The organism is Raoultella sp. T31, from assembly GCF_002806725.1.
Lineage (GTDB): Bacteria > Pseudomonadota > Gammaproteobacteria > Enterobacterales > Enterobacteriaceae > Klebsiella > Klebsiella electrica.
Genome location: NZ_PIBO01000030.1, coordinates 1 through 57,671 on the forward strand (window position 1 = coordinate 1; position 57,671 = coordinate 57,671).

General features: G+C 55.7%; 54 protein-coding genes, 2 pseudogenes and 1 riboswitch (1 of these 57 running past the window's edge). Of the genes and pseudogenes, 27 read left to right on the forward strand and 29 right to left on the reverse strand.

Features of this window, described 5'->3' with window-relative positions; all coding sequences use genetic code 11:
- Positions 1-290: 290 nt before the first annotated feature.
- Together murI and btuB are read right to left on the reverse strand one after the other, a co-directional pair.
- Entirely contained in the window at positions 291-1,142 is an 852-nt protein-coding gene (gene murI / locus CWM52_RS18210; protein WP_100685395.1) for a glutamate racemase, read from the reverse strand.
- The gene (gene btuB, locus CWM52_RS18215; RefSeq protein ID WP_100685396.1) at positions 1,087-2,955 is read right to left on the reverse strand and encodes a TonB-dependent vitamin B12 receptor BtuB; all 1,869 of its coding nucleotides are present in this window, start codon (positions 2,953-2,955) and stop codon (positions 1,087-1,089) included. The genes murI and btuB overlap by 56 nt, the downstream gene beginning before the upstream one ends.
- A gap of 65 nt (positions 2,956-3,020) precedes the next feature.
- Positions 3,021-3,202, reverse strand: a riboswitch (cobalamin riboswitch).
- 115 nt (positions 3,203-3,317) lie between these two features.
- Here btuB and trmA point away from each other — a divergent pair.
- Positions 3,318-4,418, forward strand: coding sequence for a tRNA (uridine(54)-C5)-methyltransferase TrmA (gene trmA, locus CWM52_RS18220; protein WP_100685397.1), 1,101 nt, complete (start codon positions 3,318-3,320; stop codon positions 4,416-4,418).
- Positions 4,419-4,458: 40 nt separating this feature from the next.
- Here trmA and CWM52_RS18225 read toward each other — a convergent pair whose 3' ends face one another.
- Positions 4,459-4,818 carry a YijD family membrane protein gene (locus CWM52_RS18225; protein ID WP_100685398.1) on the reverse strand — a complete coding sequence of 120 codons (360 nt, stop codon included), beginning with the start codon at positions 4,816-4,818 and terminating at the stop codon, positions 4,459-4,461.
- Between the two features lie 15 nt (positions 4,819-4,833).
- A complete protein-coding gene (gene fabR / locus CWM52_RS18230; protein ID WP_100685399.1) occupies positions 4,834-5,469 on the reverse strand; it encodes an HTH-type transcriptional repressor FabR in 636 nt (211 codons plus the stop codon).
- A gap of 197 nt (positions 5,470-5,666) precedes the next feature.
- On the opposite strand from fabR, the gene sthA reads away from it, so the two are divergent.
- On the forward strand, positions 5,667-7,067 hold the full coding sequence (sthA, locus tag CWM52_RS18235; RefSeq protein WP_100685400.1) for a Si-specific NAD(P)(+) transhydrogenase: 1,401 nt from the start codon (positions 5,667-5,669) through the stop codon (positions 7,065-7,067).
- Here sthA and oxyR read toward each other — a convergent pair.
- From oxyR to argC, 4 genes are all read right to left on the reverse strand, one after another.
- On the reverse strand, positions 7,050-7,967 hold the full coding sequence (oxyR, locus tag CWM52_RS18240) for a DNA-binding transcriptional regulator OxyR (protein WP_004869452.1): 918 nt from the start codon (positions 7,965-7,967) through the stop codon (positions 7,050-7,052). The genes sthA and oxyR overlap by 18 nt on opposite strands.
- Positions 7,968-8,243: 276 nt before the next feature.
- Positions 8,244-9,617 (reverse strand): argininosuccinate lyase, encoded by a 1,374-nt coding sequence (argH, locus tag CWM52_RS18245; RefSeq protein WP_100685401.1) that lies wholly within the window; start codon positions 9,615-9,617, stop codon positions 8,244-8,246.
- A gap of 102 nt (positions 9,618-9,719) precedes the next feature.
- Positions 9,720-10,496: an acetylglutamate kinase gene (argB, locus tag CWM52_RS18255; RefSeq protein WP_100685402.1), complete on the reverse strand. Its 777-nt coding sequence runs from the start codon at positions 10,494-10,496 to the stop codon at positions 9,720-9,722.
- A gap of 6 nt (positions 10,497-10,502) precedes the next feature.
- The gene (argC, locus tag CWM52_RS18260; protein WP_100685403.1) at positions 10,503-11,507 is read right to left on the reverse strand and encodes an N-acetyl-gamma-glutamyl-phosphate reductase; all 1,005 of its coding nucleotides are present in this window, start codon (positions 11,505-11,507) and stop codon (positions 10,503-10,505) included.
- A gap of 178 nt (positions 11,508-11,685) precedes the next feature.
- On the opposite strand from argC, the gene argE reads away from it, so the two are divergent.
- Positions 11,686-12,837 (forward strand): acetylornithine deacetylase, encoded by a 1,152-nt coding sequence (gene argE, locus CWM52_RS18265; RefSeq protein ID WP_100685404.1) that lies wholly within the window; start codon positions 11,686-11,688, stop codon positions 12,835-12,837.
- Between the two features lie 255 nt (positions 12,838-13,092).
- Positions 13,093-15,744, forward strand: a complete 2,652-nt coding sequence (gene ppc, locus CWM52_RS18270; protein ID WP_100685405.1) for a phosphoenolpyruvate carboxylase — start codon at positions 13,093-13,095, stop codon at positions 15,742-15,744.
- A 104-nt stretch (positions 15,745-15,848) separates the two neighbouring features.
- Here the strand turns inward: ppc and zinT are convergent, their stop codons facing one another.
- Positions 15,849-16,499 (reverse strand): metal-binding protein ZinT, encoded by a 651-nt coding sequence (gene zinT / locus CWM52_RS18275; RefSeq protein ID WP_100685406.1) that lies wholly within the window; start codon positions 16,497-16,499, stop codon positions 15,849-15,851.
- A 151-nt stretch (positions 16,500-16,650) separates the two neighbouring features.
- Between zinT and CWM52_RS18280 the strand changes: the two genes are divergently transcribed.
- From CWM52_RS18280 to gldA, 3 genes are all read left to right on the forward strand, one after another.
- On the forward strand, positions 16,651-17,502 hold the full coding sequence (locus tag CWM52_RS18280; RefSeq protein ID WP_100685407.1) for a helix-turn-helix domain-containing protein: 852 nt from the start codon (positions 16,651-16,653) through the stop codon (positions 17,500-17,502).
- A 200-nt stretch (positions 17,503-17,702) separates the two neighbouring features.
- On the forward strand, positions 17,703-18,365 hold the full coding sequence (gene fsa / locus CWM52_RS18285; RefSeq protein WP_100685408.1) for a fructose-6-phosphate aldolase: 663 nt from the start codon (positions 17,703-17,705) through the stop codon (positions 18,363-18,365).
- Positions 18,366-18,419: 54 nt separating this feature from the next.
- Complete coding sequence (gene gldA / locus CWM52_RS18290; RefSeq protein ID WP_100685409.1) at positions 18,420-19,523, forward strand: bifunctional L-1,2-propanediol dehydrogenase/glycerol dehydrogenase; 1,104 nt, start codon at positions 18,420-18,422, stop codon at positions 19,521-19,523.
- Between the two features lie 30 nt (positions 19,524-19,553).
- On the opposite strand, the gene metF is transcribed toward gldA, so the two are convergent.
- Both metF and CWM52_RS18300 read right to left on the reverse strand, forming a co-directional pair.
- On the reverse strand, positions 19,554-20,444 hold the full coding sequence (metF, locus tag CWM52_RS18295) for a methylenetetrahydrofolate reductase (protein ID WP_032690080.1): 891 nt from the start codon (positions 20,442-20,444) through the stop codon (positions 19,554-19,556).
- Between the two features lie 167 nt (positions 20,445-20,611).
- Complete coding sequence (locus tag CWM52_RS18300; protein ID WP_100685410.1) at positions 20,612-21,511, reverse strand: LysR family transcriptional regulator; 900 nt, start codon at positions 21,509-21,511, stop codon at positions 20,612-20,614.
- Positions 21,512-21,601: 90 nt separating this feature from the next.
- Here CWM52_RS18300 and CWM52_RS18305 point away from each other — a divergent pair, with 90 nt between their 5' ends.
- Positions 21,602-21,973: a carboxymuconolactone decarboxylase family protein gene (locus tag CWM52_RS18305; protein WP_100685411.1), complete on the forward strand. Its 372-nt coding sequence runs from the start codon at positions 21,602-21,604 to the stop codon at positions 21,971-21,973.
- Positions 21,974-22,017: 44 nt separating this feature from the next.
- Here CWM52_RS18305 and CWM52_RS18310 read toward each other — a convergent pair whose 3' ends face one another.
- The gene (locus tag CWM52_RS18310) at positions 22,018-24,450 is read right to left on the reverse strand and encodes a bifunctional aspartate kinase/homoserine dehydrogenase II (protein ID WP_100685412.1); all 2,433 of its coding nucleotides are present in this window, start codon (positions 24,448-24,450) and stop codon (positions 22,018-22,020) included.
- Positions 24,451-24,452: 2 nt separating this feature from the next.
- Positions 24,453-25,613, reverse strand: a complete 1,161-nt coding sequence (gene metB, locus CWM52_RS18315; protein ID WP_100685413.1) for a cystathionine gamma-synthase — start codon at positions 25,611-25,613, stop codon at positions 24,453-24,455.
- 267 nt (positions 25,614-25,880) lie between these two features.
- On the opposite strand from metB, the gene metJ reads away from it, so the two are divergent.
- Positions 25,881-26,198, forward strand: coding sequence for a met regulon transcriptional regulator MetJ (metJ, locus tag CWM52_RS18320; protein ID WP_004869405.1), 318 nt, complete (start codon positions 25,881-25,883; stop codon positions 26,196-26,198).
- A gap of 125 nt (positions 26,199-26,323) precedes the next feature.
- Here metJ and rpmE read toward each other — a convergent pair whose 3' ends face one another.
- The gene (gene rpmE / locus CWM52_RS18325) at positions 26,324-26,539 is read right to left on the reverse strand and encodes a 50S ribosomal protein L31 (protein WP_004869403.1); all 216 of its coding nucleotides are present in this window, start codon (positions 26,537-26,539) and stop codon (positions 26,324-26,326) included.
- A 241-nt stretch (positions 26,540-26,780) separates the two neighbouring features.
- Between rpmE and priA the strand changes: the two genes are divergently transcribed.
- The 7 genes from priA to rraA all read left to right on the forward strand — a co-directional run bounded on the left by priA (position 26,781) and on the right by rraA (position 34,902).
- Positions 26,781-28,976, forward strand: a complete 2,196-nt coding sequence (gene priA, locus CWM52_RS18330) for a primosomal protein N' (RefSeq protein WP_100685414.1) — start codon at positions 26,781-26,783, stop codon at positions 28,974-28,976.
- Between the two features lie 151 nt (positions 28,977-29,127).
- Entirely contained in the window at positions 29,128-30,156 is a 1,029-nt protein-coding gene (cytR, locus tag CWM52_RS18335; protein ID WP_100685415.1) for a DNA-binding transcriptional regulator CytR, read from the forward strand.
- Positions 30,157-30,247: 91 nt separating this feature from the next.
- A complete protein-coding gene (gene ftsN / locus CWM52_RS18340; protein ID WP_100685416.1) occupies positions 30,248-31,240 on the forward strand; it encodes a cell division protein FtsN in 993 nt (330 codons plus the stop codon).
- Between the two features lie 91 nt (positions 31,241-31,331).
- Positions 31,332-31,862 (forward strand): ATP-dependent protease subunit HslV, encoded by a 531-nt coding sequence (hslV, locus tag CWM52_RS18345; RefSeq protein ID WP_100685417.1) that lies wholly within the window; start codon positions 31,332-31,334, stop codon positions 31,860-31,862.
- A gap of 9 nt (positions 31,863-31,871) precedes the next feature.
- Complete coding sequence (gene hslU / locus CWM52_RS18350; RefSeq protein WP_100685418.1) at positions 31,872-33,206, forward strand: HslU--HslV peptidase ATPase subunit; 1,335 nt, start codon at positions 31,872-31,874, stop codon at positions 33,204-33,206.
- A gap of 191 nt (positions 33,207-33,397) precedes the next feature.
- Positions 33,398-34,324, forward strand: a complete 927-nt coding sequence (menA, locus tag CWM52_RS18355; protein ID WP_100685419.1) for a 1,4-dihydroxy-2-naphthoate polyprenyltransferase — start codon at positions 33,398-33,400, stop codon at positions 34,322-34,324.
- Positions 34,325-34,416: 92 nt separating this feature from the next.
- Positions 34,417-34,902 carry a ribonuclease E activity regulator RraA gene (gene rraA / locus CWM52_RS18360; RefSeq protein ID WP_004869382.1) on the forward strand — a complete coding sequence of 162 codons (486 nt, stop codon included), beginning with the start codon at positions 34,417-34,419 and terminating at the stop codon, positions 34,900-34,902.
- Positions 34,903-34,965: 63 nt separating this feature from the next.
- Here rraA and pfkA read toward each other — a convergent pair whose 3' ends face one another.
- The 3 genes from pfkA to cpxP all read right to left on the reverse strand — a co-directional run bounded on the left by pfkA (position 34,966) and on the right by cpxP (position 37,695).
- Positions 34,966-35,928: a 6-phosphofructokinase gene (pfkA, locus tag CWM52_RS18365; protein ID WP_100685420.1), complete on the reverse strand. Its 963-nt coding sequence runs from the start codon at positions 35,926-35,928 to the stop codon at positions 34,966-34,968.
- A 203-nt stretch (positions 35,929-36,131) separates the two neighbouring features.
- Complete coding sequence (gene fieF, locus CWM52_RS18370; RefSeq protein WP_100685421.1) at positions 36,132-37,028, reverse strand: CDF family cation-efflux transporter FieF; 897 nt, start codon at positions 37,026-37,028, stop codon at positions 36,132-36,134.
- A gap of 157 nt (positions 37,029-37,185) precedes the next feature.
- Positions 37,186-37,695 carry a cell-envelope stress modulator CpxP gene (gene cpxP / locus CWM52_RS18375; RefSeq protein WP_100685448.1) on the reverse strand — a complete coding sequence of 170 codons (510 nt, stop codon included), beginning with the start codon at positions 37,693-37,695 and terminating at the stop codon, positions 37,186-37,188.
- A 155-nt stretch (positions 37,696-37,850) separates the two neighbouring features.
- Here cpxP and cpxR point away from each other — a divergent pair, with 155 nt between their 5' ends.
- Positions 37,851-38,549, forward strand: a complete 699-nt coding sequence (cpxR, locus tag CWM52_RS18380) for an envelope stress response regulator transcription factor CpxR (protein WP_100685422.1) — start codon at positions 37,851-37,853, stop codon at positions 38,547-38,549.
- Positions 38,546-39,919, forward strand: coding sequence for an envelope stress sensor histidine kinase CpxA (cpxA, locus tag CWM52_RS18385; protein WP_004869367.1), 1,374 nt, complete (start codon positions 38,546-38,548; stop codon positions 39,917-39,919). Before cpxR ends, cpxA begins: the two co-directional genes overlap by 4 nt.
- Positions 39,920-40,091: 172 nt before the next feature.
- Here the strand turns inward: cpxA and yiiM are convergent, their stop codons facing one another.
- Positions 40,092-40,766, reverse strand: coding sequence for a 6-hydroxyaminopurine reductase (gene yiiM, locus CWM52_RS18390; RefSeq protein WP_100685449.1), 675 nt, complete (start codon positions 40,764-40,766; stop codon positions 40,092-40,094).
- Positions 40,767-40,837: 71 nt separating this feature from the next.
- A complete protein-coding gene (gene sodA / locus CWM52_RS18395; RefSeq protein WP_100685423.1) occupies positions 40,838-41,458 on the reverse strand; it encodes a superoxide dismutase [Mn] in 621 nt (206 codons plus the stop codon).
- Between the two features lie 292 nt (positions 41,459-41,750).
- Here sodA and rhaT point away from each other — a divergent pair, with 292 nt between their 5' ends.
- Positions 41,751-42,785, forward strand: a complete 1,035-nt coding sequence (gene rhaT, locus CWM52_RS18400) for an L-rhamnose/proton symporter RhaT (RefSeq protein WP_100685424.1) — start codon at positions 41,751-41,753, stop codon at positions 42,783-42,785.
- A gap of 4 nt (positions 42,786-42,789) precedes the next feature.
- Here the strand turns inward: rhaT and rhaR are convergent, their stop codons facing one another.
- Together rhaR and rhaS are read right to left on the reverse strand one after the other, a co-directional pair.
- A complete protein-coding gene (rhaR, locus tag CWM52_RS18405; RefSeq protein ID WP_100685425.1) occupies positions 42,790-43,638 on the reverse strand; it encodes an HTH-type transcriptional activator RhaR in 849 nt (282 codons plus the stop codon).
- 75 nt (positions 43,639-43,713) lie between these two features.
- Positions 43,714-44,547, reverse strand: coding sequence for an HTH-type transcriptional activator RhaS (gene rhaS / locus CWM52_RS18410; RefSeq protein WP_100685450.1), 834 nt, complete (start codon positions 44,545-44,547; stop codon positions 43,714-43,716).
- A 313-nt stretch (positions 44,548-44,860) separates the two neighbouring features.
- On the opposite strand from rhaS, the gene rhaB reads away from it, so the two are divergent.
- The 6 genes and pseudogenes from rhaB to rhaM all read left to right on the forward strand — a co-directional run bounded on the left by rhaB (position 44,861) and on the right by rhaM (position 50,708).
- Positions 44,861-46,327, forward strand: a complete 1,467-nt coding sequence (rhaB, locus tag CWM52_RS18420) for a rhamnulokinase (RefSeq protein WP_100685426.1) — start codon at positions 44,861-44,863, stop codon at positions 46,325-46,327.
- Positions 46,324-47,583 carry an L-rhamnose isomerase gene (gene rhaA / locus CWM52_RS18425; protein WP_100685427.1) on the forward strand — a complete coding sequence of 420 codons (1,260 nt, stop codon included), beginning with the start codon at positions 46,324-46,326 and terminating at the stop codon, positions 47,581-47,583. The genes rhaB and rhaA overlap by 4 nt, the downstream gene beginning before the upstream one ends.
- Before the next feature lie 122 nt (positions 47,584-47,705).
- Positions 47,706-48,536 (forward strand): rhamnulose-1-phosphate aldolase, encoded by an 831-nt coding sequence (gene rhaD, locus CWM52_RS18430; RefSeq protein WP_100685428.1) that lies wholly within the window; start codon positions 47,706-47,708, stop codon positions 48,534-48,536.
- Positions 48,537-48,713: 177 nt separating this feature from the next.
- Positions 48,714-49,004 (forward strand): annotated as a pseudogene (locus tag CWM52_RS18435) (rhamnose ABC transporter substrate-binding protein); the annotation flags it as partial.
- Between the two features lie 244 nt (positions 49,005-49,248).
- Entirely contained in the window at positions 49,249-50,397 is a 1,149-nt protein-coding gene (gene fucO / locus CWM52_RS18440; RefSeq protein WP_100685429.1) for a lactaldehyde reductase, read from the forward strand.
- Entirely contained in the window at positions 50,394-50,708 is a 315-nt protein-coding gene (gene rhaM, locus CWM52_RS18445) for an L-rhamnose mutarotase (RefSeq protein ID WP_100685430.1), read from the forward strand. Before fucO ends, rhaM begins: the two co-directional genes overlap by 4 nt.
- A 112-nt stretch (positions 50,709-50,820) precedes the next feature.
- On the opposite strand, the pseudogene CWM52_RS18450 reads toward rhaM, so the two are convergent.
- From CWM52_RS18450 to CWM52_RS18475, 6 genes and pseudogenes are all read right to left on the reverse strand, one after another.
- Positions 50,821-50,949: pseudogene (locus tag CWM52_RS18450) on the reverse strand (LacI family DNA-binding transcriptional regulator); the annotation flags it as partial.
- 105 nt (positions 50,950-51,054) lie between these two features.
- Complete coding sequence (locus tag CWM52_RS18455) at positions 51,055-52,332, reverse strand: MFS transporter (RefSeq protein WP_100685431.1); 1,278 nt, start codon at positions 52,330-52,332, stop codon at positions 51,055-51,057.
- The gene (locus CWM52_RS18460) at positions 52,329-52,820 is read right to left on the reverse strand and encodes a YhcH/YjgK/YiaL family protein (RefSeq protein ID WP_100685432.1); all 492 of its coding nucleotides are present in this window, start codon (positions 52,818-52,820) and stop codon (positions 52,329-52,331) included. The genes CWM52_RS18455 and CWM52_RS18460 overlap by 4 nt, the downstream gene beginning before the upstream one ends.
- Positions 52,821-52,835: 15 nt before the next feature.
- Positions 52,836-53,759, reverse strand: a complete 924-nt coding sequence (locus CWM52_RS18465; protein WP_100685433.1) for a dihydrodipicolinate synthase family protein — start codon at positions 53,757-53,759, stop codon at positions 52,836-52,838.
- Positions 53,760-53,776: 17 nt separating this feature from the next.
- The gene (locus CWM52_RS18470; RefSeq protein ID WP_100685434.1) at positions 53,777-54,988 is read right to left on the reverse strand and encodes a PfkB family carbohydrate kinase; all 1,212 of its coding nucleotides are present in this window, start codon (positions 54,986-54,988) and stop codon (positions 53,777-53,779) included.
- Positions 54,989-55,214: 226 nt separating this feature from the next.
- Positions 55,215-55,763: a helix-turn-helix domain-containing protein gene (locus tag CWM52_RS18475; RefSeq protein ID WP_100685435.1), complete on the reverse strand. Its 549-nt coding sequence runs from the start codon at positions 55,761-55,763 to the stop codon at positions 55,215-55,217.
- 100 nt (positions 55,764-55,863) lie between these two features.
- Between CWM52_RS18475 and CWM52_RS18480 the strand changes: the two genes are divergently transcribed.
- Complete coding sequence (locus CWM52_RS18480; protein WP_100685436.1) at positions 55,864-56,523, forward strand: AzlC family ABC transporter permease; 660 nt, start codon at positions 55,864-55,866, stop codon at positions 56,521-56,523.
- On the forward strand, positions 56,523-56,846 hold the full coding sequence (locus CWM52_RS18485) for an AzlD domain-containing protein (RefSeq protein ID WP_100685437.1): 324 nt from the start codon (positions 56,523-56,525) through the stop codon (positions 56,844-56,846). Before CWM52_RS18480 ends, CWM52_RS18485 begins: the two co-directional genes overlap by 1 nt.
- A 41-nt stretch (positions 56,847-56,887) precedes the next feature.
- Here CWM52_RS18485 and CWM52_RS18490 read toward each other — a convergent pair whose 3' ends face one another.
- A complete protein-coding gene (locus CWM52_RS18490) occupies positions 56,888-57,442 on the reverse strand; it encodes an AAA family ATPase (RefSeq protein ID WP_100685438.1) in 555 nt (184 codons plus the stop codon).
- Positions 57,439-57,671: the 3' portion of a PTS sugar transporter subunit IIA gene (locus tag CWM52_RS18495; protein WP_100685439.1), read on the reverse strand. 205 nt of this gene lie beyond the right edge of the window; only the last 233 of its 438 coding nucleotides appear in the window; the start codon falls outside the window, past its right edge — the gene reads right to left on this strand; the stop codon is at positions 57,439-57,441. Before CWM52_RS18495 ends, CWM52_RS18490 begins: the two co-directional genes overlap by 4 nt.

Genomic DNA, 57,671 nt, shown 5'->3' on the forward strand with positions numbered 1-57,671 from the left:
TCCATGTCACTTTGAGTGCCCACACAGATTGTCTGATAAATTGTTAAAGAGCAGTTGCGACGGCGCTTAGCGCTCTGTCGCGAGGTCCCGTATAATACGTTTTCCTCATTCAGAGTCAAGCATTTATTTTTGCTTTTCTCTGTCGGTGCTCATCGCTGAACCCCGCTAACCCGGCGGCCTGTAAGCCGTTGTTCCGTGTCAGTGGAGGCGCATTATAGGGAGTTCTGAGACGTTGACAAGCCCTGTTTAAAAAAAACTTTTCAACCGTCTCTTTTTTGTGCAAAACGCGATTAAAGCGGCAGTTTTTCCAGCGCCGCAAAGCCATAACGTCGTAAAACGGGCAAAAGTTGTTCAGTTTCGGCCGTCAACGCCATGCAATAAGCAATATTCGGGTCACTGGATTTCGCATCTGGTGCCTCATGTTCCAGCAACCAGACGGTACGACGTGCAATCGCAGCGCCTGAATCGATCATCCGTGTCCCTTCCGGCAGCACCTGTTGCAGTTCTTCCTGTAAGAGAGGGAAATGCGTGCAGCCCAGCACCACCGTATCCGGCGGCTCCGCCATTCGCAACCACGGGCGCAGAATACGCCGTAACTCTTCCAGCGGGACCGGTTCGCCGTGCAGCTTCGCTTCCGCCAGTTCAACGAGTTCAGCGGAACCCAGCATTTCTATCTTACATTCATTCGCAAAGCGGCTTATCAACTCGCGTGTGTAGGGACGTTTGACCGTTCCACGCGTCGCCAGCAGACCAACGACACCGTTCGCCGTCAAACGCGCCGCAGGTTTAATCGCCGGGACGACGCCCACAACAGGAAAGGCGAATTTTTCACGAAGGGCGGGAAGAGAGACCGTGCTGGCGGTGTTGCAGGCGATGACGGCCAGCGCCAGCGGATAACGTTGTTGAACGGCAGTGATAATTTCGAGCACGCGTTCAACGATAAATTCTTCACTCTTCTCCCCGTAAGGAAAAGCAACGTTATCGAAAGCGTAGATGTAATGCAGATTCGGCAGAAGCTGCCGAATCTCATGATAAACCGACAACCCACCGACGCCGGAGTCAAACACCAGCACGGTGGGACGTGGATCAGAAGGTGTAGCTGCCAGACAAGTAGTATTCTCGTCCTGCAGTTTGGTAGCCATAAGCTGTCTCGTAATCTTTATCGAACAGGTTGGCTATTTTACCACGAACTGTCAGGTGATCGGTGATCGGATACGCGGCAGAAACATCAACAGTGCTGTAGCTTGGCAAAATGCGCTGCGTATTGTTGTACTGAGACGTGTTGTTATCGTAGCGCTTGCCGTAATACTGCCACGATACATCCATATCGACGTTGAACATCGTCCAGTCCAGCTGGTACTTCGCCTGGCGTTTAGAACGTCTGGCCAGGACTTCACCATTGTCGTCATTACGCGGATCGACGTACTGCAACGTGACGCGGTGGCTGAAAATGCCGGTGTCGATATTACCGGTCCACTCAACACCTTTAATGGTTGCGGCATTGATATTGTCATACTCACCTTTAAAGGTGACAGGATCCGAGTAATAGGTAATCAGATTACTGATCTTGTAGTGATACGCAGACAGGCGCCAGTCCAGCGGACCGGTGAGACCATCAAGCCCGGCTTCCCATTGTTGGGACTCTTCAGGTTTGAGGTTCGGGTTTGAACCGATACCAAAGCGGGTCGAACCAAACTGCTGTCCCAGCGAAGGGGCGAGGAAGCCCGTGCCATAACCGAGGGTCACGCGATAGTTTTCCACGAACTCCCAACCAGCGGTAGTCTGCCAGGTCCCGTGCCAGCCAAACTGCTCGTCATGGTCTTCACGGCCGGACGCTTCAAGCGTAACATCGCCAAACTGCTGCTGACCGGTCAGATACAGACCGGTGTTATCACGCTTGTAGGTATCCGATATGGCCGTATCCGACGAGGTCAGCCGCTGCTGTTGCCAGTCGACGCCGGCGCTCACCGAACCGTGGCCAACAATAACGTTATTGCCCCACTGCAGATTACGCTGGGTCATCCGATCGAGCGTCGTACCGTCATTGTAACGGCCATAGATGCTGCTGTAGTTGTAGTCTTTGACCTTCTGATAGCTGGCAATTAGTTGTGAAGAGTAGATCCCGGAGTTGAATGTCAGGCCCGTGTCCCAGCTCTGGTTATAGAGCTGCTCTTCATCTGTGCTGTAGGCTGGACTGTATGGCGGACTCCCCAGATCGTAATCGCTATTATTGGTATAGCTGCGTCCGCGGAAGAAACCGTTCAGGTTATCGTTAAATTTATGCTCAAGACCGCCCCAGAACGCTTTGCTGCGGAAACCATCGCGATCCTGATCGTGAGACCATGTCGAATCAGGCTGAACGTTAAAGCCCTTATTGCCCTCATAGGAACCGGCGACCGTCGCCACCGTATCGCCGAAACGATGGCGTAGCGTACCGTCGTATTGTTGATAGCCTTCAGAACCAACGCCTGCAGTAACCTTCGATTCTTCTTTATCCGCATGGGTGATAACGTTAATTACGCCGCCCATCGCACCGGAACCGTAAATGGCTGAACGCGGACCGCGAATGTATTCCACACGCTGCACCAGCGAAAGCGGTATTTGGTTGAGGTCGGGGTTGTTAGTAATACCAGGACGCGGCATGGGTACGCCATCAATCAGCACCAGAACCTGTTTGGCTTCAGTACCGCGGATAAATAAAGAAGAGTTCTGTCCCATCCCCCCATTCTGGGCAATATCCACCCCCGGCAGCCGACGCATAACGTCATTTAAATCCTTCGCCTGCCAGCGATCGATATCTTCCCGGGTTACCACATCGGTCGGTGCAAGAACCGTATTCACCGGCTGTTGAAAACGATTTGCTGTCACCACTAACGTGTCTGAATTGCTGTCTTGCGCCCAGCCAGAAAATGCCGTGACGGAGAGAGCCGTCATCAGCGAAGCTTTTTTAATCATTGTAAAAGCATCCGTAACATATAAAGGATGCCGCTGGTTTCATCAGTAGCACGCGATGATAGAAACCAAATGCGACGTATTCCGGCAGGTCTTCGGGCTTGGGGCGTGTTATGGATGAGGACTTCCCACCAGATATCGGCAGTGTCTGCACAATGCGTTCATCCCACCTTCCTTACCGCTGCGCGTCAGCCCCAGATTTACACTGGGTTCCCTTTTAACTCACAGGACCGGTTACACAATGCTATAATTAGAAACATATAGATGTCCAGACTTCTATAATTATATTTGATCTCTTCTCCGGGCTGGACATCCCCTGCGCTTTCCCTACAATCCCCGCGTACTTATTTTATTCAGGATGCATCATGACCCCAGAACACCTTCCGACCGAACAATATGAAGCGCAGCTGGCAGAAAAAGTCGTCCGTCTGCAAAAAATGATGGTGCCTTTTGCCGCGCCGGTTCCGGAGGTGTTTCGTTCGCCGGTGAGTCATTATCGTATGCGTGCTGAATTCCGCTTGTGGCATGACGGTGACGACCTGTACCACATCATGTTCGACCAGCAGACCAAATCCCGGATTCGCGTCGATAGCTTCCCGGCGGCAAGCGAACTCATCAATCAACTGATGATCGAGATTCTTGACGGCGTGCGCGATAACCCGGTTCTGCGTCACAAACTGTTCCAGGTCGATTATCTGACGACCATGAGCAATCAGGCCGTGGTATCGCTGCTGTACCACAAAAAACTCGACGACGAGTGGCGTCAGCAGGCCGGGCTCCTGCGCGATGCGCTACGCGCGAAAAATCTCAACGTACATCTGATTGGCCGGGCCACCAAAACCAAAATCGAGCTCGATCAAGATTACATTGATGAGCGTCTGCCGGTTGCCGGCCGCGAAATGATCTATCGCCAGGTAGAAAACAGCTTCACTCAGCCGAACGCCGCCATGAATATTCAGATGCTGGAGTGGGCGCTGGATGCCACCAAAGAGGCGACGGGGGATTTACTGGAACTGTACTGCGGCAATGGTAACTTCTCGCTGGCCCTGGCGCGCAACTTCGATCGCGTCCTGGCCACGGAAATCGCTAAACCGTCGGTCGCGGCAGCGCAGTACAACATTGCGGCTAACCATATTGAAAACGTGCAGATTATCCGTATGGCGGCGGAAGAGTTTACGCAGGCCATGAACGGCGTACGGGAGTTTAACCGTCTGCAGGGTATTGACCTGAAAAGCTATCAGTGCGAGACGATTTTTGTCGATCCACCGCGCAGCGGGCTGGATAGTGAAACCGAGAAGATGGTGCAGGCGTACCCGCGTATTCTGTACATTTCCTGTAATCCGGAGACCCTGTGCCAGAATCTGGAAACCTTAAGCCAGACCCATGACGTCACGCGTCTGGCGCTGTTCGATCAGTTCCCGTACACCCATCATATGGAATGCGGCGTCCTGCTCACGAAAAAGTAAACGCAAAACCCGGCAACGCAATGTTGCCGGGTCACAAGGCTTACTCTGCCGCCGCATCCTTACGGTTACGAATCCGGTAGCCGATCCAGAACACGGTAATCACCGACAGCACGGCCGGGAAGAAATTAGAGCCGATGTCCGGATATTCCGCGCGTACCACGGTGCTATACAGCAGAACGCCGAGAATAAAGCAGGCAGCCGCCAGGCCAGGCAGCCCCACGGGCATACTGCGATTCTGATAGCGCTGATGCAGACAGTAAATGGTCAGCAGCAGAGACAGAACCGGGAAGATGGAAAAGGGAACAATCGAGCTGAACAGCGCGGCGAAGGTTCCATTAATGGATAAACCAGCGATCAGCGCCAGCAGCAGCGTACCTTTATCTTGAACTGAGTGTTTCATTGCTCGTCCTTCACGTTATTCGGAATGATGTGACATTTTTTCTTGTTCGCGGCGATACCAGTAATACGCGCCTTTCGCGATCATTCTGAGCTGCAGTACCAGTCGCTCTTCCAGCTGCCGGCGTTGTTCAGGACTGATGTCCAGCGCCTCAGCGCCCGCGCTGAAAACGATAGTGACCATAGCTTCAGCCTGCGCTTCGGTAAAGGCGCGCGGCATATGGTTTTCGATTTCTAAATAATCGGCAAGTTCCGCGATGAAATGTTGAATTTCACGCGCCACGGCGGCACGAAACGCCGCGGATGTGCCGGAACGTTCCCGCAACAACAGGCGAAAAGCGTTTGGGTTATTACCTATAAATTCCATGAATGTGGAGACAGAGGTGCGAATCACGCTGCCGCCTTTAGCGATACGCTGCCGCGCCTGGCGCATCAGCTGACGTAGCATGAGCCCGCTCTCGTCGACCATCGTCAGACCGAGTTCGTCAACATCGCGAAAATGGCGATAAAAGGACGTTGGTGCAATCCCCGCCTCGCGCGCAACTTCGCGCAAACTCAAGCTGGCGAAACTCCGCTCAGCGCTCAGCTGGCTGAATGCGGCTTCGACCAACGAACGTCGGGTTTTCTCTTTTTGTAGCGCTCTTACGCCCATCACGATGTCTGAATCCTTCCAATAGACCTGCTGGCACTATACCAGAGATTAAAACTAATCGGTCTAACCAGCTTTGTGAATGATTGTTTACGAGCCGTAATCTGCTTTTATGCCGCAAAAAAGCACAACGATAATTGGGTTAAAGTCCGGCGAATGTTATCATCGTGTTTATTTTATGTATAAAACAGGTGAGTAATGCCATGTCACACTCTTGGGATTATGATGCAATAGTGATTGGTTCCGGCCCTGGCGGTGAAGGTGCTGCGATGGGACTGGTTAAGCAAGGCGCGCGCGTCGCCGTTATTGAGCGCTATCATAACGTCGGCGGCGGCTGTACCCACTGGGGTACCATCCCGTCGAAAGCCCTCCGCCATGCCGTCAGTCGTATTATCGAGTTTAACCAAAACCCCCTCTACAGCGACCACTCCCGTCTTCTTCGTTCTTCCTTCGCCGACATTCTTAACCATGCCGACAGCGTCATTAACCAGCAAACCCATATGCGTCAGGGTTTCTATGAGCGCAACCACTGCGAAATATTGCAGGGCAACGCGCATTTTGTTGATGAACACACCCTCGCCCTGGAATGTCACGATGGTACCGTCGAAACGGTTACCGCAGAGAAATTCGTCATCGCCTGCGGCTCCCGTCCATATCATCCGGCTGATGTCGATTTTTCCCACCCGCGCCTTTACGACAGCGATTCTATCCTCAGCCTGCAGCACGAGCCCCGCCATGTCATTATCTACGGCGCCGGGGTGATTGGCTGCGAATACGCGTCCATCTTCCGCGGTATGGAAGTCAAAGTGGACCTGATTAACACTCGCGATCGTCTGCTGGCATTCCTCGATCAGGAGATGTCCGACTCCCTCTCCTATCACTTCTGGAACAGCGGCGTGGTTATTCGCCACAACGAAGAGTACGAGAAGATTGAAGGCCATGATGACGGCGTGATCATGCATTTGAAATCGGGTAAAAAACTGAAAGCAGATTGCCTGCTGTACGCCAACGGGCGTACCGGTAACACCGATTCTCTGGCGCTGGAAAATATTGGCCTGAAAACCGATAGCCGCGGCCAGCTCAAGGTCAACAGCATGTATCAGACCGCGCTACCGCATATCTATGCCGTAGGCGACGTCATCGGTTATCCAAGTCTGGCATCAGCCGCTTACGATCAGGGTCGCATCGCCGCGCAGGCGCTGATTAAAGGTGAGGCGTCCGCCCATCTGATTGAGGATATCCCGACCGGTATCTACACCATTCCGGAAATCAGCTCCGTCGGTAAAACGGAGCAGCAGCTGACCGCCATGAAAGTACCGTACGAAGTGGGTCGCGCGCAGTTTAAGCATCTGGCGCGTGCGCAAATCGTCGGCATGAGCGTGGGCACACTGAAGATCCTGTTCCATCGGGAAACGAAAGAGATCCTTGGGATTCATTGCTTTGGCGAGCGCGCGGCCGAGATTATTCATATCGGCCAGGCGATTATGGAGCAAAAAGGTGGTGGCAACACCATTGAGTACTTCGTCAACACCACCTTTAACTACCCAACCATGGCGGAAGCCTATCGGGTCGCCGCGTTAAATGGCTTAAACCGCCTGTTTTAACGCTTTGTCGAAATGGCCATCCATAGTGCTGCGGATGGCCTCCGCCAGATGCTCGTAGCGGCTGCGCAGCGGTGAACCGGGGCGATACACCAACCCGATGGTGCGTCTAGGCTCCGGCTTAATGCACGGGATATAGACCACGCCATCGCGTTTTCTCTCCTGCGGCACCGCTAACGCCGGCAGCAGCGTAATACCGCTGCCTGCGGCCACCATGTTGCGCAGCGTTTCGAGGCTGGTCGCGCGGAAATGCGTATCTTCATCCGCACCGGCCTCAAAACAGAACCCCATCGCCTGATCGCGCAGGCAGTGGCCATCTTCCAGCATCAGCAGCTTTTCCCCGGCCAAATCAGACATCGGCACGCGATCGCGATTTGCCCACGGGTGATCCTCGTAGATTGCCAGCATCATCGGCTCGTCAAACAGCGGTACCTCGATAAAGGCCTCGCTCTCTTTCACCAGCGCGAGGATCGCGCAGTCAAGCTTGCCGCTGTCCAGTTGGGCCAGCAGCTGATGCGTTTGCGCTTCATGCAGGTACATTTCCAGCTTTGGAAATGTCTGGTGCAGCATCGGTATGATTTGTGGTAACAGGTAAGGGCCAATAGTCGGAATCAGGCCTATATGCAGCGGCCCGGACATGGTCTCACCCTGTTGACTTGCCATTTCCTTGAGCACTTTGACTTCGCGTAACACGGTACGCGCCTGATCCACCAGCAACAGTCCGGCCTGGGTAAACAGCACCTTACGGCTGGTGCGCTCCAGCAACATGACCCCAAGTTCATCCTCCAGCTTGCGGATTTGTCCGCTAAGCGTGGGTTGGCTGACGTGGCAGGAGTCCGCCGCGCGCCGGAAGTGGCGGTGCTCGGCTAGCGCAACCAGGTATTCAAGATCGCGAATATTCATTATTCATCCTCCGTCGCCATGATAGTTCATGGCGATAGATAGCATAGCAACGAACGATTATCCCTATCAAGTTTTCTGTTCAATAATAAACCCAGAAACGAGGCGAAAGTCAGAAAATCACGACATTGCCTCAGCGCATTCCCTGACCAGACAACTAAAGCCAACGTGAACTTTTGCGGACCTTGTGTCCGCTTTTTTTTACATAAAAAAGCCCGGGCAGAGCCCGAGCCTGTTTTATCACTGATCCCGTGAGTCTTACCCGCGAAAAGTGAAGGTTTACGCCAGACGCTGTTTGGCGTCAGCAATCGCCTGGGCAACCTGCTTCGGCGAGACGCCGCCTTTTGCCAGGCGCTTATCGAGGCAAGACTGCAGCGACAGAATCGGATAGACATCGTCGGCAATCACACCGCTAAACTTCTGCAGGTCGGCCAGCGCCAGATCTTCCAGCGGTTTACCCTGGGCAATCGCCTCAACAACCGCTTCCCCGACGATATGGTGCGCTTCACGGAACGGGACGCCTTTCGCAACCAGATAATCCGCCAGTTCAGTCGCATTCGCGTAACCCTGCTGCGCCGCCTCTTCACAACGCGGACGCTTAACCTGAATGCCATCCAGCACCAGCGTCGCCATATGCAGGCAATCAAGCCAGGTATCGAGCGCGTCGAACAGCCCTTCTTTGTCTTCCTGCATATCTTTATTGTAGGCCAGCGGCAGGCCTTTCAGAGTCATCATCATCCCGGTCAGAGCCCCCTGAACGCGGCCGCATTTTCCGCGGATAAGTTCGAGCGCATCCGGGTTCTTTTTCTGCGGCATCAGCGAAGAACCGGAGGTGACGCGATCGGACAATTCAATAAAACCGGCTTCACCGGTATTAAAGAAAATCAGGTCTTCGGCGAAACGCGACAGGTGAACCATGCCAATCGAGGCATCGGAGAGCAGCTCCAGTACGTGGTCGCGATCAGAAACGCTGTCCAGGCTGTTGCGGGTCGCCGAGGCAAAACCCAGCCAGTCGGCCAACTGCTCACGATCGATATCATAAGCGGTACCCGCCAGCGCACCGCAGCCCAGAGGGCTGACGTCCAGGCGCTTGAGGGTATCCTGCAGACGGCTTTCATCGCGCGCCAGCATCTCAACGTAGGCCAGACACCAGTGGGCGAACGTCACCGGCTGCGCGCGCTGCAGATGGGTATAACCCGGCATCACGGCATCCTGGTTGTTCTGCGCCGTATCCACCAGCGCGCTTTGCAGCTGGCGATTTGCTAAGAGCAGCTCCGCGACGGTATCTTTACACCACAGCTTCAGATCGGTTGCCACCTGGTCGTTACGGCTACGCCCGGTATGCAATTTCTTACCCAGCTGGCCCACTTTGTCGATCAGTTTCCCTTCCACCCAGCTGTGAATATCTTCGGCATCGCTAGCAAGAATTTGCTGCGGATTCGCCCGCACCTCTTCCAGCAGCACGCTTAATGCCTCTTCCAGCTGCTGCTGCTCGGCGGCACTCAGAACGCCCACCGTCACCAGCGCTTTAGACCAGGCGACAGAGCCAACGATATCCTGCTCCGCCAGACGATAGTCGAAGCGCAAAGAGTCGTTGAACTGCTTGAACCGCTGATCTGCTGCCTGAGTAAAACGTCCGCCCCAAAGTGCCATAACCCTTTCCTTAAATTCGTTTAGTTCTGCCGGGCGATGCTTCGCTAACCCGACCTACAGTCTTGTAGACCCGGCAAACAATACGCCGCCGGGCATGAAATATTAAGCCAGAATACGCGTGCCGATCGGCGTGCCATTAAACAATGCCGGCAGCTGTTCCGCATGGCGCCAGGAGGCGATATCCACCGGGCGGCCCAGCGCCCGCGCCGCATCCAGCGCGGCATTCACCTTGACGATCATGCCGTCAGTGATAATGCCTTGTTCGATCAGCTGCTCCGCCTTCGCCGCGGTCATTTCCGCGATACGCTGGCCTTTGCCATCGAGAATACCGCTGACATCAGAAAGCAGAATCAGATCCGCGCCGAGCGTCGCCGCCAGCGCAGTGGCCGCCTGGTCAGCATTGACGTTCATCAGCTGTCCTGCATCGGTCACGCCGATTGAACTGACCACCGGCAGGTAGCCGCCCGCCAGCAGCGTGTTAATCAGCGCCGGCGATCCCGGCTGCGCCAGACCAACGTGGCCCAGCTCTTCATCAAGCTGAGTGACCTTTACGCTGTCGCCATCGCCAAGGAACAGGCCGACGGACGCAAGATGGTGTTTTTTCGCCCATGCCAGCAGCGTCTTATTCGCGGTTCCCGCCAGCGCGCCGGTAATAATGTCGATTTGATCCGCTGGCGTCACCCGCAGACCGTTTTTCTTGCTCACCGGCAGGTTGAGCTGCTTCATCAGTTCATCCACTACACAGCCGCCGCCGTGCACAATAACCAGCGGGCGATGATGCGTTTCACGGTAATTGACCAGCGCGGTAAACAGACGCTCCAGCGCTTCTTCGCTGTCGAGTAAAACGCCGCCGAGTTTGATAATTAATGGGTTCATCATCACACCTTAAATAAGAGACTGCGTTTCAGCAAAGCCGAAACGAATATTCGCGCACTGTACTGCCTGTGCCGCCGCGCCTTTCAGCAGGTTATCTTCCGCCGCCACCACGATAATATGCTGGTCCTGAACCGCAAAACCGATATCACAGAATGGCAGACCTACGACGTTTTTCAATGCGGGCACGCTTTTATCGTATAAACGGACCAATGGCTTATCGGCATACGCCTGCTGGAACACTCCGGCAACCTGCTCTTTGCTGACGCCAGGCTTCAGGCGGCAGGTAATGGTTTCCAGAATCCCACGTTTAAAGTTGCCAAGATGAGGCGTAAAAATCACCTCTGCGCCAAGATGGGTCGAGATTTCCGGGTGGTGGCGATGGTTGAACACGCCATACGGCTGCAGGCTGACTTCACAGAAGCTATTGCCGATGGCCGCCTTACGACCCGCACCGCTGACGCCGCTGGTCGCGTTGATCACCGGCCACTGGGTAAGATCCAGCAGGTCCGCATCGATCAACGGCTTCAGCGACAGCTGAGCCGCCGTCGGATAGCAGCCCGGTACGGCAACCAGATTCGCCTCTTTCAGTTTGTCGACGCTCCACTCCGCCAGGCCATACACCGCCTGCTCGAGCAGGGCCGGATGCTGATGCGTAAAGCCGTAATATTTTTCGTAGAACGCACCGTCGTTGACGCGGAAGGCGCCGGATAAGTCGAACACCACGCAGCCTGCGGCCAGAAACTGCGGCGCCAGGTCGTGGCTCACTTCATGGGCGGTCGCGAGGAAGACGACATCCACCCCGGCGCTAAATTCGCTGATATCTGACATCGGCTGCAGCGGTAAATCCACAATGCCTTTCAGCTGCGGATGCAAATCGGAAATTAATTTCCCTGCATCATTGCTTTGCGCGGAGACCGTCAAAGCGGTTATGGTCATATGAGGATGGCGATTTACATAGGTCACTAGCTCTGCGCCGGCATAACCGCTGGCACCCACAATCAGCGTCTTCAACATCGGGGCTCTTCACCTTCTTACGTCATATTTGCCCAGGAAGCATCTCTCTTCCTCACCCTGTTAAGCCGTAAGCACTTTCCCTACATTTTATGGGTTTTCTTACGCTCAACGATAATGTATTTTTATTCACAAATACTGCATGAATATTGATACTATCACGACCCGAGGTGTGTCAACAATGAAAAACAATTTACCGCCCTTTATCGAGATTTACCGCGCATTGATCGCCACACCTTCCATCAGCGCGACCGAAGAGGCGCTGGATCAAAGTAATGAGACTTTAATCAATTTACTCGCCGGCTGGTTCCGCGAAATTGGCTTCAATGTCGAAGTACAGCCGGTGCCGGATACGCGCAACAAATTTAATATGCTGGCCAGTACCGGCCACGGCGCTGGCGGCCTGCTCCTTGCCGGACATACCGATACCGTTCCCTTTGATGACGGCCGCTGGACCCGCGATCCTTTTACCCTCACCGAGCACGAAAACAAGCTGTACGGCCTCGGCACCGCCGACATGAAAGGCTTTTTTGCCTTTATTCTGGATGCCCTGCGCGATGTTGATGTCAGTAAGCTGAAAAAACCGCTCTACATCCTGGCGACCGCCGATGAAGAGACCAGCATGGCCGGCGCCCGTTACTTTGCCGAAACGACCCTGCTACGCCCGGATTGCGCCATCATCGGCGAACCGACCTCTCTGCAGCCGGTACGCGCGCACAAAGGCCATATGTCCAACGCCATTCGTATCCAGGGGCAGTCCGGCCACTCCAGCGATCCGGCGCGCGGCGTCAACGCCATTGAGCTGATGCACGATGCCATTGGTCGTATCATGCAGCTGCGCGACTCGCTCAAAGAGCGTTATCACTACGCTGCCTTCACCGTACCGTATCCGACGCTCAACCTCGGGGCTATCCATGGCGGCGACGCGTCAAACCGCATCTGCGCCTGCTGCGAGCTGCATATGGACATTCGCCCGCTTCCGGGTATGACGCTCAACGACCTCAACGGACTGCTGGATGAAGCGCTGGCGCCGGTTAGCGAGCGCTGGCCGGGCCGCCTGACCGTCTCCGAGCTGCATCCGCCGATTCCGGGTTATGAATGCCCGCCGGACCACCGGCTGGTTCAGGTCGTGGAAAAGCTACTCGGCGCACAAACTGAAGTCGTGAACTACTGCACCGAAGCCCCGTTTATCCAGACAATCTGCCCGACGCTGGTTTTAGGTCCTGGCTCCATTAATCAGGCCCACCAGCCGGATGAATATCTGGAAACCCGCTTTATCAAGCCGACCCGGGAGCTGATTACACAGGTTGTCTACCATTTCTGCTGGCACTGAAAGCCTGCGGATCCCGCCTCTTTTCCTGAGGCGGGACGGTGATTCTTCCCACATTTCCATAAGCAACACTTATCAGAAGACGTCTGAGTTAAATTTCGCAAATTGCCGCCATTTATTCGTTTGCTGAAGCGATTTCGCAACAATTGACGTGGGGGTTTTTACGTGGCTTTATAAAAGACGGCTGCTTATCCGCCGCTCAACGTTGCAGAGTGCCGGGTATAACAAAATAAAATGAGATGGGGTGTCTGGGGTAACATGAACGAACAATATTCCGCTTTGCGTAGTAATGTCAGTATGCTCGGTAAGGTGCTAGGCGATACCATCAAGGATGCTCTGGGAGAGAACATTCTTGATCGTGTCGAAACTATCCGTAAATTGTCAAAGTCTTCTCGCGCTGGCAATGAAGCCAATCGCCAGGAATTGCTCACCACGCTGCAAAACTTGTCCAATGACGAGCTGCTGCCGGTCGCGCGCGCCTTCAGTCAGTTTCTGAACCTGGCCAACACCGCTGAGCAATACCACAGTATTTCGCCAAACGGCGAAGCGGCCAGCAATCCGGAAGTGATTGCCCGCACCCTGAGAAAGCTTAAAGAACAGCCTCATCTCAACGAAGACACCATTAAAAAAGCGGTGGAATCCCTCTCTCTGGAGCTGGTACTCACCGCTCACCCCACCGAGATCACCCGTCGTACGCTTATCCACAAAATGGTGGAAGTGAACAACTGCCTGAAGCAGCTTGATAACAAAGATATCGCTGACTACGAGCACCACCAGCTGATGCGCCGTCTGCGCCAGCTGATTGCCCAGTCATGGCATACGGATGAGATCCGTAAATACCGCCCGACGCCGGTAGACGAAGCAAAATGGGGTTTTGCCGTTGTTGAAAACAGCCTGTGGGAAGGTGTACCAAACTACCTGCGCGAGCTGAACGAACAGCTGGAAGAGAACCTCGGTTATCAGCTGCCGGTGGACTTCGTCCCGGTACGCTTCACCTCCTGGATGGGCGGCGACCGCGACGGCAACCCGAATGTCACCGCCGATATTACCCGCCACGTCCTGCTGCTGAGCCGCTGGAAAGCAACCGACCTGTTCCTGAAAGATATTCAACTGCTGATTTCCGAACTGTCGATGGTCGAGTGTACCGACGAGGTGCGTGAGCTGGCTGGCAAGGAAGGCGAGCAGGAACCGTATCGCTATCTGATGAAAAAGATGCGTACCCAGCTGATGGAAACGCAGGCCTGGCTCGAAGCTCGCCTGAAAGGGCAGAAGCTACCGAAACCTGCCGGCCTGCTTACCCAGAACGAACAGCTGTGGGAGCCGCTTTACGCCTGCTATAAATCGCTGCAGGCCTGCGGCATGGGCATTATTGCCAACGGCGAACTGCTCGATACCCTGCGCCGCGTGAAATCGTTTGGCGTACCGCTGGTGCGTATCGATATCCGCCAGGAAAGCACCCGCCATACCGAAGCGCTGGGTGAGATGACCCGTTATCTTGGTATCGGCGATTACGAAAGCTGGTCAGAAGCCGACAAACAGGCATTCCTGATCCGCGAGCTGAACTCCAAACGTCCGCTGCTGCCGCGTCACTGGGAGCCGAGCAATGAAACCCGCGAAGTGCTCGATACCTGCAAAGTGATCGCCGAAGCGCCGCGCGGATCTATCGCCGCCTACGTGATCTCCATGGCGAAGACGCCATCCGACGTGCTGGCGGTGCATCTGCTGCTGAAAGAGGCCGGTATCGGCTTCGCCCTGCCGGTGGCGCCGCTGTTCGAAACCCTGGATGACCTGAACAACGCCAACGACGTCATGACCCAGCTGCTGAATATCGACTGGTATCGCGGCTTTATCCAGGGCAAACAGATGGTCATGATTGGCTATTCTGACTCAGCAAAAGATGCCGGCGTAATGGCCGCTTCCTGGGCGCAATACCAGGCGCAGGATGCGTTGATCAAAACCTGCGAAAAAGCCGGTATTGAACTCACGCTGTTCCACGGCCGCGGGGGTTCTATCGGTCGTGGCGGCGCCCCGGCGCACGCGGCGCTGCTTTCGCAGCCTCCGGGAAGCCTGAAAGGTGGCCTGCGCGTAACCGAACAAGGCGAGATGATTCGCTTTAAGTACGGTTTGCCGGAAGTCACTATCAGCAGCCTGTCGCTCTATACCAGCGCAATTCTGGAAGCCAACCTGCTGCCGCCGCCGGAGCCAAAAGCAGAGTGGCGCGATATCATGGCCGAGCTGTCCGATGTCTCGTGCAAAATGTACCGTGGCTATGTGCGTGAAAATAAAGATTTCGTACCTTACTTCCGCTCCGCAACCCCGGAGCAGGAGTTGGGTAAACTGCCGTTAGGTTCACGCCCGGCAAAACGTCGTCCAACCGGCGGCGTCGAATCGCTGCGCGCGATTCCGTGGATCTTCGCCTGGACGCAAAACCGCCTGATGCTGCCCGCCTGGTTGGGCGCTGGCGCGGCGCTGCAGAAAGTGGTCGAGGGCGGTAAGCAGAGTGAACTGGAAGCCATGTGCCGCGACTGGCCGTTCTTCTCCACCCGCCTCGGCATGCTGGAAATGGTCTACTCGAAAGCCGACCTGTGGCTGGCGGAGTACTACGATCAGCGCCTGGTGAAACCGGAGCTGTGGACGCTGGGCACGGAGCTGCGCAAGCTGCTGGCTGCCGACATCAACGTCGTGCTGGCGATTGCTAACGACTCGCATCTGATGGCCGATCTGCCGTGGATAGCCGAGTCTATCCAGCTGCGTAACATCTATACCGACCCGCTGAACGTCCTGCAGGCAGAACTGCTGCACCGTTCGCGTCTGGCGGAAGCCGAAGGTAAAGAGCCGGATCCGCGCGTTGAACAAGCGCTGATGGTCACGATTGCGGGCGTTGCCGCCGGGATGCGCAACACGGGCTAATTTATCAGCCGTTCCCGGCAAGACGATATTTGCCGGGAAAAACCGGTTATCGTTTTATCCGGTTACACTTTCCCCGGTCCGCGTCACGCGACCGGGGATTTTTATTAATGGTGCAGCATTTCGTCGACAATCTGCTCTTTATGCAGCGCATAAGGATAATAGGTCGGCCAGTTATCCATCTCTTTCAGCAGCGCCTCCTGCGAGTCATTACCCATAAAGATGTGGAAATGCTGTGATTTGCGCGGTCCAATCGTATGATCGCTGAACTGAACAAATTTCGGCGCTTTTGACTCCGCCTGCTGGCATTCGAACAGGTAACGCACCCCCTTCTTGCCGGAAGCATAGGTCAGGATCTTATAGCCGGAATAGGTGTATTTACAGGCATTAACGGCCTTGCCAACGTGGAACTCCATCACGTTATCTTCGATCCCAATCTGGTCTACGTCGGTGGCATACCCCTTCTTATAATATTCCCGATATTCTGCCACGCTCTTGCCGCCCGCCTTTTTGGCTTTTTGTTCCAGTACCGGATCCAAATCGCCATTCAGCAGATACGGATTTACCGACTGCCAGATCCCGTCCCAGTCGCTTAGCGCCCGATCTTTAACGTCTGCATCGGCAAAAATACCCTCACTGGCCTTAACCTCCGCTTCCGTTAACGCGGGGCCATGGCTATGGTGGCCGTGGGCAAAGGTCTGAGCGCTGGCTAACAGCATGCCAACACCCAGCGCAAGGGCAGAAATCTTTTTGGTCATCACTCTCTCCTGAGTTATCATTTGCAATTATATGTTACGATATAACATATCATACACAATTTGCAACACCGTCCCCCTCACTGCCCTCTGACTTTTACCCTTTCCACGCTGTCCGGTATGATAAAAATATGGCGCCTTCTACGGAGCAAGAATGGATACCGATCTCAACCAACACATCGACGCGTTAATCAAAATCCCGGCAACGATCCGGCAGATCCGATTTGCCAGTGACCATCGCCCGGCTTCCGGTCACGTGCAGAAGGTTGATTTCCCACGCCTCGAAGTCATGCTTGAAGGGCAGCTTCACGATGCCGGCATCAAAGCCGATCCGCCCGTACTGTCCCGGCATGACGTGCTGTTTATTCCCGCCGGCGGATGGCATTCACCCCGTTGGCAGTCGCCCTGTACCGTCCTGAGTATTGTGTTTGGCAAGCAGCAGTTAGAGCTCACCCTGACGCGCTGGAACGGCAGTACGTTGAATGTTGAGGATAAGCTTCAGGTACCGCGCCGCGGCCCCCGGACGGGCTCCTTCCTGCTCCAGGCGCTCAGCGAGATGCAGATGCAACCGCAGGAACAACACACCGCGCGATACATCGTTATCAGCCTGCTGAGCCACTGCGCCGATCTGCTTGGCAGCCAGGTGCACACCGCCTCCCGAAGCCAGGCGCTGTTTGAGGCGATCCGCAAATATATCGACGCTCGTTTTGCCGAACCGTTAACCCGCGAATCGGTGGCGCAGGAATTTTATCTCTCGCCAAACTATCTCTCCCATCTGTTCCAGAAATGCGGGCCTATGGGGTTCAACGAGTATCTGAATCACATCCGGCTTGAGCAGGCCCGCATGCTGTTAAAAGGCCACGACATGAAAATTAAAGATGTCGCTCACGCCTGTGGTTTTGTCGACAGCAACTATTTCTGCCGTCTGTTTCGCAAGAATACCGAGCGTTCTCCCTCCGAGTATCGCCGCCAGTATCACAGCCAGCTGACGGAGAAGCCGCGCTAAGCGGAAACTAGATTTTTGTAAGTTTTTTACGATAATCCTGCCCGGCTTTGCCAGATATAGCTGGAAAATGTGATCTAAATCATCCTTACCCGCAATGCGTACATTTATCCAGTTTTTGGCAAATTTGTCATCTGGCGACCCGCCGACGAGAAGCCGTATTCTTACCTCAACATCACTGAATTGAGCATTGAGGAAAGGCTATGGAACTCTATCTGGACACCGCGAACGTCGCAGAAGTTGAACGTCTGGCGCGCATCTATCCGCTGGCCGGCGTGACCACCAACCCGAGCATTATCGCCGCAGGCAAAACGCCTGTCTGGGATGTTCTCCCGCGCCTGCAAAAGGCCATTGGACCCGATGGAACGCTGTTTGCTCAGACCATGAGCCGCGATGCTGAGGGCATGGTGGCGGAAGCCAAACGACTGAGTAACGCCGTTCCGGGTATCGTGGTTAAAATCCCGGTCACCGCTGAAGGCCTCGCCGCTATCAAGTTACTGAAAAAAGAAGGCATCCCGACGCTGGGTACCGCGGTCTATAGCGCCGCGCAGGGGCTGCTGGCAGCGCTGGCGGGCGCAAAATATGTTGCCCCTTACGTCAACCGCGTCGATGCCCAGGGGGGAGACGGGATTCGCATGGTGCAGGAGCTGCAATCCCTGCTGGAGCAGCATGCGCCAGGAAGCAAAGTGCTGGCCGCCAGCTTTAAAACCCCGCGTCAGGCGCTGGATTGCCTGCTGACCGGCTGCGAAGCGATCACCCTCCCCTTAGACGTCGCGCAACACATGCTCGGCACCCCTGCGGTAGAGTCAGCCATAGAGAAGTTTGAGCAAGACTGGAATAACGCTTTTGGCAATCTGAACCTGTAACCCGATTATCGCGTCGCCAGAGGGCGGCGCCACGATCAACCAGGAGGAATAGAAATGGATCGCATTATTCAATCCCCAGGCAAATATATTCAGGGCGCAAATGCTATCACCCGCCTTGGCCACTATCTCAAACCGCTGGCCGAACGCTGGCTCATTGTTGGCGACAAGTTTGTGCTGGGTTTTGCCGAAGAAAAGCTGCGTAAAAGCCTGACCGATGCGGGTCTGGCTGCTGAAATCGTGCCGTTTGGCGGTGAATGCTCACATAATGAAATCAATCGCTTGCGTGAAATCGCCGGCGCTGCCCGCTGCAATGCCGTGCTGGGAATCGGCGGCGGAAAAACGCTGGATACCGCGAAAGCATTAGCCCACTTTATGAATCTTCCGGTAGTGATTGCCCCGACAATTGCCTCAACGGATGCCCCCTGCAGCGCCCTCTCCGTTATCTATACCGACGAAGGCGAGTTTGACAGCTATCTGATGCTGCCGCGCAACCCGAACATGGTGATTGTCGATACGCAAATTGTCGCCGGCGCGCCGCCACGTCTGCTGGCGGCGGGTATCGGCGATGCGCTCGCCACCTGGTTTGAAGCCCGCGCCTGTTCACGCAGCGGCGCTACGACCATGGCCGGAGGCAAATGCACTCAGGCGGCGCTGGCGCTGGCTGAACTGTGCTACAACACGCTGCTTGAAGAAGGTGAAAAAGCGATGCTGGCGGCGGAGCAACACGTCGTCACACCGGCGCTGGAGAAGGTTATCGAAGCCAACACCTATCTGAGCGGCGTCGGCTTTGAAAGCGGCGGTCTGGCGGCAGCGCATGCGATCCATAACGGCCTCACCGCCATTGCCGACGCGCATCACTACTATCACGGTGAAAAAGTCGCTTTCGGGACGCTGACGCAACTGGTGCTGGAAAATGCCCCGGTGGAAGAGATAGAAACCGTCGCCGCGTTATGTCACAGCGTGGGCCTGCCGATCACCCTGGCGCAGCTGGATATTAAAGGGGATATTGCCGAAAAAATGCGCATTGTCGCCGAAGCGGCCTGCGCGGAAGGGGAAACTATCCATAATATGCCCGGCGGCGCGACGCCAGACCAGGTCTACGCGGCATTACGGGTCGCTGACCAGTACGGCCAGCGTTTTCTGCATGAATGGGAATAAAGCATAATGGCCCTCGATGAGGGCCATTTTTTATACCGCCGGGCGCACGCCCAGGGTATGGCAGATGGCGTAGCTCATCTCGGCGCGGTTCAGCGTGTAGAAGTGGAAATCCTTCACCCCTTCGCGGCTTAAAATTTTCACCATGTCCATCGCAATATTGGCACCGACCAGCTGGCGAGTTTCCGCATCGTTATCCAGACCCTCAAACATTTTTGACATCCACGTTGGGATACGCACGTTGGTCATGTCAGCAAACTTTTTCGCCTGTTTGAAGTTAGAAACCGGCAGGATGCCCGGGATAATTTCAACATCGATCCCGGCAGACACGCAGCGATCGCGAAAACGCAAATAGCTTTCGACGTCAAAGAAAAACTGGGTAATCGCGCGGTTCGCGCCGGCTTCGACTTTCCGCTTCAGGTTCAGCAGATCGGCCTGCGCGCTTTTGGCTTCCGGGTGAACTTCAGGATAGGCCGCAACGGAAATATCAAAATCTCCGACCTCCTTCAACAGCGTCACCAGGTCCGCCGCATACATATCAGGCTTACCGCTGCCCGGCGGCAGGTCGCCGCGCAGGGCAACGATGTGGCGAATACCGTTGTTCCAGTAGTCTTCGGCGATCGCGCGCAGTTCATCGCGGCTGGCGTCAATACAGGTCAGATGCGGCGCCGCTTCCAGACCAGTACGCTCCTTAATCCCCTTTATGATGCTATGAGTACGGTCGCGCTCGCCGGAGTTGGCGCCATAGGTCACCGAGACAAACTTTGGCTTCAGGCTGCTTAAGCGATCGATGGACTTCCACAAGGTTTGCTCCATTTCACTGGTGCGCGGCGGAAAGAATTCAAAGGACACATTAATCTGGCCCTGCACTTCTGCCAGGCTCTGATTCAGGGCTTCCCGCTGATTGGCGTGAAAAAAGCTCATACCTTACCTCATCAATCGCATTTTATTGTTTGTTGTGTTGCGAACTTCTATACGTTTAGACGTCCAGATGTAAAAATGACGGAAAAGTGCCCGGGCGTCAATAGAAAAATCAGCGTAAAGAGTGAGGAATATTCAGTGAAGATGAGATGATTTCATCTCACTCCACGCTAAAATAATGATTCCTCAATAAACGGCAGCAACCACGCGCGCAGAGCGTCATCTTCCGGCCGCGTCACTAATCCCAGCGACAAACGCAAGCGAGTCCCCTCCAGCGAATGAAATACCACCCCCTGACGCTGTATCGCGGCAAATGACGCTGGCAGCAAAATCATCCCTTCTCCGCGTGCGATGCGCGCCAGCAGAACGTCATGCTCAGCGGGCTCCTCCACATACGCCGGCACGTAGCCAATACGCTCAAAAATACGCCGGGTTGCGTCAAAAAAGGCCGGATTACGTTCGCGCCGGAACCAAAACAGCGGCCGGTGATTCAGGGTTTCTAAAGCCAGCCGGGGAATTGTAGATTCCGGCCATGACGCGGGTAGCGCCGCAATCAGCGATTCATGATAGGGCAAAGGAGAAAGCGTTAATCCATCGGCATTCAGCGGCAGCGCAACCAGCGCGGCGTTCAGCTTGCCTTTGCGCACCTGCTGAGCCAGGGCGGGCGAAGCGCGGCGAAGGAGGGAGAGCGCACTGACCTTGCGGCTCAACGCCGATTCCAGAGATGCAAAGATACCCTGCTCAAAAGCGGTCGTCAGCCCCAGACGTAAAGGCTGCTGGCGGTCATCGGACAGCTGACCTAGCGCGCTCAGCGTCGCCTCCTGCAGCGCCAGGAGCGGACGAATAAGCTCCAGCACCCGCTCACCCTCTGCGGTAAGAATCAGCCCTTTGGTATGGCGGACAAAAAGTGTCACGCCCAGCAGCGTTTCCAGATGGCGGATATGGCGACTCAGCGGCGGCTGCGAGATGAACAACCGCTGCGCCGCCCGGCTGATATTATTCTCTTCCGCCACCACGGCAAAATAGCGCAGCAGGCGGATATCAAGAGTCTGTAAGCGTAAATTTGTCATACCTGAAAGGTATCACGAAAAGGGTATTACTCAAGTCCGGTTAACGCCTCTAACCTTCCTGCCAATACACTATCATTATGAGGAAAGATCATGACATCAGAGCGTTATACCACCGGCCTCGACATGTTGCAGCGCGTTGACGGCAAAGGCGGCGATGCCGTCGTTAAAAGCCTGCAGGCCATCGCCCCGGACTTTGCCCGCTACCTGATTGAATTCCCGTTTGGCGATATTTACGCCCGACCGGGGCTCGATTTACGCAGCCGTGAAATCGCCACCATTGCCGCTTTAACCGCGCTGGGCAATGCCGCGCCGCAGCTAAAAGTGCATATTGCCGCCGGGTTGCACGTCGGCCTGTCGCAGGAGGAGATTATCGAAGTTATCATGCAGATGGCGGTGTATGCCGGATTCCCGGCGGCCTTAAATGGCCTGTTCGCCGCCAAAGAAGTTTTTGCGGCGCAGTGAAACTTCGAGACCAGACGCCGGTCTGGTCTCGGGCAGAGGCAGGGTTACAGCAGTTGCGCCAGACGGTTAATATCCGACTGAATGGCGCCAGCGGTCACATCGCGACCGGCACCCGGTCCACGGATGACCAGCGGGTTATCGCGGTACCAGCGGCTCTCGATGGCAAAAACGTTATCGCACGGCAGCAGGGCCGCCAGCGGATGCTCCTCGCGGACGGCTTCAACGCCAACCCGCGCTTTTCCGTTGGCATCAAAACGCGCCACATAGCGCAGAACCAGCCCCAGCTCGCGGGCGGCTTCCAGGCGCTGCAGCATCTGTTCGTTCAGCTCTTCGCCATTCTCAAAGAAGTGATCCACAGAGCCCTCTTCACAGTGCGCAGGCACCAGCGATTCCACGCGCACCTGATCGGGCTCGATGTCATAACCGGCTTCGCGCGCAAGGATAACCAGCTTACGCATCACATCTTTTCCCGCCAGATCAACGCGCGGATCCGGCTCCGTCAGCCCCTGTTGCCAGGCCTGATCGACCAGATCGGTAAACGGCACGGTGCCGTCAAACTGCAGGAACAGCCAGGAGAGGGTGCCGGAGAAGATACCGCTCAGCGCCAGAATGGTATCGCCGCTGTCAATCAGGTCGCGCACGGTATGGTTCACCGGCAGACCCGCGCCAACGGTGGCGTTGTACAGCCAGTGACGACCCGTTTTCTCGAACGCGTCGTGAATCTGACGGTATTTGTCGCTGCTGCTGGCGCCGGCCAGCTTATTGGCGCTGATGACGTGGAAACCATGGCTGGCAAAATCGAGGTACTGATCGGCCAGCTGCTCGCTGGCGGTCACGTCCAGCACCACCAAATCATCATAGGGATGAGCACGCATCCACAGGAATAGCGACTCTTCATCCTGCTCAACGGCTTCATCGTTGAAAAAGGCCAACGCGCGGCTGGCATCCAGCCCCTCGTAGTTAAGCAGGCTGCGGCGGCTGTCCACCACCCCGGCGAGGACAAACTCAAAGCCGGTGCGGGCTGAGAGCGTGCTCTGTTCGCGGGCAAACAGCTCCAGCCAGCGCGAACCGATATTGCCTTTACCAAACAGGACCAGGCCAATACGCTTTTCTGCCCGGAACAGGGACTGATGCAGGCCCTGAATCAGGCTTTCCGTCGGCCCTGCGCGCAGCACCGCCACCAGACTAATTCCCTCTTCGGACTGCCAGGTAAATTCCACCGGCTGCCCTTTCAGCTGCTGCCAGAAACGGTGGCAGTGCAGCGGGTTACGGCTGACGCCCGCCCCGACCATCGCCACCAGCGCCAGCTTCTGGCGCAGGCGCAGCTCGCCCGGCAGACCGGCTTCATCGAGCAGGCGCAGCGCACTGTCGGCCACTTCCGAGGTGTAGCAGAACTGCAGCAGCTTACGGTCAGCATGCACACCCACCGCCAGCGGGCGCAGCTGGGCGCGTTTAAAGATAAGATCCAGTTCCTTGTGCGCCAGCTTGAAATCCTGCCCGGCGGGCACCTGGAACTCAATCAGGCAGACATCATCATGGCTGGTCACAATACGTGCGCCGGTACCGGACGCCAGCACGCGCTCAATGCGCGTGGAGCCTTGCTCAGGCGTATAGCTACAGCGGAGCTGCAGATCGATATCGCTACCGGAGACCGGCTGAAGGGTACGGGCGTGCAGAACCGGGGCCGCCAGACGCGCCAGCTCGCTGGCTTCATCCAGGCGCAGCAGCGGCAGCAGGCACGCATCCTTCACCTTACGCGGATCCGCGCTGTAAACCCCGGCCACGTCGCTCCAGATAGTGACGCGAGACGCCCCGGCCAGGGCGCCAATCTGGGTAGCGGAATAGTCAGAACCATTACGCCCCAGCAGGACGGTTTCCCCGGCGTTGTTGCGCGAGATGAAGCCGGTCACCACCAGACGTTTGTTGGGATGTTGCGCCATCAGCTGTTGCAGCAGCGGATAAGACAGACCTTCATCCACCTGTGGCTGCGCAGCGCGCTCGGCGCGCAGGAAGCTGCGCGCGTCAAGCCATGCCGCTTCCAGTCCCAGCTGGTTAAGCACCGCGGCCATCAGACGTGCGGACCACACTTCGCCGTGGCCGACCACTTCAGCGTATACCGCATCGGTCACGCCGCTATCCAGCAAGCCGGCGAGACGCTCAAGATCGTGAATAAACGACGCGATCAGCGTATCCGCCGCTTCTGCCGACAGCAGGCTGGCGATTAGCTCCTGATGATAACGGCGCAGCGACTGCTGTACCTGATGCGCAGAAAGGCGATCGGTCTGGCTGAGCTTCAGCCAGCTAATCAGCTGGTTGGTGGTGCTGCCCGCGGCGGAGACAACCATCATGTCGCCGGCCTGCGAGTATTCCGTCATGATCCCCGCGACGCGCAGGTAACATTTCGCATCCGCTAAACTACTCCCACCAAATTTGTGCAGCTGACGACCCTTCGTCCCTGCCTGCGCATTCACACTCATGTTTATTCCTCGTTTGCCGCCCGGAAGCCATTTTCCAGGTCGGCAATTAAATCTTCACCATCTTCAATACCGGTCGAAATACGCAGAAGCGTTTCTGAAATCCCCGCTGCCGCGCGCGCCTCAGGCGCCATACCTGCATGGGTCATCGTCGCAGCGTGCGAAATCAGACTTTCTACGCCCCCCAGCGATTCGGCCAGCGTAAACAGCGATAATCCGCTCAGAAAACGACGCAACGTCTGCTCATCGCCCTTCAGCTCAAAGCTTAACATCGCGCCAAAACCTTTTTGCTGACGGGCAGCAATCTCATGCCCCTGATTTTCCGGCAGAGACGGATGATACAGTTTTTTCACCAGCGGCTGGGTTTTCAGATAGTCGACAATCGCCAGCGCATTGCGCTGTGCGACCTCCATACGCGGAGAGAGCGTACGTAAACCACGCAGCAGCAGGTAGCTATCAAATGCGCTGCCGGTCACGCCGATATTATTCGCCCACCATGCCAGTTCGGTGACAAGAGCCGGATCTTTCGCAATCACCACACCGGCCACCACGTCAGAATGTCCGTTCAGGTATTTTGTGCACGAATGCAGCACCAGATCGGCTCCCAACGCCAGCGGATTTTGCAACGCCGGGCTCAGGAAGGTGTTATCCACCACGCTCACCGCTCCCGCTTCACGAGCCAGCGTGCAGATTTTCGCAATATCCACCACGCGCAGCAATGGATTACTTGGACTTTCGACTAACACCAGCTTCGGTTTTTCCGCCAGGGCCGCGCTCAGCGCCTGCTCATCGTTCTGATCGACAAACAGTACCCGGTAGCAGCCGCGCTTCGCGAGGCTATCAAACAGGCGATAGCTGCCGCCGTAGCAGTCGTGAGGCGCCACCAGCAGATCGCCAGGCTTCAGGAATACGGTCGTCACCAGCAGAATCGCCGACATGCCGGTATTGGTCAGAACGGCGCCCGCTCCCCCTTCCAGCTCCGCCAGCGCGCGCTGCACTACATCGCGGGTAGGGTTACCGCGGCGGGAGTAGTCGTGGGCACGAGGTTCATTAAAGTCGATGAAGTTGTAGGTACTGGAAAGGTGAATCGGCGGGACAACGCAACCGTATTGTTCGTCGTCATTTAAACCGCTACGCACTGCGATGGTGGCCTGTTTACGCGTCATGTTGGGCAGTTCCTGGGCTGAGTCGGTGAAAAGTCAGGCACCAGAGTAATCATTGTCACAATAGACGTCAATACATCTGGACATCTAAACTTCTTTGCGTATAGATTGAGCAAATAGAGAATAGCCGTTAAAATTATATGCATTAGCGCATCTCTGCTGGGGCTTATCGGATGTCAGAACGCCCCCGCTACGGTAAACTACGCGCAATTATGGCCTGGACCCAGGGTTCTGGCCCTTAACTTATGACTAGAGGATTAAAGGTATCTCATGGCTGAATGGAGCGGCGAATATATCAGCCCATACGCTGAGCACGGTAAGAAGAGTGAGCAAGTAAAAAAAATTACGGTATCCATTCCTCTGAAGGTGTTGAAGATCCTCACCGATGAACGCACGCGTCGTCAGGTCAACAACCTGCGCCACGCCACCAATAGCGAACTGCTGTGTGAAGCGTTTCTGCATGCATTTACCGGTCAACCGTTACCCAACGATGAAGACCTGCGTAAAGAGCGCAGCGATGAGATCCCGGAAGCGGCGAAACAGATTATGCGCGAGATGGGTATCGACCCGGATACGTGGGAATACTGAGACAATAAAAAAGGCGGAAGCGATGTTCCGCCTTTTTTTCGTCTCTGCCCACCCTGAATCTGCATACCGGGCATAACGACAAAAACAAAAAAAGCCGCCCGTGGGCGGCTTTTTCTTCCGGCAACTTACTTGCTGGTGCCTGGAACGCTGAAGCGCTTGTTGAAGCGGTCAACGCGGCCACCGGTCGCAACATCACGCTGCTTGCCAGTGTAGAACGGGTGGCATTTACCGCACACGTCGAGGTTCAGGTCGTGACCTACGGTAGAACGGATTTTCATGACATTACCGCAAGAGCAAGAAGCAGTAATTTCTTCGTATTTCGGGTGAATATCTTTTTTCATGGGAGAACCTCAGTTAAGGCCGCGTCGCTCTTCCAGCCCTAACGCCAGACACCACGCGATGTTAATAATTTCCCGGCGCAATTCCGCTAAACGCAATCCCCGGGTAATAGATTCTGATGCTGCACGAAGCGCACCAAAGGCGGCGAATCATACAGAATTTGACCAGCATATGCAAACTGATCCGCGAGCCCTTATCACAATGTGTATACTAACCGGCCAGATTTCAAGTCAGGAAGATGACATGCCCGTCGCCCACGTTGCCCTGCCCGTCCCGCTGCCCCGTACCTTTGACTACCTGCTACCTGAGGGAATGCCGGTCAAAGCGGGCTGCCGCGTGCGCGTGCCGTTCGGTAAGCAAGAGCGTATCGGGATTGTAACCGCCGTCAGCGAACGCAGTGAGCTGCCGCTGGATGAGCTCAAGCCGGTCATCGACACGCTGGATGCCGAGCCGGTATTCTCTTCCGCTGTCTGGCGACTGCTGCTGTGGGCAGCCGACTACTATCACCATCCCATCGGCGATGTGCTGTTCCACGCCCTGCCGATCATGCTTCGCCAGGGGAAACCGGCCAGCGCGGCGCCGCAATGGTACTGGTTCGCTACCGAGCAGGGCCAGGCCGTCGATATCAACAGCCTCAAACGCTCGCCGAAGCAGCAGCAGGCTCTGGCCGCGCTGCGTCAGGGGAAGATCTGGCGTCACCAGGTTGCGGAGCTGGCGTTTAACGACGCGGCGCTGCAGGCTCTGCGTGGGAAAGGGCTTTGCGAGCTGGCAAGCGAAGCGCCCGCCCTCACCGACTGGCGAACCCACTTTGCTGTACCCGGCGAACGGCTGCGCCTCAACACCGAGCAGGCCACCGCCGTCGGGGCGATTCACAGCGCATCGGACCGTTTTTCAACCTGGCTGCTGGCGGGGATTACCGGCTCCGGGAAAACGGAAGTTTACCTCAGCGTGCTGGAAAATGTGCTGGCACAAGGCCGACAGGCGCTGGTGATGGTGCCGGAAATAGGCCTGACGCCGCAAACTATCGCCCGTTTCCGTCAGCGTTTTAACGCGCCGGTTGAAGTCCTGCACTCCGGTCTCAACGACAGCGAACGGCTTTCCGCGTGGCTGAAGGCCAAAAACGGCGAAGCAGCCATCGTCATCGGCACGCGTTCCTCGCTGTTCACGCCATTCAAAAACCTGGGCGTGATCGTTATCGATGAAGAACACGACAGCTCCTATAAGCAACAGGAAGGCTGGCGCTATCACGCCCGCGATCTGGCGGTGTGGCGCGCCCATAGCGAGCAAATCCCGATTATTCTTGGCTCGGCAACCCCGGCGCTGGAGACGTTATACAATGTCCGCCAGGGGAAATATCGCCAGCTGAAGCTGACAAAGCGCGCAGGTAACGCCCGTCCGGCGCAACAGCATGTCCTGGACCTGAAAGGACAGCAATTGCAGGCGGGACTCTCCCCGGCGCTGATTAGCCGCATGCGTCAGCATTTGCAGGCCGATAATCAGGTGATTCTGTTTTTAAACCGCCGCGGTTTCGCCCCGGCGCTGCTGTGCCATGACTGCGGCTGGATAGCAGAGTGTCCGCGCTGCGACAGCTACTACACCCTGCATCAGGCACAGCATCATTTACGCTGCCACCACTGCGACAGCCAGCGTCCGATCCCGCGCCAGTGCCCCTCCTGCGGCTCAACGCATCTGGTGCCGGTCGGGCTGGGCACCGAGCAGCTGGAGCAGGCGCTGGCGCCGCTGTTTCCCGGCGTGCCGGTTTCTCGCGTCGACCGGGATACCACCAGCCGTAAAGGCGCGCTCGAACAGCACCTCTCCGATATCCATCGCGGCGGCGCACGCATCCTGATCGGCACCCAAATGCTGGCCAAAGGTCATCATTTCCCGGACGTTACCCTGGTGTCGCTGCTGGATGTCGATGGCGCGCTGTTTTCCGCCGATTTCCGCTCGGCCGAACGCTTCGCTCAGCTCTATACCCAGGTCTCTGGCCGCGCAGGGCGCGCGGGTAAACAGGGCGAGGTGATTTTGCAGACCCACCACCCGGAACATCCGCTGCTGCAAACGTTGTTGTATAAAGGCTACGACGCCTTTGCCGAACAGGCGCTGGCAGAGCGGCAGACCATGCAGTTGCCGCCGTGGACCAGCCATGTCCTGATTCGTGCCGAAGATCATAACAACCAGCAGGCGCCGTTGTTCCTGCAGCAGTTGCGTAATTTACTGCAGGCCAGTCCGCTGGCCGATGACAAACTGTGGGTGCTGGGCCCGGTTCCGGCGCTGGCGCCCAAGCGCGGGGGCCGCTGGCGCTGGCAAATTCTGCTCCAGCACCCTTCGCGCGTTCGCTTGCAGCATATCGTCAGCGGTACGCTCGCCTTGATCAATACGCTGCCGGAAGCGCGCAAGGTAAAATGGGTTCTGGACGTCGATCCTATTGAAGGTTAAGCCTTCTCTTGCGAAACGGATCGAAAAAATTTAACAACCATCACGTTTTTCATGAAAATTCTGTAACTCTCTACATCGACTATCTGCTAAAAATGTTGCTGATGTCAGTACACAAAGGAAGTGCCTGCGCCAGTGAGCGAGGAGAAAACAGGTGAAGCCCAAAAAACAGGTGGTTGCCGCCACAATGAAAGATGTCGCCCTGAAGGCTAACGTTTCAACGGCAACCGTGTCCCGAGCGTTAATGAATCCCGATAAGGTTTCTCAGACTACCCGTAACCGGGTGGAGCAGGCGGCGCTTGAAGTCGGCTATTTGCCGCAGTCGCTCGGACGCAATATGAAACGTAACGAGTCGCGTACAATTCTGGTCATCGTACCGGATATTTGCGATCCCTTTTTCAGCGAGATTATCCGCGGCATTGAGATTACCGCTGCGGAACAGGGATATCTGGTGCTGATCGGCGATTGCGCCCACCAGAACCGGCAGGAAAAGACCTTTATCGACCTGATCATTACCAAGCAGATCGACGGTATGTTGTTGCTGGGCTCCCGCCTGCCGTTTGACGCGGGGGTAGAAGAACAGCGTAATCTGCCGCCGATGGTGATGGCGAATGAATTTGCGCCGGAGCTGGAGCTGCCCACGGTGCACATCGATAACCTCACTGCCGCCTTTAATGCCGTGAATTATCTGCACGAGCTGGGCCATCAGCGTATTGGCTGTATCGCTGGTCCGGAAGAGATGCCGCTCTGCCACTATCGCCTCCAGGGCTACGTGCAGGCGCTGCGCCGTAGCGGGATCACCATCGATCCGCACTATATCGCTCGCGGTAACTTTACTTATGAAGCTGGGGCCAACGCGCTGGAACAGCTTCTGGCGCTGCCGGTGCCGCCGACCGCGGTCTTCTGCCATAGCGATATCATGGCGCTGGGGGCGCTGTCGCTGGCAAAACGCCGGGGCCTGAAGATACCTGACGACCTGTCGATTGTCGGTTTCGATAATATCTCTTTGTCCGAATTTTGCGATCCGCCATTGACGACCGTTGCGCAACCGCGCTTTGATATTGGCCGCGAAGCAATGCTCCTGCTCTTGGATCAGCTACATGGTCATAATGTGAACAGCGGTTCACGATTGCTGGACTGCGAACTGATCGTTCGCGGCAGTACACGCAAAATCAGAGCATAACCATCAGGCTTTCGGGCCTGCTCTTCTGGTCAAAGGCCCGCCGCTTAAGTAACATGGCGGACTGACGAACGAATAAAACAGCGAAACGATAGTGGCACAACGAGATTATGTACGCCGCAGCCAACCGGCTTCTTCGCGGCGCAAAAAGGGTAATACCCGAAGCTCAAGGAATAAACAGAGCAGCCTTCCGGCGGTTTCACCCACTATGGTTGCGATCGCGGCGGCAGTGCTGGTGGCCTTTATCGGTGGGCTGTACTTCATCACGCACCATAAAAAAGAAGAAGCGGAAGCGCTGCAAAACCGTCAGGCGGCAGGCAATGGCCTCCCGCCGAAACCGGAAGAGCGCTGGCGCTACATTAAAGAGCTGGAAAGTCGCCAGCCAGGCGTACGCGCGCCAACTGAACCGACGGCTGGCGGGGAAGTGATGAAACCCGAGCAGTTAACCAATGAACAGCGCCAGCTGCTGGCACAAATGCAGGCGGATATGCGCCAGCAGCCGACCCAGCTGACCGAGGTGCCGTGGAACGAACAAACCCCGGCTCAGCGCCAGCAAACGCTGCAGCGTCAGCGTCTGGCGCAACAGCAGGTACAACAGCAGCAGGCTCAACAACAGTGGGCGCAAACCCAGCAGCAGGCGCCGGTGCAACAACAGCCGCGCGCGCAGCAGCGCGTTGCTGAACAGCCGTCCCCGCAGCCAAAACCGGTACAGCAGCCGAAACAAACCGCCTCGACGCAGCAACCGTACCAGGATCTGCTGCAGACGCCTGCGCACACCGCCGCGCAGCCTAAAGCCCAGGCGGCTGCGCCGGTCACTCGCGTTGAAGAGGCGCCGAAAGCGGCGGCGGAAAAGAAAGACGATCGTAGCTGGATGATTCAGTGCGGCTCCTTTAAAGGCGCAGAACAGGCGGAAACCGTGCGGGCCCAGCTGGCGTTTGAAGGGTTCTCCTCACGCATTACCACCAACAATGGCTGGAATCGCGTGGTGATTGGGCCGCTGAAAGGCAAAGAGAGCGCCAACGATATGATCACTCGCCTGAAGATGGCCGGACACGCAAACTGCATTCGTCTCGCCGCCAGGGGTTGAAACCCTAAAAATCCCCCCCATCTATAATTGCATTCTGCCCCGCGTGAAGCGCGGGGCCCCTATTTCGTTTTTGTAACCAAGGGGTCTGCTCGTGACAACAATAGTTAGTGTTCGCCGTAACGGCCATGTGGTTATTGCCGGTGATGGCCAGGCCACGCTTGGCAATACCGTCATGAAAGGTAACGTGAAAAAAGTGCGTCGTCTCTACAACGACAAAGTGATCGCGGGCTTCGCCGGCGGCACCGCCGACGCCTTCACGCTGTTTGAACTGTTTGAACGTAAACTGGAAATGCATCAGGGCCACCTGGTCAAAGCTGCCGTGGAACTGGCGAAAGACTGGCGTACCGATCGTATGCTGCGCAAACTGGAAGCTCTGCTGGCCGTGGCGGACGAAAACGCTTCGCTGATCATCACCGGCAACGGTGACGTGGTGCAGCCAGAAAACGACCTGATTGCTATTGGCTCCGGTGGTCCCTACGCTCAGGCTGCTGCCCGCGCTCTGCTGGAAAATACCGAGATGAGCGCACGCGATATCGCAGAGAAGGCGTTGAATATTGCAGGTGATATCTGCATTTATACCAACCATTTCCACACCATCGAAGAATTATCCTCTAAAGCGTAAGGATCTCCCATGTCTGAAATGACCCCACGCGAAATTGTCAGCGAACTCGACAAACATATTATCGGTCAGGACGCGGCGAAGCGTTCTGTCGCTATCGCGCTGCGTAACCGCTGGCGCCGTATGCAGCTGAACGAAGAGCTGCGCCACGAAGTCACGCCGAAAAACATTCTGATGATCGGTCCGACCGGGGTGGGTAAAACGGAAATTGCCCGTCGTCTGGCGAAGCTGGCCAACGCGCCGTTCATCAAAGTAGAAGCCACAAAATTCACCGAAGTGGGCTATGTCGGGAAAGAAGTGGATTCGATTATCCGCGACCTGACCGATGCGGCGATCAAAATGGTCCGCATGCAGTCGATCGATAAAAATCGCTATCGTGCGGAAGAACTGGCGGAAGAGCGCATTCTTGATGTGCTGATCCCGCCGGCAAAAAATAACTGGGGCCAGGCTGAACAGACTCAGGAACCGTCCGCTGCGCGTCAGGCATTCCGCAAAAAACTGCGTGAAGGCCAGCTCGACGATAAAGAAATCGAGATCGATCTCGCCGCCGCGCCGATGGGCGTGGAAATCATGTCCCCTCCGGGCATGGAAGAGATGACCAGCCAGCTGCAGTCGATGTTCCAGAACCTGGGCGGCCAGAAGCAAAAACCGCGCAAGTTGAAAATCAAAGACGCAATGAAGCTGCTGATTGAAGAAGAAGCGGCGAAGCTGGTCAACCCGGAAGAGCTCAAACAAGATGCCATCGACGCCGTAGAACAGCACGGTATCGTGTTTATCGACGAGATCGACAAAATCTGTAAGCGCGGCGGCAACAGCTCCGGCCCGGATGTCTCTCGCGAAGGCGTACAGCGCGACCTGCTGCCGCTGGTCGAAGGCTGCACGGTGTCGACCAAGCACGGTATGGTGAAAACCGACCATATTCTGTTTATCGCCTCTGGCGCATTCCAGGTGGCCAGCCCGTCTGACCTGATCCCGGAACTGCAGGGCCGTCTGCCGATTCGCGTCGAGCTCAAAGCGCTGACGACGGAAGATTTCGAGCGCATCCTGACCGAGCCGAACGCCTCCATCACCGTTCAGTATAAAGCGCTGATGGCGACCGAAGGCGTCAGCATCGAGTTTACGGAAGATGGCATCAAGCGTATTGCGCAGGCGGCATGGCAGGTTAACGAAACCACCGAAAACATCGGCGCACGTCGCCTGCACACCGTGCTGGAGCGTCTGATTGAAGATATCTCCTACGACGCCAGCGAAATGAACGGTCAGAGCATCACGATTGATGCGGAATATGTTGGTAAACATCTGGATGTACTGGTGGCAGATGAAGATCTGAGCCGTTTTATCCTATAATCCGGTCCAATATATTTTCATCACTATAGATGGGGCTATAGATACACAAAATCATTCACGCTGCGTCGAGGCGGCTAGCCTGAGAATCCCGGGAGCTTATTCCAGTAAGTGACCGGGTTGAGCGGGCGAGGCCAACAAAGAGGCAGTTTGAAGGATGACGGGTATAGCCCCATTTTTATTGGCCGGAACCTATGACTGAACAACCGATAAACCGAACCCAGGCCTGGCTGGAAAGCCTGCGGCCAAAAACGCTACCGCTGGCCTTTTCCGCCATCGTTGTCGGTACGACGCTCGCGTGGCAGCAGGGGAACTTCGATCCCTGGGTTGCGCTGCTGGCGCTGATCACCGCCGGCCTGCTGCAAATCTTATCCAACCTGGCCAACGATTATGGCGATGCCGTTAAGGGCAGCGATAAACCTGACCGCATCGGGCCGCTACGCGGCATGCAAAAAGGGGCCATCACCCAGGCGCAGATGAAGCGCGCGCTGATTGTCACCGTGGTGCTGATTTGCCTCTCCGGACTGGCGCTGTTGTTCTGTGCCTGGCAGACGATGGCCGATTTTATTGGTTTTATGGTGCTGGGAGGCGTAGCAATTATCGCCGCGATCACCTACACCGTCGGCACCCGGCCTTATGGCTATATCGGCCTCGGCGATATCTCGGTGCTGGCATTCTTTGGCTGGCTCAGCGTCGCAGGGAGCTGGTATCTCCAGGCCCACACGATTGAAGCAACCATTTTCCTGCCCGCCACCGCCTGTGGTCTGCTAGCCGCCGCGGTGCTGAATATCAATAATCTGCGCGATATCGATAGCGACCGGGAGAACGGCAAGAACACGCTGGCGGTACGTCTGGGGCCGCTCAACGCCCGCCGCTATCATACCTGCCTGCTCATCGGCGCGCCGCTGTGCCTGGCGCTGTTTACTCTGATTTCTCTGCATAGTCTGTGGGATTGGCTGTTCCTGCTCGCCACGCCGCTGCTGGTGAAGCAGGCGCGATTTGTGATGCGCGAGCGCGAACCGGTGGCAATGCGCCCGATGCTGGAACGCACGGTAAAAGCCGCGCTGTTGACCAACCTACTGTTTGTCATTGGGATTATCTGCAGCAAGCTGGTGGGTTAACTGACAAATATCAATTAACAACTGATGATTTTGCCAACAATACGATTCGCGAGATATACTAAAATCTCTCGCAGCAACTGAACGTTAAGCCTATGAAATACGATACTTCCGAGCTTTGTGACATCTACCAGGAGGATGTCAACGTAGTGGAACCTCTGTTCTCCAACTTTGGGGGACGGTCGTCGTTTGGTGGACAAATCATCACGGTGAAATGTTTCGAGGATAACGGGTTGCTATACGATATGCTCGAACAGAACGGCCGTGGTCACATCTTGCTGATCGATGGTGGGGGTTCCGTCCGACGGGCGTTAATTGACGCTGACCTGGCGCGTCTTGCCGTACAAAATGAGTGGGAAGGGATAGTGGTCTATGGCGCGGTGCGTCAGGTTGACGATCTTGAAGACCTGGATATCGGCATCCAGGCGCTGGCCGCCATTCCCGTAGGGGCCGCTGGGGAAGGTATCGGCGAAAGCGACGTACGCGTCAATTTCGGCGGTGTGACCTTCTTCTCCGGCGACCATCTGTATGCCGATAATACCGGGATCATCCTCTCCGAGGATGCGCTGGATATCGAATAACCCGCCCGCGCATAAAAAAGGCCTTCTCTCTGAGAAGGCCTTTTCGTTTGTTTCACGCCAGAATTAGTACAGTTTCTTCGCGCAATCCAGCCAGTCATTTTTGAACGGACGCTTCATGTTCTCGATAGCGTCGATGATGTCGTGGTGCACCAGCTTCTCGTTCTGAATACCAACGCAGCGGCCGCCAAAGCCCTGCAGCAACAGTTCAATAGCGTAGGCGCCCATGCGAGATGCCAGGATACGGTCATAAGGTACCGGGGAGCCGCCGCGCTGAATGTGCCCCAGAACGGTCGCACGGGTTTCACGGCCGGTTTCTTTCTCAATGTAGTGCGCCAGCTCGTCCACGTCGCACATATGTTCGGTAATGGCCACGATAGCGTGTTTCTTACCTTTGGCGATGCCGGCTTTGATTTCAGCAACCAGATCGTCACGCGTGTATTCCACTTCCGGCACCATGATGAACTCACAACCGCCGGCAATCGCCGCGGCCAGAGTCAGGTCGCCGCAGTAACGCCCCATCACTTCAACAACAGAAATACGCTGGTGGGAAGAAGAGGTATCACGCAGACGGTCAATGGCTTCCACTACGGTGCTCAGCGCGGTAAAGAAACCGATGGTGTAGTCAGTGCCTTTGATATCATTATCGATGGTGCCTGGCAGGCCGATGCACGGGAAGCCCATTTCAGTCAGGCGCATCGCCCCCATGTAAGAGCCATCACCGCCGATAACGACCAACGCATCCAGGCCACGCTTTTTCATATTTTCAAGCGCAACGGCGCGAATATGCTCTTCACGGAACTCCGGGAAGCGTGCTGACCCCAGGAAAGTGCCGCCACGGTTGATCATGTCGGAAACACTATAGCGGTCGAGCTGAACCATACGATCTTCATACAGGCCGAGGTAACCGTCATAGATTCCAAAAACTTCCAGACCTTCCGTTAATGCTGCGCGCACAACGCCACGAATTGCTGCGTTCATGCCCGGAGCATCACCGCCACTTGTCAACACACCGATTTTCTTAATCATGACTACCTCTGAACTTAGGAAGCAAAAAATAATCCTGTTGCCTGAAGCGCTCCTTCACCAGGAGTGCACGACGATAATTGCAATAGTATATCAAACGCTTCTGGCTGAATTGATTCAGGTCAGACCAAATGGCGGTAATTTATACAAAAAATGCCGATCTGCCCCACACTTTTACATCGAGTTTACAGACTATAACCGAAAGCTCATAAAACGCCCTGCCGTGCCAGCGGCACCACAGAACAGGGATCCTGATGGATAATGACATCAGAACCCGGGAAACGGTGCAGAATCGCCTGCTCCACCTGATCGGCAATAACATGTGCCTGGACCAGCGGGAGGTTATCTTCCATTTCCAGATGTATTTGAATAAAGCGAGTCGGCCCTGACTGCCGCGTCCGTAGATCGTGTGCCCCGCTGACGCCTGGCCATTCGGTCACGATATTGATAATTTCCTGACGTTCCTCGTCAGGAAGCGCGCGGTCTAACAGCGACTGAATAGCGTCATAACCCATACGCAAAGCGCTATATAAAATATAGATGCCAATCCCGAGAGCAAACAGCGCGTCGGCACGATGCCAACCATACCAGGCGAGGCCCAGCGCCACCAGAATTGCGCCGTTCATCATAACATCAGACTGATAATGAAGCATATCTGCCCGCACCGCCTGACTTTGCGTTTTTCTGACCACCCAACGCTGGAACGTGACCAGCACCAGCGTGCTGACCAGCGCGATCAGCGTCACGGCAATACCGACCCCCGCCGCCTGCATCGGCTCCGGGCGCGCCAGGTGCTGAATACCGGTCAGAAACAGAAACAGAGCCGACCCGGAGATAAACATACTTTGTGCCAGCGCGGCCAGTGATTCTGCCTTACCGTGGCCAAAAGTATGTTCCTCATCAGCAGGCTGGAGGGAATAACGCACAACCAGCAGATTCGTTAACGAGGCGGCAATATCCACCAGCGAGTCCACAAGCGCAGCCAGAATACTCACTGACCCGGTGTACCACCACGCAAAAATCTTGATCAAAAGTAACGCGGACGCCATCACCGTCGCCGCAATAGCCGCGCGGCTCACCAGCCGCCCATAAGATTGATTCATATATGCTCCTTTTCGGCGATGCGCTTAGTATAACCTGAACTTTTGTCGCAACGAGGAGCAAGGCGGGAGGCGTTTCGCTGAATGACAGGCAAAAAAAACCCCCTCATCATGAGGGGGAAGACAGGGATGGTGTCTATGGCAAGGAAAACAGGGTCTACTACTGGGGTTGCACGGTATTGCTACTACTACTACTCGACAGCATGGTTGCTGAACCTTTTTGCATCCTTGCAACCTCGCGCAACTGATCCATTCGTTGCTGGTGTTTAGCATTAAGAACCGCTTGCTGCTCCGGCGTTAACAGGTGGTACATCTGGTTGCGAACCTTCGCCATTTCAATCTGGCGAGCAACCTGTTCCTGCGCCATTTTATTAGCCTGAGCGCGCACAGCGTTTTCATCAAAATTTTCTGCGGTGACAAGACGATGCATTGTCTCCATTTCGCTAACATTAATGGGTTGCCTGTCATGGCGTGCCCGTTGCATAAGATCTCGTAACTGCTGGCGTTGCTGTTCGGTTAAACTTATGCCGTCAAACATATGACTCTGACTGGTGCGCTGCACCCCGTCATCTCCGGGGAGCCAGTTAACGCTGGTGACGACTTCAGCGGCCTGGCTATATGCACTTAGCGCCAGCGTTGAGGCCATGACGGCAGCAATAACATTGCGCATCACATACTCCCAATACATTTGTGTCTGTGTAGCGATTCAACGAGATACAGTCTACGATTCGGGCTGCAAACATGCGTCAGGGGGTGTAAAACAACGTAAAGTCATGGATTAGCGAGCCTTGATGACGTAATTTCTGCCTCGGAGGTATTTAAACAATGAATAAAATCCTGTTAGTTGATGATGACCGGGAGCTCACCTCCCTGTTAAAAGAGCTGCTCGATATGGAAGGATTTAACGTGCTTGTGGCCCATGACGGGGAACAGGCGCTGACCCTTCTGGACGACAGCATCGATTTACTTTTGCTTGATGTGATGATGCCGAAGAAAAACGGTATCGATACGCTTAAAGAGTTGCGTCAGACACACCAGACCCCGGTTATCATGCTAACTGCCCGCGGCAGCGAGCTGGATCGCGTTCTCGGCCTCGAGCTGGGTGCGGATGATTACTTGCCTAAGCCGTTCAACGATCGTGAGCTGGTGGCGCGTATACGCGCGATTCTGCGCCGTTCTCACTGGAGCGAGCAGCAGCAAACCACCGAAGCCGGTTCCCCGACGCTGGAAGTTGACGCCTTGAGCCTCAACCCTGGCCGCCAGGAAGCCAATTTCGATGGTCAGACCCTGGAGCTGACCGGCACGGAGTTCACCCTGCTCTACCTGCTGGCGCAGCATCTTGGCCAGGTTGTCTCTCGTGAACATCTGAGCCAGGAAGTCCTGGGAAAACGCCTGACGCCGTTCGATCGCGCCATCGACATGCATATTTCCAATCTGCGTCGTAAGCTGCCGGAACGCAAAGATGGCCATCCGTGGTTTAAAACCCTGCGCGGACGCGGCTACCTGATGGTTTCGGCTTCATGATAGGGAGTTTAACCGCACGCATCTTCGCTATTTTCTGGCTCACGCTGGCGCTAGTGTTGATGCTGGTTCTGATGTTGCCCAAGCTGGACTCGCGCCAGATGACCGAACTGCTGGAGAGCGAACAGCGGCAGGGCACCATGATAGAACAGCATGTCGAGGCCGAACTGGCGACCGATCCCCCCAATGACCTGATGTGGTGGCGTCGTCTGTTTCGCGCTATCGATAAGTGGGCTCCGCCGGGGCAGCGTTTATTACTGGTAACCAGCGAAGGCCGCGTGATCGGTGCAGAACGCAACGAAATGCAGATCATTCGTAACTTTATCGGCCAGGCCGATAATGCCGATCATCCGCAGAAAAAACGCTACGGCCGTCTGGAAATGGTCGGGCCGTTTTCCGTCAGGGATGGGGAAGATAATTACCAGCTGTATCTGATCCGCCCTGCCAGCACATCCCAGTCAGACTTTATCAACCTGCTGTTCGATCGCCCGCTGCTCCTGCTTATCGTCACGATGCTGGTCAGTTCGCCGCTGCTGCTCTGGCTGGCGTGGAGTCTGGCTAAACCGGCTCGCAAGTTGAAAAACGCCGCCGATGAAGTCGCCCAGGGCAACCTGCGTCAACATCCGGAACTGGAAGCCGGTCCGCAGGAGTTTTTAGCCGCCGGGGCCAGTTTTAACCAGATGGTCACGGCGCTGGAACGCATGATGACCGGTCAGCAGCGCCTGCTGTCCGATATCTCCCACGAGCTGCGTACGCCGCTCACGCGCCTGCAGCTGGGAACGGCTTTACTGCGCCGTCGCAGCGGCGAGAGTAAAGAGCTTGAGCGCATTGAGACCGAGGCCCACCGGCTGGACAGCATGATTAACGACCTGCTGGTGATGTCACGCAATCAGGCGAACAACGCGCTGGTCAGCGAAACGGTGAAAGCCAATCAGCTGTGGGGCGAAGTGCTGGATAACGCGGCGTTTGAAGCCGAACAGGTGGGGAAATCCTTCACCGTCGAGTATCCACCGGGTCCCTGGCCGCTGTACGGTAATCCCAATGCGCTGGAAAGCGCGCTGGAAAATATCGTCCGTAACGCGCTGCGCTACTCGCACACCAAAATTTCGGTCAGTTTTTCGGTGGATAAAGACGGCATCACGGTTAACGTCGATGATGACGGTCCGGGCGTCAGTCCGGAGGATCGCGAGCAAATTTTCCGTCCGTTCTACCGTACCGATGAGGCGCGCGATCGTGAGTCCGGCGGGACCGGTCTGGGACTGGCGATTGTTGAGGCCGCGATTCAGCAGCATCGCGGCTGGGTCAAAGCCGACGACAGCCCGTTAGGCGGTTTGCGGCTGACCATCTGGCTGCCGCTGTATAAACGTACCTGATGAGTATATCCCGGCTTGCGCTATGCTTAGCCGGGCTATGGATGAGTGCAGTCAAGTAGCCCGGATAAGTCGCAACGCGAGGCCATCCGGGAAATCTTCCGGCTTGCGCTTTGCTTAGCCAGGCTACGGTTTAGCAAATTTGATGGATATGTCGTTTGCGGCCCGGGGAAAATTATTTCCCCCACAATCTCCGCGAATTGTCTTCTATCTGCCCGCTCAGGCGCCGTTTCTGCAGGGTGCGGCTCCAGCTCACCGACAGCCCCGCAGCCGAGAGCAGACGATGATATTGTTCGTCATCGAACGGCATATGCCAGGCAATGGCACCCGCCTCATGGACGCTCACATCGCTGAGCCGGGAAACCAGCTCCAGCGGCGCATCGCCGGACACCCGCCCACCGGCCACAACCCGATACAGCCAGCCGGTTTTACCGCTGTTCTGCATAAGCTGCGCCATATCGCTGACCGCAAAGTGATAGTTAAGCTTGAAGCACGGTGAGCGCGGCTGCGTCACCTGGATCAGCGCCTCTCCCCAGCGGAAGATATCGCCGATACAGACGTCTTTTTCCGTCAGTCCTTCGCTCGAGAGATTCTCGCCAAACGCCGGTGCGCAGAAAAGATCCGCCTGCTGCGAAAGTTCAAGGGCCCAATGGGCGTAATGTTCACGGGGATAGTGGCACAGCGCGCGATCCGGCCCGCCATGTATTTTCTTCTCCGCCTGTTCATCGCCCTCCAGCCCCAGTTCGCCGAGGATCAGTTCACCGTCGACCTGAATTTTACCGATGGCGCTTGGACGGCTGCCGTCGTAATCCCTTACCTTGCCCACAAAGACATTCACCGGATAGTGCATCGCCGCTCCTTTGCTGCGGATATAAAAAAAGCGAGTCATCAGACTCGCTTCTCATTCAGCACAATGCAACCTTATTTTTTGGCGGCAAAACGCGCTGCTGCTTCGTCCCAGTTAACCACGTTCCAGAACTCTTTGATGTAGTCCGGACGACGGTTCTGGAATTTCAGGTAGTAAGCGTGTTCCCAAACGTCCAGGCCCACAATCGGGAAGCCGGAAGCGCCGGAGACAGCTTCACCCATCAGCGGGGAGTCCTGGTTAGCGGTCGAAACCACGGCCAGTTTGTCGCCCTTCAGCACCAGCCATGCCCAGCCAGAACCGAAACGGGTCGCTGCCGCTTTTTCAAACTCAGCTTTGAAGTTATCAACGGAACCGAAATCACGTTCGATAGCGGCTTTCAGATCGCCCTGCAGGGTAGTGCCGGTTTTCAGGCCTTTCCAGAACAGGCTGTGGTTAGCGTGGCCGCCCGCGTTGTTACGCAGTACGGTTTTTTTGTCAGCCGGCAGCTGATCCAGTTTGGCGATCAGTTCTTCTGCAGACAGGTTAGCAAATTCCGGCAGGCTCTCCAGCGCAGCGTTGGCGTTGTTAACGTAGGCCTGGTGATGTTTAGTGTGATGGATTTCCATCGTCTGCTTATCAAAGTGCGGTTCCAGGGCGTCATAAGCGTACGGCAGGGCTGGCAGTGTATAACTCATAATCATCTCCATTATTGTCAAGCGGCAGGAAGTGTTAATGCCGCGTAAGCAGTTGGTTCATTATAGTTAATTAAATGATATTGAAAACGCTTATCAATGCCGTATTTTTAATAAGGTTATAACACACAGGTCTACCCGCATTTTTGTGAGCTAGAACAAGTCATTACGTTGTTGGTTGCCAGGGTCCGCCATCACATGGCAACAGCCTGAAGGCGAGAAAACTGACCGATTTTTACACTCATCGTGTCGGAAGAAGATTTATCCGATAAAAAAACAGATGAGGATAAAATCAATGAATCACGCGATTACGATGGGTATTTTCTGGCATTTGACAGGTGCGGCCAGTGCAGCCTGTTTCTATGCCCCGTTCAAACAAGTTAAACAGTGGTCATGGGAAACCATGTGGTCAGTCGGCGGGATTGTCTCCTGGCTGATTCTTCCCTGGACTATCAGCGCGATTCTGCTGCCTGATTTCTGGGCCTATTACCGTTCCTTCAACGCCTCGACGCTCCTTCCGGTATTTCTGTTTGGCGCCATGTGGGGGATCGGCAATATTAACTACGGCCTGACCATGCGCTACCTCGGCATGTCGATGGGGATCGGTATCGCCATCGGGATTACCCTGATTGTCGGCACACTGATGACCCCCATTATCAACGGGAAGATCGATGTACTCCTTCATACCCAGGGTGGCCAGATGACGCTGCTTGGCGTACTGGTGGCGGTGATCGGCGTGGCGATTGTCACTCGAGCTGGCCAGTTGAAAGAGCGCAATATGGGCATCAAAGCCGAAGACTTCAATCTGAAAAAAGGACTCATGCTGGCGGTGTTGTGCGGCATTTTCTCTGCCGGGATGTCCTTTGCGATGAACGCCGCCAGACCGATGCATGATGCCGCGGCAGCACTGGGGGTCGACCCACTATATACCGCACTGCCCAGCTATGTGGTGATTATGGGCGGCGGCGCACTGGTCAACCTCGGCTTCTGCTTTATTCGTCTGGCTAAAGTCAAAAACCTGTCGATCAAAGCCGACTTCTCGCTGGTAAAACCGCTGATCGTCGCCAACGTGCTATTGTCGGCGCTGGGCGGTCTGATGTGGTATCTCCAGTTTTTCTTCTATGCCTGGGGCCACGCCAGCATTCCAGCCCAATATGACTACATGAGCTGGATGTTGCATATGAGCTTCTATGTGCTGTGCGGCGGGCTGGTCGGGCTGGTGTTGAAAGAGTGGAACAACGCCGGGCGTCGTCCGGTCAGCTTATTAAGTTTGGGCTGTGTGGTGATTATCATCGCCGCCAATATTGTTGGCCTGGGCATGGCCAGCTAACGCCCTATGCGGCAACGCGACTACGTTGCCGCCACTGCCCTGGGGTCATGCCAATTTCGCGGTTAAAGACGACAGAAAAGTAGTTGCTGTCTTCGAACCCGCACTGCATCGCAATGTCACCAATCAACCGCTCGGTGTGCTGCAATAAATACTGCGCGTGGCAGATACGCAGTTGACGCAGGTAGTGGTTGATCGTCATCCCGGTCTGCTGGCGAAAATGCTGACGCAACGCACGCTCGCCGCCCCCCTCCCGCTGACAAAATAGCTCGAGAATAAAAGGCTGGTTCAGGCTGCCAGCCAGTTCGTTCAGCAACTTATCAAGGAGTGTTCCGTTTTGGGTCGCTATCCGATTATCGGTCGTATAGCGGTGGCGATGAAGAATCAGCGCCAGTTGCGCAAACAGCAGCTCGGCCATGTTATTAGCCTGTGCATCTCCGCAGATGCTCTCCTGTTCCAGTTGAGCCATCACCTGGCGAGCCTGGGCCATACCGGAACTGCCAATCCGCCAGTGCGGCATCCACGGCGTACCAAACAGGCCGGGAATATGGGCCGCCCAGTCAAAATTAAGCCGCAGCCGATCCGGGCAATAGATAACGTTTTGCAGGACTAAATCATTCACGGAGGCATAGGAGTGTTTGTCTTCGGCTCGAATATAAAACAGATCGCCACGGGTAATACGCCATGGGCGATCGTTAAGGACATGCAGGCCATTTCCCCGCCACACCAGAACCAGTTCGCAGAACTCATGGGTATGCTCGGAGAAGACATTTTGTGGGTAACGGTCAGCAACCGCTACCGCCTGGGAGGGAGAGGCAAAAAACTCATTTTTGCGCAGAATCAACTGACCAACCACTACAAGAACTCCACCACCAGTAACGCTTTATTATTCGCGTTTTTGCCGGCTAAAACGTTGACTGCTCTCGCGTTACTAAAGAATAGCGTCCCGTCCCTGGCGGACATCGCGTGGCGACCAGGAAAACTCTCGGCGAAAAAGCGTCGAAAAGTGGTTACTGTCGCCAAAGCCACAGCGATAGGCAATATCAGTGATACTCTCATCGCTATGACGTAGCTGGTGACGCGCCTTCATCAGTCGCACCCGATTGAGGTAGCGCTGCGGCGTCAAGCCGGTATGCTGCTTCAGCTGGCGATGTAGTGTCCTCAGCGACAGGGAAAACTTAGCCGCCGTCGCCTCCCAACAGATATCCTCGGCGAAGTGTTCTTCCAGCCAGGCCATCAGATAATTCAGCCGCGCTTCGTTATCGGCCTCCCCTTCCGCGAGACTGCTTTTACGCAGCAGGACAAGCAACTGCATAAAGAGAATCTCTCGTCCAGCGAGCGTATGCATATCCGGTTCGAGATCGACATCTTCCATCTGTCCGACGAGCTGTCGAACCTGCTGCAGCACGGCCTGGTTCACCCGCCAGTGAGAGAGATAATTCCCCTCTTGCTCCTGCGGTAACAGCTGATTGACACCATTCAGAAAGCGAAAGGCGTCTGGCGCGCGATAGAGCACGTTAGTCAGGCATAAATTGTCCGTATGTTCATAGAGATGACGATCGTGATCGCGAATAAAGCACACCGAACCGCCGCTGATGGTATAGGGCTGACCGTTAAACACATGAATCCCCGTACCGTGCTCAACGATCACGATTTCATGGAAATCGTGATGATGCTCCGGGAACGCTGCCTGAGGGATACGTGGCTCAATGGCCACAGGAGAAGTCCCGGACTTAAAGAAATCCACACTGTGTAATATGGTCATAACGGCACCATAGAAATGAGAAATGTTATCAATCAGTGCCACAAATAGTAATTAAGGGTTCACAATCCGACCTTCAATTTTTGACCGCAAAATTCGTAAAACCTGCCGTTTTTTCAAGAAATAGCAGGAATGATCGGGAACTGCGGACAACATCACATCCTCTTCCCTGGCGCTCATGAAGAGAAACTGTGACCTCCCTCACGGTCATCTTTGCTTTCTTGCCAGCCGCCTGTTTTCCCTGTCAGTGGCAAGAAGGTGCGCGATTCATGACTTTTTTAGACTGCTGACAATGATTTGTTACAAGGATCTTCCCATGAGTTTTCGTCATTGTGTAGCCGTTGATTTAGGCGCCTCCAGCGGGCGGGTGATGCTTGCCAGTTATGAATGCGGGCCGCGTACGCTAACGCTGCGCGAAATTCACCGCTTTACCAATAGTCTGCAAAAGATGGATGGCTACGACTGCTGGGATGTTGACCGTCTGGAAGGCGAAATTCGCCGTGGGCTGGTGAAGGTCTGCGAACAAGGCATCCTCATCGACAGTATCGGTATTGATACCTGGGGTGTGGATTATGTCCTGCTGGATAAGCACGGCGAGCGCGTGGGCCTGCCGGTCTCCTATCGTGACGCGCGTACCCATGGCCTGATGCGCCATGCCGAAGAGCAGATAGGCCGCACCGAGATCTATCGCCGTAGCGGCATTCAGTTTATGCCCTTCAATACCCTTTATCAGCTCCGCGCCCTGGTTGAACAGCAGCCGGAACTGGTCAGCCAGGTTTCACATGCGCTGCTGATCCCTGACTATTTCAGCTTTCGTCTCACCGGCAATTTGAACTGGGAATACACCAACGCTACCACCACCCAGTTGATCAATATTAACAACGATAGCTGGGATGAAGAACTGTTGAAGTGGAGCGGAGCACCGCGCGCCTGGTTTGGTACTCCCAGCCATCCCGGTAACGTGATCGGTCACTGGATATGCCCGCAGGGTAACGCCATTCCGGTGGTGGCCGTCGCCAGTCACGATACCGCCAGCGCCGTGATCGCCGTTCCACAGCAGGACCCGGACGCCGCCTGGCTCTCTTCCGGCACCTGGTCGTTAATGGGCTTTGAAAGCAAAACTCCCTACACCGGTAGCGATGCGCTGCAGGCGAATATCACCAATGAAGGCGGTGCCGAAGGGCGCTATCGGGTACTGAAAAATATCATGGGGCTCTGGCTGCTACAGCGGGTGCTGCAAGAACAGAATATCAGCGACCTGTCAGCGCTAATCGCCCGTACCACTCGTCTTCCAGCCTGCCGTTTTGTCATTGACTGCAACGACGATCGCTTTATCAATCCGGCCAACATGAGCGCCGAAATTCAGTCCGCCTGTCGCGAGTCCGGGCAGCCGGTTCCCGGCGATGACGCCGAACTGGCGCGCTGTATTTTCGACAGTCTGGCCCTGCTGTACGCCCGCGTACTCAACGAACTGACCCAACTCCGCGGCCAGCCATTTAGCCAGCTGCATATTGTCGGCGGCGGCTGCCAGAACGAGCTGCTCAATCAACTGTGTGCTGACGCCTGCGGCATCACGGTCGTCGCGGGTCCTGTAGAGGCTTCCACGTTAGGCAATATCGGCATCCAGCTCATGACCCTGGACGAACTGAATAACGTAGACGATTTCCGTCAGGTGGTACGCCGCAACGCCGCGCTTACCACGTTTATCCCCAATCCAGAACATAAAATTGCCCGTTTCGTGGCGCAGTTTCAGCCACAACTGACTAAGGAGCTTTGCGCATGACCACTCAACTTGAACAAGCCTGGGACATTGCTAAACAGCGCTACGCTGCCGTTGGCGTGGATATCGAGGAGACCCTGCGTCAACTGGATCGGCTACCCGTTTCGATGCACTGCTGGCAGGGCGATGATGTCGCCGGCTTCGAAAACCCGGAAGGGAACTTAACGGGTGGGATTCAGGCCACGGGAAACTATCCGGGTAAGGCCCGTAACGCCAGCGAGCTGCGTGCCGACCTTGAGCAGGCGCTGAGCCTGATACCTGGGCCTAAACGATTGAATCTTCACGCGATCTATCTGGAGTCAGACACGCCGGTGGCGCGCAATGAAATTAAACCTGAGCACTTTAAAAACTGGGTTGAGTGGGCTAAAGCCAACAAGCTGGGACTAGATTTTAACCCTTCCTGCTTCTCACATCCGCTAAGCGCCGACGGCTTTACGCTGTCGCACGCTAACGATGAAATCCGCCAGTTCTGGATCGACCACTGCAAAGCCAGCCGCCGTATTTCCGCGTACTTCGGCGAGCAGTTGGGCACGCCGTCGGTGATGAATATCTGGATCCCGGACGGCATGAAAGATATCACCGTGGACCGCTTCGCGCCGCGCCAACGCCTGCTCAATGCTCTGGATGAAGTCATCAGCGAAAAACTCGACCCGACACATCACATCGATGCCGTAGAGAGCAAATTGTTCGGTATCGGCGCAGAAAGCTATACCGTCGGCTCCAACGAGTTCTATATGGGATACGCCACCAGCCGCCAGACCGCGCTGTGCCTCGATGCCGGCCACTTCCACCCGACGGAAGTCATCTCCGACAAAATTTCCGCCGCCATGCTGTACATCCCGCGACTGCTGCTGCACGTCAGCCGCCCGGTGCGCTGGGACAGCGACCACGTCGTGCTGCTGGATGACGAAACCCAGGCTATCGCCAGCGAAATCATCCGCCACAACCTGTTCGACCGCGTGCACATCGGTCTCGATTTCTTCGACGCCTCGATTAACCGCATCGCGGCGTGGGTGATTGGTACCCGCAACATGAAGAAAGCGCTGCTGCGCGCCCTGCTGGAACCGACCGAACAACTGCGCCAGCTGGAAGCTGACGGCGACTACACCGCCCGCCTGGCTCTGCTGGAAGAGCAGAAATGCCTGCCATGGCAGGCCGCCTGGGAGATGTACTGCCAGCGCCACGATACCCCAGCGGGCAGCCAGTGGCTGGATAGCGTACGGGCTTACGAGAATGCGGTTCTGAGCCAGCGTGGTTAATGCTGGGCTTACCCGGGCTACAGACTGGTAGCCCGGGTAAGGCATCAGCCGCGACCCTGGGACTCGCACATATTTACGGTGAGGGGCCAACCCCGCGCCGAATCAACAGGAAAGACAAAACTATGCATACCATTATCAACTCCTGGTTCGTCCAGAGCATGATTAAAGCCACTTCCGATGCCTGGCTGAAGGGCTGGGACGAACGTAACGGCGGTAACCTGACGCTGCGCCTGGATGAAGCGGATATCGAACCATTCACGGCCGATTTTCACGCGAAACCGCGCTATATTGCCCTCAGTCAGTCGATGCCCACGCTGGCGAACCAGCCGTTTGTCGTCACCGGTTCCGGCAAATTTTTCCGCAACGTCCAGCTCGATCCTGCGGCCAATCTCGGCGTAGTGAAGGTAGACAAAGATGGTGCGGGATACCACGTACTATGGGGACTGACGGACGATGCGGTGCCGACCTCTGAATTACCGGCGCATTTTCTCTCCCACAGCGAGCGCATCAGGCTCACCAACGGCAAAGACCGCGTGATCATGCACTGCCACGCCACCAACCTGATAGCCCTGACCTACGTGCTGGAGAACAGCAGCGATCTGTTCACCCGTAAGCTATGGGAAGGGAGCACCGAATGTCTGGTGGTCTTCCCGGATGGGGTCGGCATTCTGCCGTGGATGGTGCCGGGCACCGATGAAATTGGCCAGACCACCGCGTGGGAAATGCGCAAACATTCGCTGGTACTGTGGCCGTTCCACGGCGTCTTCGGTAGCGGCCCGACACTGGACGAAACCTTCGGTCTCATCGATACCGCCGAAAAATCAGCCGAAGTGCTGGTAAAAGTGTATTCGATGGGGGGCATGAAACAGACCATCACCCGCGAAGAACTCATCGCCCTGGGCAAACGCTTTGCGGTGCAGCCCATGCAGTCCGCGTTAGACCTGTATCAATAACAACATGGCGCCCCGTTCACCGAGACACGCCGAACGCAGTTACCTGCAAACCATTCCCCGAGTATGTTGCACTGCTGGAAGGGGGGTGGGGTCTACGAATAGACGGGTCATACAAGCTAATGCAACTGTCATGTGCATGGCAACGAGAATCTAACGCAATCATGGGGAATAAAAGCAATGAAAACAAAAACAAATTTGCTCCTCACCGTTGCCATTACGGCGTTGTCCGGTTCAGCTTCAACGGAAGTAAAAATCCCCCTCGTGGTGAAATCGTTGGGAAATGGGTTCTTCGAAACAGCCACCAGGAAGCGGCCAAAGAGTCAGGCGATATTAAAGTGATTTACAGTTGCCCTACCACCACGGCAGAAGCGCGGATCGAAGTGCTTGACGGATTGATCACTCAGAGAGTGGTTCCGATCTCTATTTCTGCCAACGATCCTGATGTCATCGTCCTGGTGCTGAAGTACCCTTCCGCCAATCGGATCACCGCTACCTACAGCAACGGGCTGTCGGATAAGAGTTATCGGCGAAGCTGTGGACCTGCTGAAGAAGCTCAACTGGTCCGTAATGTACCGCAAAGCTAGCAAAATTCTCACCTGCTTTGAGGTGCAGATTAACACGCACGTGACGCTGAAAACCCTCTAATGCCCGGCGGCCCACGCAAGCTCTGCACCGCCAGGCATAAAAATCACGGTAATTAAGGAGAATTATGATGAGTTTTATGTTGGCACTTCCCAAAATCAGCCTCCACGGCACGGGCGCTATCGGCGATATGGTCAAACTGGTGGCGGATAAACAGTGGGGTAAAGCGCTGATCGTCACCGACGGCCAGCTGGTAAAGCTGGGCCTGCTGGACAGCCTGTTCGCTGCGCTGGATAAACAGCAGACGTCTTATCATCTGTTTGACGAGGTCTTTCCCAATCCCACGGAGGCGCTGGTGCAAAAAGGCTTTGCTGCCTATCAGGCGGCAGGCTGTGATTACCTCATCGCCTTTGGCGGCGGTAGCCCAATCGATACCGCCAAAGCGATAAAAATCCTCACTGCTAACCCGGCGCCTTCCACCGCTTACACCGGCATCGGCAAGGTGAAAAATGCTGGCGTACCGCTGGTGGCAATTAACACGACAGCCGGTACGGCGGCAGAGATGACCAGTAACGCGGTGATTATCGACTCCGGGCGTCAGGTCAAAGAGGTAATTATCGATCTGAATATCATCCCGGATATTGCGGTGGATGACGCCAGCGTGATGCTGGATATTCCGCCATCCATCACCGCCGCAACCGGAATGGATGCCCTGACCCATGCCATAGAAGCATTTGTCTCCGTCGCCGCCCATCCGCTTACCGATGCCAACGCGCTGGAGGCCATTCGCCTGATATCCCGGTGGCTGCCGAAAGCCGTTGAGGACGGACATAACCTCGAGGCGCGTGAGCAAATGGCATTTGGTCAGTATCTGGCGGGCATGGCATTTAACAGCGCAGGACTGGGGTTGGTCCATGCGCTGGCGCATCAGCCGGGCGCCACCCACGATCTGCCGCATGGCGTCTGCAACGCTATACTGCTGCCAATCATCGAGAACTTTAACCGCCCGAACGCCATCGCTCGCTTTGCCCGAGTGGCGCGGGCCATGGGCGTGGATACTCACGGTCTGAGCGATGAAGTCGCCAGCACAAAAGCCATCAACGCGATTCGCGCACTGAGCAAACGGGTCGGTATCCCGCAAGGCTTCAGCCAGCTCGGTGTCACCAAAGCCGATATCGAAGGCTGGCTGGATAAGGCGCTGGCTGACCCCAGCGCACCATGCAACCCACGCAGCGCCAGCCGCGATGAGGTCCGTGAGCTTTATCTGGAGGCCTTATGATCCGCAAAGCCTTTGTCATGCAGGTCAATCCCGACGCGCATGAGGAGTACCAGCGCCGCCATAATCCCATCTGGCCGGAGCTGGAAGCAGTACTCAAAGCGCACGGCGCGCATCACTACGCGATTTATCTCGATAAAGATCGCCATCTGCTGTTCGCCACGGTGGAGATTGAATCCGAAGCGCGCTGGAACGCTGTCGCCGGGACCGAAGTATGCCAGCGCTGGTGGCAGCATATGCGCGATGTAATGCCGACCCATGCCGATAACAGTCCACTCTGCGATGAGCTAAAAGAGGTGTTTTATCTCGCCTGAACCGCCCAGGAAGCGGGCATGAAAAGCGACGCCGCAGGTCACTGTGGCGTCGTGCCTGGCGCGCTGACTAACCGCGCTATAGCCGGCTAGTCAGCGGCGAAAAGACCGGTTAGCCGCGGCGTTTTGCCTCCGCCTCAACGCGGACACGCGTCTCCTGTGACACATCGTCATAGCCGTTTAACGCCCGGCTGACGGTGGTGACCGAGATCCCAAGTTCTTTAGCAATGGCTTTCAGCGACATATGTATCCCTGTCTTCGCGGAGAATGCGGCTAGTTTCCCGCAATACGGGGATGGCGTCCAGCAAGAGCGACAAAGCGCCGGTCGGCGCTTTGTCTGAGGAAAGCACTATTGTGCCAGAGGTTTACGCACAAAGAAGCCATAGAGACAGGCGCCAAGGAACAGCAGGCAGCCGCCGAGAATAAAGACATTGGTGAACTGGCCGGTAACATCAAGAATAATCCCGGTGATCACCGGCGCCAGCGCTGCACCGAGGAAACCGCCAAAGTTCTGGATCGCGCCGAGAGAAGCAACCTGCTCTTTTGGCGCCATATCCGCCGCCAGCGCCCAGATAGCCCCGGACGGCATTTGCGAGCAGAAATAACCCAACGTCAGCAGCGTAATCGCGGTACCGCTGTTGCTGACAAACGGAATCGGCATCACGAAACAGGCCGCCATTGCCGCACCCAGCACGATAGGTACTTTCCGCGCCGTTACCGCATTAACGCCTCTGCGCACCAGGCGATCAGAGAGCATCCCACCGCACAGGACGCCAAGAATACCGGCGAAGAACGGAATCGATGCAATAAAGCCCGTCTGCTTCAGGCTGAAGCCGAGGGACGTTTCCAGATAACCCGGTAGCCACGTCAAATAAACCCAGATAGTAAACATGATGCAGAAGTTGCCGGAAATCATGAACCAGGTTGTTTTATTGCGGAACAGCGCGCCCCAGCTTACCTGCGGTTTATCCGCCGTAGTCACCGCGACTTTCCCGGTATGGATCAGCATCGCTTCCCGCGCATCCGGGTCGCGATAAAACTTCAGCCATGCCAGCACTAACGGAATCCCCAGCAGACCGACCGCGATAAACATCCCGCGCCAGCCTACCCACAGCAGCAGAATGGTCAGCAGCGGCGGCGCAATCGCGTTAGCGATTTGCGAACCGGTGTTGATTATCGATGTCGGCAGTCCGCGCTCTTTATCGGAAAACCAGCTCTGGGTGATCTTGATACCTGAGGTAAAGAACGGCGACTCAGCAACCCCCAACAGTACCCGCAGGCCATAGAAAAAGCTGTAGGTATTAACAAACCCCATCAGGAAAGTCACGGCGGACCACAGGGTCAGCGCGCCGGTGAACATCTTCTTAGGACCAAAGCGGTCAACCAGCCATCCGGCGGGCAGATTCGCCAGAGCATACGGCCAGAGGAATGCCGACAGCAACAGGCCCATTTCAGTGCCGGAGAAACCAAACTCCTTCGAAATCGTGGTATTGGCAATACTCAGGTTGGCGCGGTCAAGGTAGTTCACAACCGCAGCCAGCAGCAGAATCAAAATAATCCCCCAGCGGCGTCGGGAGAGCTTCGGCGGCGCAACTGCCGCGGCGGAAGTCGAATTTACGATGCTCATACCGCCTCCTCCAGTAACGCGCGATCGATTTTGATCACCGCTTTGCGCAGAGGGGTTATCCCGTCACCCTGCGGATGGCAGCACGGGCGATGGATATCTTCCGGGAAGAAAATCACGAACATACCGGGCGTTAGCGTGACCTGCATCTCTTCTTCTTCAACCTGCCAGAACAGAATGTCCTGCTGCGGCGTACGGTCATCCACAACGGTATGCAGTCCGCTTTCGACACGACTGACCCCCATGCGCTCATGACCGGAAATCAGATACTGAATATCGATGAACTGGCGGTGCGACTCCGGGCGCGCCTCTGCAAAAGGTACGCTGTCCATCTCCTGCAACAGGCAGAATAGCTTGCCGGGGATCAGGTCGATTTTACCCGGCGCGAAATCCTGAAAATCGTTCTGAGCGAGGAAAGCCAGCGCCTGCCGCAGTACCGGATGGTAGGCCGCTGCCTGCTCTGGCCATGCCTTAAGACTGGTTACGATCATAATGGCATCCTCTGCTTAGCCCGCGATACGCTGACGCCACTGTTCGGTTCCGGCGCGAATCTGGTCGAGAATCACCGTCAGTCCCCAGAACTTATTCAGCACATCATCCTTGTTAACCCGGCAGCTGATATTGTCAAAAGTCCCCAGGCGCTGATGATAGATTTTGGCGTTTTTCGGATAGCCCAGCGTTTCCGTTACAGCCCCCAGAGAGAGGAAAATCGCCAGCTCATCGGCTACCAGGCGTTGGTTTTTCCCCTCGCGCCACAGCCAGCTGTATAGTTCAGGGTGGAAGTTGGTAAACACGCCGCTAAAGCCCTGTGACCCCGCCAGGATCGCAGGCCAGGCAATCGCCGCGTTGGCGTTAATGACGTTAAGCGGCGTGCCCTGCGCCAGACGTACGCGACGTTCAACGGTCGGCAGATCGCAGCTCACATCCTTCAGCACAACGAAGCGGCCGCTGTTAGCGCACCAGGTAAATTCATCATCGCTAAGTAAGCGGCGGTAAGGCGCCGGACACTCGTAAAGACCGAGCGGTAGCGAGGCTGGCAGCGTATCTAACAGTGTGTTCAGCGTCGCATAGAAGACTTCGCTGCCCTCATTACGCGGATCGAGATGGTTAGTCACCAGTACCAGAGCATCAATACCGGTCTGTGCCATCGCCAGCAGCTCGGATTTTTGCGCGTCAATGTCATCGCTGATATGGCCAGAGGCGATAACCGGGATACGGCCATTCACGTGCTGTACCACAAAATTCGCCAGCTCAACGCGTTCTTCTAAGGAAAGGAACTGCATTTCGCTGGACTGACAGACGGCAAACAGCGCATCAACGCCCTTCTCCAGATACCAGTCGATTAATTTCGCCAGAGCCGGATAATCAATCCGATCGCCAGCTGTAAATGGCGTCAGCATTACCGGAACAATACCGTTGATCGTTTTCATATTATTTTTTCCCGAGTTCAGAGGGTACGGAGTCGTGCGTTTGCCTGTTCAAAATCAGGCATGTTGGATGCCCCTTCTAGTTCAACAGCCAGAGAGGCGAAGGCGGAGGCCCAGGTTGCGGCCTGCACCAGACTGTTTCCGGCGGCAAGCGAGGCGGCCAGCGCACCGTTAAAAGCATCGCCAGCACCGGTGGTATCCACGGTGACGGCAGGGAAAGCGCGTATATGACTGAACTGGCGATTATCCAGCAGCAGCGCGCCGCGCGACCCCATGGTAATCAGCACTTTTTTAGCCCCCAGTCCGGCAATACGTAGGGCCGCTTCTTTTGCCGTATCAAGATCGTTGATCTCGATACCCGATAATAAAGAGGCCTCCGTTTCGTTTGGCGTAATCACATCAACGAAGGGGATGCTGGGAATAATTTCGGCAGAATAGGGCGCTGGATTCAGAATGACCCGTTTACCCAGATCGTGAGCTATCTTAATGATCGAATGAGTGGCATCGAAATTATTCTCCATCTGAACTAATAAAACATCAGATGAAGATAACTCCGGAACGATTGCCTGGATTTCACTATGGGTAATAGTTGTATTAGCTCCAGAATAAATAGCGATCATATTTTCGCCATTCTCCTGAGAAACGTAAATAATCGCATTACCAGTTGGCTCACTCTCAGACTGATAAAGCGTGTAAGAGTGAATTGCCGAGCGCGTTAAATGATCTGCCGCTAAATTACTGAACTGATCTTTACCCACCTTGGCGACAAAATGCACCTGAGCGCCTGCTTTACTGGCAGCCGTTGCCTGGTTTGCCCCTTTCCCGCCCGGCCCCAGGCTGCTGCCAAGCGCCATTATCGACTCGCCGCCCCTTGGGAAGCGCTCAACTTTAGCCACAATATCAACATTGAACGAGCCAAATACACATACCTTACCCTGCATAAACTTTCCTTTCTTTCGCTCATCGCCTGGTGATTTTCGGTGATTAACAGGTTGCAGCAGCACCTCAAAACTATCACCGGTTTCAGATATAAGTTCGGCCTGCAAACTACGCCGTAATATAATGGCCCCGCCATAACAGCGCTGCACCAGCCCCATATCTGCAAGAGTATTCAAATCACTCCGTATCGTTTCTTTAGTGACATTAAAATGAGCCGAGAAATAATTCACATAGCCACGTTCATGCTCATCTAAATATCGCAAAATAGACTTTCTACGTTCTTCAAGAAACATAATTAACCCCGATATCACCATTGCAGTATACGAACCACCCAAGGGTGGAAGAGTGACATCAATCCCATGTTTCCAGACGAAACGGAAGCAAACAAAAATGACAAGAAGGGGTGAACAGAAAGAGAGATTCCGGGTTCTGTAGGGTGTAAAATAATATATGCCATTAATATATTTAACGGCATAACATTCTGCATATTACGAATATATACGCAGAATGTTATTAAGATTAATGATGCTCAGCCACCAACAGCGCCTGGGTATCCGCTTCCAGCGCCTGGAATACATGTTCCTGATCCGCCGGATAGCAGATGTAATCGCCCTCCCCCAGCTCCTCCGGCGCTTCGGTCAATCCGACCCGCGCGCGCCCCTGGGTAATAATAATATGCTCAACCGAACCCGCTGGATGAGGATGAGAAATCCGGTCAGCGCCTGGCTGCGTCAGTAATAAATAGATATCGCGGCGGGCGCCCGGCGGGCAGGTCGCCAGTAAAATCGCCTGGTAATGGGCCTGTTCGGCCACCACTTTGGTTCCTTCTCCGCGACGCAATACCTGGGTCTTTTGCGCCTGCGGCTCCAGCAGCTGCGCAAAAGGGATATCGAGCGCGACGCAGAGGGCCCACAGGGTCTCCAGGCTCGGATTACCGTTGCCCGATTCCAGCTGCGATAACGTTGATTTGGCAATACCTGCCCGGCGCGCCACTTCCGCCAGCGATAGCCCGGTACGGGCCCGTTCACGTACCAGACTTTTGGCAATCAGGCTAATTGGCTGTGTCATACACGGCTCCGCGTTTTTTATAACGAACGATTCGTTCGTCTTGAAAATCAATACCGATGCGTTCATTATAATGGAAATTCGTTCGATATGGCTAAATAGTATGAAGCAGCCCTTCTCCTGTCTCAAAGCAGACACCATCAAAGCGATAGCGTTAGTGTGTCTGGCGGTCGGCATCGTCGGCATGTCCTATGGTTCGCTGGCGATGGCCTACGGCTTCCCGGTCTGGGTTCCGTTTGCGCTCTCCCTTTCGGTACTGGCAGGCGCCTCCGAATTTATGTTTATCGGCATTATCGCCAGCGGCGGAAACCCGCTGGCCGCTGCGGCGGCAGGCTTGCTGGTCAACGCCCGCCATATTCCGTTCGGCGTCACGGTGCGCGAGCTGGTCGGCAAACGCGGCGTCAGCCTGCTGGGTTGTCATATTATGAATGATGAGAGCGTGGTGTTCGGGCTCGCGCAAAAAACGCCGGAACAGCGTAAAGCCGCCTACTGGCTATGCGGCCTGGGCGTAGCGATTATCTGGCCCGTGGGGGCGCTGCTCGGCGCCATGGTCGGCAAGCTGTTGCCTGACCCGGAAACCATTGGTTTGGATGCGGTATTCCCGGCTATTTTGCTGGCGCTGGTGGTGCCGGCGTTTAAAAATCGCACCACCTTAATCCGCGCCTGCAGCGGCGCGGCGCTCTCTCTTGCCACCGTCCCCTTCGCCCCGGCGGGTCTGCCGGTGCTGCTCTCTCTGTTTGGTTTGATGGCGAGGAAAAAATAATGGCTGACATCACGCTGTTCATCGTCGGTATGGCGATTTTATCGGCAGGGACCTATTTGATGCGTCTGGGCGGGGCAACGCTCGGCAGTCGTTTAGCGCTTTCTGCACGTTCTCAGGCGCTACTTTCCGATGCGGCGACGGTGTTGCTATTTTCTGTCGCCCTGGCGACCACTTTTTATGAAGGCGAACATTTTGCCGGCATGGCGCGGGTACTGGGCGTCGGTTTCGCCGTCTTTCTTGCCTGGCGCAAGATGCCGCTGATCGTGGTGATTATTTCGGCGGCGGTGGTCACGGCGCTACTGCGTCTGGTCGGGCTTGCCTAGGCCGGACAGGCGCAAGTGCTATCCGGCAATCAGACGCTGCGTCAACCTGGCGTCTGCTGAATCCACTCCGACAGCCTGACAATATCCAGCGGCTGCTGTTGATCCACCGTGAAGACCGGGCCGAGTCGCATCGGCTCAGCCCGTTCAGCCAGCAGGGCTAGCTCCGGCAGGTATTCTTCTCCGGGATGGCCCGCCCGACGATCCTGCAGGCGCGTGGCATAGCGTGACACCGCCAGTTCAGGAGAGATGTGATTCCAGATCTCAACCACTTTCTCAACCCCCGCCTGATGCAACAACCGTTGCAGGGTCTCCCGGGGCTGGAAACCGAACCAGGCGTCGATTAACCAGATAACGTTGGCTGGCGAATGGCCGATGATCGACCAGATAGCCTCGTAGGCCGCGCATCCCAGCTGACGGTTAAAAGGCCGATCGATGTCGGTAAAGCACGCCATAAACGGCTCTTTAATCTCATCAATGGTCAGGAGCGGCAGGCCAAAGGTTTGCGCTAGCGCCTGGGCTATCGTGCTCTTTCCCGAAGCGGGGACGCCGTTAATTAAGATAACGGTTTTACAACCGGCAGTGAGATGTCTGTTCATAACAACGCAATCACCTCTTCTCTGGTACTGGCGGCGCGGAGCCTGGCCATGGTTTGGTTATTGTCCAGCAGCGCCACAATCGCCCGAATGCCTTCTTCAATATGCGCATTGCTATCCTGCGCGCCGAACATAATGACGATATCCGCTCTGTCGCTGCCGGCAAATTGAATCGGTTTATCTAATACCACCAGACTGAAGCAGTTTCGCTTCACGCCGCATTCCGGTCTGG

Coding starts and splice junctions, on each gene's coding strand:
- murI (WP_100685395.1), bottom strand. CDS start 1,142: ATGGCTACCAAACTGCAGGACGAGAATACTACTTGTCTGGCAGCTACA.
- btuB (WP_100685396.1), bottom strand. CDS start 2,955: ATGATTAAAAAAGCTTCGCTGATGACGGCTCTCTCCGTCACGGCATTT.
- trmA (WP_100685397.1), top strand. CDS start 3,318: ATGACCCCAGAACACCTTCCGACCGAACAATATGAAGCGCAGCTGGCA.
- CWM52_RS18225 (WP_100685398.1), bottom strand. CDS start 4,818: ATGAAACACTCAGTTCAAGATAAAGGTACGCTGCTGCTGGCGCTGATC.
- sthA (WP_100685400.1), top strand. CDS start 5,667: ATGTCACACTCTTGGGATTATGATGCAATAGTGATTGGTTCCGGCCCT.
- oxyR (WP_004869452.1), bottom strand. CDS start 7,967: ATGAATATTCGCGATCTTGAATACCTGGTTGCGCTAGCCGAGCACCGC.
- argH (WP_100685401.1), bottom strand. CDS start 9,617: ATGGCACTTTGGGGCGGACGTTTTACTCAGGCAGCAGATCAGCGGTTC.
- argB (WP_100685402.1), bottom strand. CDS start 10,496: ATGATGAACCCATTAATTATCAAACTCGGCGGCGTTTTACTCGACAGC.
- argC (WP_100685403.1), bottom strand. CDS start 11,507: ATGTTGAAGACGCTGATTGTGGGTGCCAGCGGTTATGCCGGCGCAGAG.
- argE (WP_100685404.1), top strand. CDS start 11,686: ATGAAAAACAATTTACCGCCCTTTATCGAGATTTACCGCGCATTGATC.
- ppc (WP_100685405.1), top strand. CDS start 13,093: ATGAACGAACAATATTCCGCTTTGCGTAGTAATGTCAGTATGCTCGGT.
- zinT (WP_100685406.1), bottom strand. CDS start 16,499: ATGACCAAAAAGATTTCTGCCCTTGCGCTGGGTGTTGGCATGCTGTTA.
- CWM52_RS18280 (WP_100685407.1), top strand. CDS start 16,651: ATGGATACCGATCTCAACCAACACATCGACGCGTTAATCAAAATCCCG.
- fsa (WP_100685408.1), top strand. CDS start 17,703: ATGGAACTCTATCTGGACACCGCGAACGTCGCAGAAGTTGAACGTCTG.
- gldA (WP_100685409.1), top strand. CDS start 18,420: ATGGATCGCATTATTCAATCCCCAGGCAAATATATTCAGGGCGCAAAT.
- metF (WP_032690080.1), bottom strand. CDS start 20,444: ATGAGCTTTTTTCACGCCAATCAGCGGGAAGCCCTGAATCAGAGCCTG.
- CWM52_RS18300 (WP_100685410.1), bottom strand. CDS start 21,511: ATGACAAATTTACGCTTACAGACTCTTGATATCCGCCTGCTGCGCTAT.
- CWM52_RS18305 (WP_100685411.1), top strand. CDS start 21,602: ATGACATCAGAGCGTTATACCACCGGCCTCGACATGTTGCAGCGCGTT.
- CWM52_RS18310 (WP_100685412.1), bottom strand. CDS start 24,450: ATGAGTGTGAATGCGCAGGCAGGGACGAAGGGTCGTCAGCTGCACAAA.
- metB (WP_100685413.1), bottom strand. CDS start 25,613: ATGACGCGTAAACAGGCCACCATCGCAGTGCGTAGCGGTTTAAATGAC.
- metJ (WP_004869405.1), top strand. CDS start 25,881: ATGGCTGAATGGAGCGGCGAATATATCAGCCCATACGCTGAGCACGGT.
- rpmE (WP_004869403.1), bottom strand. CDS start 26,539: ATGAAAAAAGATATTCACCCGAAATACGAAGAAATTACTGCTTCTTGC.
- priA (WP_100685414.1), top strand. CDS start 26,781: ATGCCCGTCGCCCACGTTGCCCTGCCCGTCCCGCTGCCCCGTACCTTT.
- hslU (WP_100685418.1), top strand. CDS start 31,872: ATGTCTGAAATGACCCCACGCGAAATTGTCAGCGAACTCGACAAACAT.
- menA (WP_100685419.1), top strand. CDS start 33,398: ATGACTGAACAACCGATAAACCGAACCCAGGCCTGGCTGGAAAGCCTG.
- rraA (WP_004869382.1), top strand. CDS start 34,417: ATGAAATACGATACTTCCGAGCTTTGTGACATCTACCAGGAGGATGTC.
- pfkA (WP_100685420.1), bottom strand. CDS start 35,928: ATGATTAAGAAAATCGGTGTGTTGACAAGTGGCGGTGATGCTCCGGGC.
- fieF (WP_100685421.1), bottom strand. CDS start 37,028: ATGAATCAATCTTATGGGCGGCTGGTGAGCCGCGCGGCTATTGCGGCG.
- cpxP (WP_100685448.1), bottom strand. CDS start 37,695: ATGCGCAATGTTATTGCTGCCGTCATGGCCTCAACGCTGGCGCTAAGT.
- cpxR (WP_100685422.1), top strand. CDS start 37,851: ATGAATAAAATCCTGTTAGTTGATGATGACCGGGAGCTCACCTCCCTG.
- cpxA (WP_004869367.1), top strand. CDS start 38,546: ATGATAGGGAGTTTAACCGCACGCATCTTCGCTATTTTCTGGCTCACG.
- yiiM (WP_100685449.1), bottom strand. CDS start 40,766: ATGCACTATCCGGTGAATGTCTTTGTGGGCAAGGTAAGGGATTACGAC.
- sodA (WP_100685423.1), bottom strand. CDS start 41,458: ATGAGTTATACACTGCCAGCCCTGCCGTACGCTTATGACGCCCTGGAA.
- rhaT (WP_100685424.1), top strand. CDS start 41,751: ATGAATCACGCGATTACGATGGGTATTTTCTGGCATTTGACAGGTGCG.
- rhaS (WP_100685450.1), bottom strand. CDS start 44,547: ATGACCATATTACACAGTGTGGATTTCTTTAAGTCCGGGACTTCTCCT.
- rhaB (WP_100685426.1), top strand. CDS start 44,861: ATGAGTTTTCGTCATTGTGTAGCCGTTGATTTAGGCGCCTCCAGCGGG.
- rhaA (WP_100685427.1), top strand. CDS start 46,324: ATGACCACTCAACTTGAACAAGCCTGGGACATTGCTAAACAGCGCTAC.
- rhaD (WP_100685428.1), top strand. CDS start 47,706: ATGCATACCATTATCAACTCCTGGTTCGTCCAGAGCATGATTAAAGCC.
- fucO (WP_100685429.1), top strand. CDS start 49,249: ATGAGTTTTATGTTGGCACTTCCCAAAATCAGCCTCCACGGCACGGGC.
- rhaM (WP_100685430.1), top strand. CDS start 50,394: ATGATCCGCAAAGCCTTTGTCATGCAGGTCAATCCCGACGCGCATGAG.
- CWM52_RS18455 (WP_100685431.1), bottom strand. CDS start 52,332: ATGAGCATCGTAAATTCGACTTCCGCCGCGGCAGTTGCGCCGCCGAAG.
- CWM52_RS18460 (WP_100685432.1), bottom strand. CDS start 52,820: ATGATCGTAACCAGTCTTAAGGCATGGCCAGAGCAGGCAGCGGCCTAC.
- CWM52_RS18465 (WP_100685433.1), bottom strand. CDS start 53,759: ATGAAAACGATCAACGGTATTGTTCCGGTAATGCTGACGCCATTTACA.
- CWM52_RS18470 (WP_100685434.1), bottom strand. CDS start 54,988: ATGTTTCTTGAAGAACGTAGAAAGTCTATTTTGCGATATTTAGATGAG.
- CWM52_RS18475 (WP_100685435.1), bottom strand. CDS start 55,763: ATGACACAGCCAATTAGCCTGATTGCCAAAAGTCTGGTACGTGAACGG.
- CWM52_RS18480 (WP_100685436.1), top strand. CDS start 55,864: ATGAAGCAGCCCTTCTCCTGTCTCAAAGCAGACACCATCAAAGCGATA.
- CWM52_RS18485 (WP_100685437.1), top strand. CDS start 56,523: ATGGCTGACATCACGCTGTTCATCGTCGGTATGGCGATTTTATCGGCA.
- CWM52_RS18490 (WP_100685438.1), bottom strand. CDS start 57,442: ATGAACAGACATCTCACTGCCGGTTGTAAAACCGTTATCTTAATTAAC.